The organism is Rhodococcus sp. LB1 (assembly GCF_001583455.1).
GTDB lineage: Bacteria > Actinomycetota > Actinomycetes > Mycobacteriales > Mycobacteriaceae > Rhodococcus_F > Rhodococcus_F opacus.
The window spans coordinates 1-44646 of the sequence record NZ_LTCZ01000140.1 but is presented as its reverse complement, the minus strand read 5'-3'; the positions used below and the strand labels follow the sequence as shown (position 1 = coordinate 44646).

The 44646-nt window shown below is 64.5% G+C and carries 33 protein-coding genes and 3 pseudogenes; 18 read left to right on the top strand and 18 right to left on the bottom strand.

The window, feature by feature from the left end; genetic code table 11:
* Window positions 1-81 precede the first annotated feature (81 nt).
* Window positions 82-1821: pseudogene (locus AZG88_RS20385) on the top strand (hydantoinase B/oxoprolinase family protein); the annotation flags it as partial.
* Window positions 1822-1946: 125 nt separating this feature from the next.
* Window positions 1947-3608, top strand: a complete 1662-nt coding sequence (locus tag AZG88_RS20380) for a purine-cytosine permease family protein (RefSeq protein WP_061698744.1) — start codon at window positions 1947-1949, stop codon at window positions 3606-3608.
* A 201-nt stretch (window positions 3609-3809) separates the two neighbouring features.
* On the opposite strand, the gene AZG88_RS20375 is transcribed toward AZG88_RS20380, so the two are convergent.
* The 4 genes from AZG88_RS20375 to AZG88_RS20360 all read right to left on the bottom strand — a co-directional run bounded on the left by AZG88_RS20375 (window position 3810) and on the right by AZG88_RS20360 (window position 6972).
* Window positions 3810-4097 carry a BMC domain-containing protein gene (locus tag AZG88_RS20375; RefSeq protein WP_061698743.1) on the bottom strand — a complete coding sequence of 96 codons (288 nt, stop codon included), beginning with the start codon at window positions 4095-4097 and terminating at the stop codon, window positions 3810-3812.
* Window positions 4098-4217: 120 nt separating this feature from the next.
* Complete coding sequence (gene surE, locus AZG88_RS20370; protein ID WP_061698742.1) at window positions 4218-5015, bottom strand: 5'/3'-nucleotidase SurE; 798 nt, start codon at window positions 5013-5015, stop codon at window positions 4218-4220.
* Window positions 5012-5947, bottom strand: coding sequence for an HAD family hydrolase (locus tag AZG88_RS20365; RefSeq protein ID WP_061698741.1), 936 nt, complete (start codon window positions 5945-5947; stop codon window positions 5012-5014). The genes surE and AZG88_RS20365 overlap by 4 nt, the downstream gene beginning before the upstream one ends.
* Window positions 5948-5976: 29 nt before the next feature.
* Entirely contained in the window at window positions 5977-6972 is a 996-nt protein-coding gene (locus tag AZG88_RS20360) for a DUF7064 domain-containing protein (protein WP_061698740.1), read from the bottom strand.
* A 259-nt stretch (window positions 6973-7231) separates the two neighbouring features.
* On the opposite strand from AZG88_RS20360, the gene AZG88_RS20355 reads away from it, so the two are divergent.
* The 8 genes from AZG88_RS20355 (at window position 7232) to AZG88_RS20320 (ending at window position 15396) form a co-directional block, all read left to right on the top strand.
* A complete protein-coding gene (locus AZG88_RS20355; RefSeq protein WP_061698750.1) occupies window positions 7232-7522 on the top strand; it encodes a EutN/CcmL family microcompartment protein in 291 nt (96 codons plus the stop codon).
* A gap of 71 nt (window positions 7523-7593) precedes the next feature.
* On the top strand, window positions 7594-7917 hold the full coding sequence (locus tag AZG88_RS20350) for a BMC domain-containing protein (protein ID WP_052032891.1): 324 nt from the start codon (window positions 7594-7596) through the stop codon (window positions 7915-7917).
* A 73-nt stretch (window positions 7918-7990) separates the two neighbouring features.
* Window positions 7991-9367 (top strand): aldehyde dehydrogenase family protein, encoded by a 1377-nt coding sequence (locus AZG88_RS20345; RefSeq protein ID WP_156517557.1) that lies wholly within the window; start codon window positions 7991-7993, stop codon window positions 9365-9367.
* Entirely contained in the window at window positions 9367-10176 is an 810-nt protein-coding gene (eutJ, locus tag AZG88_RS20340; protein ID WP_061698738.1) for an ethanolamine utilization protein EutJ, read from the top strand. Before AZG88_RS20345 ends, eutJ begins: the two co-directional genes overlap by 1 nt.
* The gene (locus AZG88_RS20335) at window positions 10173-10808 is read left to right on the top strand and encodes a hypothetical protein (protein WP_037227584.1); all 636 of its coding nucleotides are present in this window, start codon (window positions 10173-10175) and stop codon (window positions 10806-10808) included. The genes eutJ and AZG88_RS20335 overlap by 4 nt, the downstream gene beginning before the upstream one ends.
* Window positions 10805-12136 (top strand): malate dehydrogenase, encoded by a 1332-nt coding sequence (locus tag AZG88_RS20330; protein WP_061698737.1) that lies wholly within the window; start codon window positions 10805-10807, stop codon window positions 12134-12136. Before AZG88_RS20335 ends, AZG88_RS20330 begins: the two co-directional genes overlap by 4 nt.
* On the top strand, window positions 12133-13170 hold the full coding sequence (locus tag AZG88_RS20325; protein WP_061698736.1) for an alcohol dehydrogenase catalytic domain-containing protein: 1038 nt from the start codon (window positions 12133-12135) through the stop codon (window positions 13168-13170). Before AZG88_RS20330 ends, AZG88_RS20325 begins: the two co-directional genes overlap by 4 nt.
* Before the next feature lie 27 nt (window positions 13171-13197).
* Entirely contained in the window at window positions 13198-15396 is a 2199-nt protein-coding gene (locus AZG88_RS20320) for a helix-turn-helix domain-containing protein (protein ID WP_197487883.1), read from the top strand.
* Between the two features lie 121 nt (window positions 15397-15517).
* On the opposite strand, the gene AZG88_RS20315 is transcribed toward AZG88_RS20320, so the two are convergent.
* The 7 genes from AZG88_RS20315 to AZG88_RS20285 form a co-directional block, all read right to left on the bottom strand.
* Complete coding sequence (locus tag AZG88_RS20315; RefSeq protein ID WP_197487882.1) at window positions 15518-18019, bottom strand: pyruvate, phosphate dikinase; 2502 nt, start codon at window positions 18017-18019, stop codon at window positions 15518-15520.
* Window positions 18020-18032: 13 nt separating this feature from the next.
* The gene (locus tag AZG88_RS20310) at window positions 18033-18713 is read right to left on the bottom strand and encodes a hypothetical protein (RefSeq protein ID WP_197487881.1); all 681 of its coding nucleotides are present in this window, start codon (window positions 18711-18713) and stop codon (window positions 18033-18035) included.
* 36 nt (window positions 18714-18749) lie between these two features.
* Complete coding sequence (locus AZG88_RS20305) at window positions 18750-20186, bottom strand: hypothetical protein (protein WP_156517556.1); 1437 nt, start codon at window positions 20184-20186, stop codon at window positions 18750-18752.
* A 44-nt stretch (window positions 20187-20230) separates the two neighbouring features.
* A complete protein-coding gene (locus AZG88_RS20300) occupies window positions 20231-20647 on the bottom strand; it encodes a PEP-utilizing enzyme (protein ID WP_037227921.1) in 417 nt (138 codons plus the stop codon).
* A 128-nt stretch (window positions 20648-20775) separates the two neighbouring features.
* Complete coding sequence (locus AZG88_RS20295) at window positions 20776-22371, bottom strand: class I adenylate-forming enzyme family protein (protein WP_231914107.1); 1596 nt, start codon at window positions 22369-22371, stop codon at window positions 20776-20778.
* Entirely contained in the window at window positions 22364-23497 is a 1134-nt protein-coding gene (locus AZG88_RS20290; protein WP_061698748.1) for an NAD(P)-dependent alcohol dehydrogenase, read from the bottom strand. Before AZG88_RS20290 ends, AZG88_RS20295 begins: the two co-directional genes overlap by 8 nt.
* Window positions 23498-23539: 42 nt before the next feature.
* Entirely contained in the window at window positions 23540-25000 is a 1461-nt protein-coding gene (locus tag AZG88_RS20285) for an aldehyde dehydrogenase family protein (protein ID WP_061698731.1), read from the bottom strand.
* Window positions 25001-25295: 295 nt separating this feature from the next.
* Between AZG88_RS20285 and AZG88_RS20280 the strand changes: the two genes are divergently transcribed.
* The gene (locus AZG88_RS20280; RefSeq protein WP_082833408.1) at window positions 25296-28715 is read left to right on the top strand and encodes a protein kinase domain-containing protein; all 3420 of its coding nucleotides are present in this window, start codon (window positions 25296-25298) and stop codon (window positions 28713-28715) included.
* A gap of 735 nt (window positions 28716-29450) precedes the next feature.
* On the opposite strand, the gene AZG88_RS20275 is transcribed toward AZG88_RS20280, so the two are convergent.
* The 3 genes from AZG88_RS20275 to AZG88_RS20265 all read right to left on the bottom strand — a co-directional run bounded on the left by AZG88_RS20275 (window position 29451) and on the right by AZG88_RS20265 (window position 32953).
* Complete coding sequence (locus tag AZG88_RS20275) at window positions 29451-30077, bottom strand: GIY-YIG nuclease family protein (RefSeq protein ID WP_061698730.1); 627 nt, start codon at window positions 30075-30077, stop codon at window positions 29451-29453.
* Window positions 30078-30665: 588 nt separating this feature from the next.
* Complete coding sequence (locus tag AZG88_RS20270) at window positions 30666-32018, bottom strand: MFS transporter (protein ID WP_061698729.1); 1353 nt, start codon at window positions 32016-32018, stop codon at window positions 30666-30668.
* A gap of 143 nt (window positions 32019-32161) precedes the next feature.
* Entirely contained in the window at window positions 32162-32953 is a 792-nt protein-coding gene (locus AZG88_RS20265; protein ID WP_082833407.1) for a FadR/GntR family transcriptional regulator, read from the bottom strand.
* A 221-nt stretch (window positions 32954-33174) separates the two neighbouring features.
* Here AZG88_RS20265 and AZG88_RS20260 point away from each other — a divergent pair, with 221 nt between their 5' ends.
* The 6 genes and pseudogenes from AZG88_RS20260 to AZG88_RS20240 all read left to right on the top strand — a co-directional run bounded on the left by AZG88_RS20260 (window position 33175) and on the right by AZG88_RS20240 (window position 39065).
* On the top strand, window positions 33175-34773 hold the full coding sequence (locus AZG88_RS20260; RefSeq protein ID WP_082833406.1) for an AMP-binding protein: 1599 nt from the start codon (window positions 33175-33177) through the stop codon (window positions 34771-34773).
* Between the two features lie 7 nt (window positions 34774-34780).
* Window positions 34781-35545 carry an enoyl-CoA hydratase-related protein gene (locus AZG88_RS20255; RefSeq protein WP_061698727.1) on the top strand — a complete coding sequence of 255 codons (765 nt, stop codon included), beginning with the start codon at window positions 34781-34783 and terminating at the stop codon, window positions 35543-35545.
* Window positions 35542-36780, top strand: a complete 1239-nt coding sequence (locus tag AZG88_RS20250) for an acyl-CoA dehydrogenase family protein (protein WP_061698726.1) — start codon at window positions 35542-35544, stop codon at window positions 36778-36780. Before AZG88_RS20255 ends, AZG88_RS20250 begins: the two co-directional genes overlap by 4 nt.
* An 8-nt stretch (window positions 36781-36788) precedes the next feature.
* Window positions 36789-37844, top strand: a complete 1056-nt coding sequence (locus AZG88_RS20245; protein ID WP_061698725.1) for an acyl-CoA dehydrogenase family protein — start codon at window positions 36789-36791, stop codon at window positions 37842-37844.
* A gap of 186 nt (window positions 37845-38030) precedes the next feature.
* Window positions 38031-38129, top strand: a pseudogene (locus AZG88_RS51845) (transposase); the annotation flags it as partial.
* A gap of 642 nt (window positions 38130-38771) precedes the next feature.
* On the top strand, window positions 38772-39065 hold the full coding sequence (locus tag AZG88_RS20240; RefSeq protein ID WP_061043357.1) for a hypothetical protein: 294 nt from the start codon (window positions 38772-38774) through the stop codon (window positions 39063-39065).
* 223 nt (window positions 39066-39288) lie between these two features.
* On the opposite strand, the pseudogene AZG88_RS53860 reads toward AZG88_RS20240, so the two are convergent.
* From AZG88_RS53860 to AZG88_RS55060, 4 genes and pseudogenes are all read right to left on the bottom strand, one after another.
* Window positions 39289-39473: pseudogene (locus AZG88_RS53860) on the bottom strand (glutamate dehydrogenase); the annotation flags it as partial.
* 206 nt (window positions 39474-39679) lie between these two features.
* Window positions 39680-41077: an NAD-dependent malic enzyme gene (locus AZG88_RS20235; RefSeq protein ID WP_061698724.1), complete on the bottom strand. Its 1398-nt coding sequence runs from the start codon at window positions 41075-41077 to the stop codon at window positions 39680-39682.
* A gap of 192 nt (window positions 41078-41269) precedes the next feature.
* The gene (locus tag AZG88_RS20230) at window positions 41270-42823 is read right to left on the bottom strand and encodes an IS1634 family transposase (protein ID WP_061698723.1); all 1554 of its coding nucleotides are present in this window, start codon (window positions 42821-42823) and stop codon (window positions 41270-41272) included.
* Between the two features lie 106 nt (window positions 42824-42929).
* Window positions 42930-43052: a hypothetical protein gene (locus AZG88_RS55060; protein ID WP_269455052.1), complete on the bottom strand. Its 123-nt coding sequence runs from the start codon at window positions 43050-43052 to the stop codon at window positions 42930-42932.
* Window positions 43053-43299: 247 nt separating this feature from the next.
* Here AZG88_RS55060 and AZG88_RS20225 point away from each other — a divergent pair, with 247 nt between their 5' ends.
* On the top strand, window positions 43300-44493 hold the full coding sequence (locus AZG88_RS20225) for a hypothetical protein (protein WP_082833405.1): 1194 nt from the start codon (window positions 43300-43302) through the stop codon (window positions 44491-44493).
* The last annotated feature ends 153 nt before the right edge of the window (window positions 44494-44646 follow it).

The window sequence follows — 44646 nt, the reverse complement described above, 5'->3', positions numbered from 1 at the left end:
ACGACCCTCGTACACCACCCGCAAGGACTTGACCACGACGTGCATCACCTTCGCCGCGGGCTACGAGTCGACCAGCGTGCAAACTACGTGTACGAAGGAGGAAGCCACTTCAACGACACACGCATCATCCGGCCGATCTACTACGACGGCGAACTGCTCGGCTACGCGCAGGCCAACGGCCATTGGGCGGACGTCGGCGGCGCGACCCCGGGCTCGTTCAACGTCAAGGCACTCGACCACATGGGCGAGGGCCTGCGAATTCCGCCGACCCGGCTTTGGAGCAAAGATCAGTTCCTCGAGGACGTCGCATACCTCATAGCAAAGAATACCCGGAACCCTCGCGACATCATCGGCGACATGCAGGCGCAGGCCGAGGCCACTCGCGTCGCCGAACGCGAAATATAGCGTCTGTGCGACAAATACGGTGTCGACACGATCAAGACGGCCATGGCCGAGGTCCAGGATTACGTCGAAGATCTCACCCGCGCCAAGATCGCCGCCCTGCCCGACGGCGTGTGGTACACCGAGGACTACATCGACCAGGATCCGGCACTGGGCGAGGGCCTGATCCCGGTCACCATGAAGATGACCATCAAAGGCGACTCCGTCCACTACGACCTCAGCGAGTCACATGCGTCCATCTCCTCGATGCTCAACGCCGGGTTCGGTGGTTCGTTCGCCGGAATCGTCGCCGGCACCAAGATGCAGTTCCCGAACATCCCCCTCAATTCGGGCTTCTACCGTGTCGTAACAGCGGATCTCGGCCCGCTCGGTTCGGTGGTCAACGCGGACTGGCCATCGCCGTGTGCCGGATTCTGCTCCGGGCCGTTCGAGAAGATCATGAGCTCGGTGTTCGAGATCTGGTCCGATATCCAGCCCGAACGCGCCATGGCCTGCACCTTCAACCTCGAGTACCTACTGGTGGGTGGGCGCGACGGGCGCGAAAACGGCAACCCCAACTTCATGTGGTACGACTGGATGATGGGAGGCTGGGGCGCCCGAAACGGTGCCGACGGCTACAACGCATCGGCCGCCGTGTTCGGTGTCCAGTACGGCACCCAACCTTTCGAGGGCCAGGAGCGCCTGGCCCCGGTGCTCACCTCGTGCCATGATCTAGTGCCCGATTCCGGAGGCCCGGGAAAGTACCGCGGCGGACTCGGTGCCGAGAAGGGCGGCCGACTATGGGCCAGCAGCAACACCGTGATGTCCTATTGCTGTGACCGGGAGCGCTCGGTCACCTGGGGGCTATGGGGCGGATTGCCCTCGATTCCACACGGTGTCTGGCTCAACAAGGGAACCGACAACGAGCAGTACCTGGGCTCGATCTTCGCGGCAGTACCGATCAAGTCCGGAGACGAGTTCACCCGCCCCTCCGCCGGCGGCGGCGGCCTGGGCGATCCGCTGCAGCGTGCCGTCGACGCCGTGCTCGAAGACGTCATCGACGGCTACGTCACGATCGAACGCGCCGAAAAGGACTACGGAGTCGTCATCAAGGAGATCGACCCGGAGGTCTTCGACTACGAGGTGGACGCCGGCGCCACCGACAAGGCCCGCGAGTACATCCGGAACAACCGGCATGCCTGGATGGAGCGTGATCCACAGGCGGTATCGGCGGAGTACCGGTCCGGTCTGATCAACGAGATGGACTGCGTTCGCCAGTACGGAGTGATCCTGGACTGGGGCAGCGGCGAGGTGCTGCCCAACTCCACCGACCAGTTCCGCGCGATGCTGAAGCGACGCACGATCGTCCACTGGACCGATGATCCCGGCGTCGACTACATCAAGGGGACGCTCTCGATCTCCGAGACCGCGGCAGTCTGAGCCACGTCCGCTCCTACCTGCGCGGGTGCCTCATCGAGGTCGTGGGGCACCCGGGCAAGGCGCACCTTCAATTTTCAGGATCCAGATGGCAACGGCGCCAGAAACCGTCATCGAAAGGAAGAACCATGCCATTATCGCCGGAGTTGAGTGCGAACAAAGTCCCCGCACTCGTCGTGTCATCACATGACGATCCAAAGGTCCTCGAACACGCTGCTGCCGAGGACTATTCACTGCACATCGTTCCCTTGTCGTGGCGCAGCGGGCGCCTGTCGGTCTCGATGGCGTGGCTCGGACTTATGAGCGCGATGTTCTGGGTCGTGGTGGGAAGTACGGTCACGCTTGCCGTGGGTACGGTCGACACCCTGATCGGCATCGCACTGTCGGCCGTGAGCTATGGCGCGATCAACTCAGTGGCCGCCAGGTACGCCGCCAAAACGGGAACAAGCGTGTCCCTCTTCTCCCGCGCCCTGTTTGGACGAGCCGGCTCAGCATTCGCGGCCGCCCTCTTCGGAGTCACCATCACTTACTACGTCGTCGCAGAAGGCGCCATCGTCGCCAGCGCCCTGCACGCCTACATCCCCGCCCTCCCGATTGCACTGTGCTGTCTGATCGTCGTCGTGTACCAGGCACCCCTGGCGATGCGCGGCGTGACCACATGGCTGGACAAGATCAACGGGGTACTCCTTCCGCTCTACCTCGTCGGCCTCGTCGGCTCGGTCGTCTGGACCATCGTCCGCTACGGGTACAGCAACGACTGGCTCACCTACGAACCCGACGGCGTAGCCGATCTCGGTGTGCCGGGCTGGTGGTTCGCGTACACCGTGTACATGGGTGTTTGGGTCGTCACCATGATGGCGTGGGACTTCGCCCGGTTCGGTCGCCCCGAGGACGCGACGTTCAACGGGCGCGTAACCTTCGGAACGCCCTTTTACGTGATGACACTTCTCGTGAATGCGGTAGTGGGGATGATCCTGGCGCACACAATCGCCATCGAGGGAGCGCTGAGCGAGGAGTCGGCGATTCTCGGGATCGTCGCGATGATGGGGTTCTGGGGACTGTTGTGGGTCGTCGTCAGCCAGACGCGGGTCAACACGGGGAACTTCTACCTCGCCTCGACGAACCTGCAGAACTTCTTCGCGCGGGCCTTCAAACTCACCCTCCCTCGGGTGTTCTGGCTGGCGGTCGTTGCCGTGATCGTCTACGTGATGATGTTGACGAACGTCCTGACGTGGATCCTGCAGGCGCTGAGCTACCAGGGTGTGATCATCGTGAGCTGGGTGGCGATCGCCCTCACGCACATCCTTGTCTCGTCGCGAACTAAGGGACCGGACGCCGCGGCGGCGGAGTTCCGGCCGGGACGCGTCCCGTCGGTGAATCCCGCGGGGGTGTTCGCCTGGGGTGCTTCATCTCTGACGGGCATCGCCATGGTCGCATTCGGGGGAACCCCGGGCGCCGTCTGGGCACCGCCCGCGAGCTGTGTGCTCGCGGCGGCCCTGTACGGGATCGCCCTCCGATTCTCGAAGCCTTCCTGGTTCACGCTCGCCCGCCCGTTCGATCCGCGCGACGAGGTCGCCGACGCCTGGGAGGCGCGCGTTCAGTGTCATCGCTGCGGTGACTCGTACATCGCCTACGAGATGGATCGGGATCCGTCGGCAGACCACCAGGCGATCTGTCTCGCCTGTGCGTCGAACACGCCCAGCTTCCTGCGTGCGGCAGAAGCGGAGGCTGCTGCCTACCGGTCCGGCACCATCGACCCCGGGGTCCCGACAAGAGTGTCCCCGATCTGACCACCCCGGCAGTCCGAAGCGTTGGGCTGCACGCTCGACCACCGATCCGGTTCCGGCACGGTGGTCGAGCATCGCACGGATCGTCCTCCGCTCTGAGCGTGCAGCTGCCGCCAGGCCGCGACGTCGTGGCGTAACACGAAGACACACCTCCGGCCCGGATACCTTGACGTCGAATCGGTCCCGCTCACAAATGGGAATGGATCAGACCGCGGGTATCGCTGCGGCCAGTACGTCCTCGGTATCACCGTGCGGACGCGCGATAACATGCGATGTCGCCAACTCGCCCGTGCTCCGCGCTGCCGATACCCCTGCGTCGACCGCAGCCTGGACCGCTCCGACGTCGCCGCGGACCATCACCGTGACCTGCCCGTTGCGCAGTGTCCGGTATCCGACGAGGTCGACGTTGGCAGCCTTGACCATGGCGTCAGCGGCTTCGATGGCACCGACCAAGCCCACCGTTTCAATCAATCCAACAGCACCAGAACTCATTGTCCTGCCTCCTACTTCGTGAGTAGCGTTCTTACTCAAGACCTTGCCGATACCGGCACCAGACGATGCCGACACTGCAGCGACTGTCACTTTCTGGCTGCGCTCGGTCGCCTCGTGGACCTATTCGATCCAGTCGATCGCGGTGTCTCCGCGCCATTGGAGCAGTGACAGCGTGGGATGTCCGTTTCGCACTCCCGCAATGTCGGACCCGTCGATGATTCTGATGTCCGGTGCCGACAAATTCCCGACAGGAAGAGCAACGGCACGCCGGTCGAAGTCGGCGATGAAGGGAAGCAAGGTCGGCGCCGTGCCCGCCAGGGTCCACGCCGCTCCGACCAGGGGCCGTGTCTCCTCGGCGGGCAGGTTGGGCACGTTGAGGTTGAACACCGATCCCGCATCGGCGGACAAAATGTTCGGCAAGATCGCGCCGACAACATCCGCGGCTGTGCGCCAGTAACGCGCAGAGCCGTCAGCGCGGGGTTCCTCGAGTTCAAAATCGAGGTGCAGCGATGCCGCCAGCGCAGTCACACCGTGCGCCCCCGCCACCAGCGCCGCGCCGGCAGTACCGGAGTGCAACACCGCGGCACCGAGGTTGGAGCCCTCGTTGATGCCAGAGAGCACGAGGTCGGGCACTGGGCCGAAGCGGCCGAGCACCGCGGCCAGCGCGATCATGCCGGGATGCGCGGCGACCGAGTACGCCTCGACTCCTGGCAGGCCGGGAAGCCGACGATGGCTCACTTCGATGTGGTCGTCGACCGGGAACATAGTCAACCCGCCCGCGCTCCCACTCGCTTGCTGATGAGGAGCCGCGACCGTGACGTCGTAGCCCTGTTCACACGCCGTGTGCGCGAGGGCGAGCAGTCCCGGCGCGTCGATCCCGTCGTCATTGGTGACCAGCACGTGCGGCCGATGCGTCATGGCATAGCCAATCGGACGGCGAGCAGCAACTCGTTCTCTCCCCCAGGTTCGTGCGAGGCTGGCGCTGGCGCTGGACCCGGCATGGATTGCACTTGCTGATGTTCTTGCGGCAGGGCCCCGTCCGAGGTCATCCGTCTTTGCATTGCCTTCGCTCCGGCCGCTCTACGTTGCATCCGGGCCGCCGGAGCGGCCGTAACCGCTTCGGACGTCCGCAGCCCTATGGCGGGTTGGGTCGGGCACACACATGCCGGCGTCGCGGTTGAACTGCCGAACAGGTGCGCCAGGATCTCCTGGGGCCAGATGGCGACGAATTCCGCTCCTGCAGTGAGCAGTTGTTCCTCGGTGTGCATCCCCCAGGCGACGCCGATGGCGCGGATCCCCGACTTCACGGCCGCCTCGACGTCGCCGACCGTGTCGGTGATGATGGCCGTCGACTGGGCCGGCACGGGACTCCCGATCGCCGACTCATCGTAGAAAGCCTGGCACCGCCGCCCGGACCCTTGAGCTGCATCGTCGAGAAAACGCTGGATCCCTTTTGTCTTGTCCGGTTCCACGTCACCGCCAAAGACGTGCGAAAAGCAATATGCCAGTGAGTTTTTGCGTAGAATTCTGCGGATAACCTCGGTGGAGTTCGAGGACAGGACAGCCAGAGTCGCGTGCGGGACCAGCGCCTTCACGATGTCAACCATCCCCGGAATCATCAGGGGGGCGTAGTCGGCGCCGAGACTGCGCATGAAGTCCGCTTCGACGGCGTGCGCGTGCTCGGCGTCGCGGCAGAGGCTGCGCAGGGAGACGAAGAAGTTGTTCGCGAACATCTCGTAGAACTGCTCGGGGTCGACGATTCCGAGATGGTGCGCAGCGCTGATCTTCTCGAATACTCGCCAGGATGCTTCTCGTGTCTGCACCAGAGTGCCGTCGAGATCGAAGATCACCGCCTGAGGCGGTTCCGGTCGGCACATGGTCAGCGGCCGGCGAACGGTGTCGCGCTGTAAATCTTGCAGAGTTGCTGGGGGCCAATGAAGTCCTGGATCTCTCCCCAGCCGCGTTGCGAACCCGAACGCCATTCGGCGAGCACGTTGTACCCGACGGTTCCGGGGCCCGCCTGCCACGGGAAGCTGGTCCGTGCGACTCCCTGGAGTTCGTATTCGCGTCCTTCGCTGTCGGTGAGTTCGAGCTCGACCGACTTGGCGAAGAACCCTTCTCGGATCGTCCGTCCCCGACCGGCGGCCAGTCCGTAGAGTTCGCCCTTGTCGACGACATAGCCGTGCTGGAGCGACAGTTCAGTGGGGGCGTCCGGCCCTCCGTTGGGATCGAAGTCGAAGATGCCGTGCACGGCGAAGTCCTTGGAGAAGTGCGCGTGTAGCCAGCTCATCGTGTGGCCCTGGTGCTCGGACCGCAGTCCCCAACTATGGTCCATCGTCGAGACACAGTCGACGGCGTAGTTCTTGCCGCGCAGGTTCACTTCGCCTTCGAAGTGTCCGGTCTGATCGAAGTGGCCGGCGTACGCCTCGCCCCAGGCGAACACACCGTCTTCGGCCTGCTTGGCGACGATCGGATCCTGCTTCGGATCGTGAATATCGAACGCATCAGCCAGCGCGGTGTACCGGAAGGCAAGCGACACACCGTCACCGTTGTCGAACTCGACGTCCCACACCCGGTTCGGCTCCTTGCACACGACGTGCAGGCCGTTCGCGAGCCGGTAGTCGCGCAGGTTGCGCGGCTCCGGAATGGGAAGGTGATGCTGGGCATCCCAGTACTCAGCCTGCCATGGCGCCTGCACGAACTTCGAGTTCATGGCGATCGTAGAGATCGCGACGCCCACGTTCGGCCGGAACAGGGCGTAGACGCCGACGTTCAGCGCGGCTTCCGGGATGTAGAACCCGAAGAAATTTGTCTCGGTCCAGGTCGGATCGTCGCTGGTCGGAGTGTGGAAATCGGCGTCGATGTCTTCGATCATCTGGGTCTCCTTGGCTCTCGCTGTGGCCGCACGGTCACTACATCGAGCGGCCGTTCATCAATTGCACACCTTGCCGAACTCCAGATGCCCCCGCCACATACCTGCGGGACAACTACCCGGGCTGAGGCTATCCGTCAGAGATAACAGACTTGGGTGGGCATCGTCGTAGCGTCCTCTTCGATGCACTCCCGGGTCACTTGGGGTGAGCGGGAGTGCATCGATCCCGTTCATTCGACACCCGAAGAAGAGGCGGTCACCGGTGAGACTCGCACGTGTTGTCGGCCAGGTCGTGGCCACAGCCAAAGTCCCCGAACTCGGGGGAACAACGATTCTCGTGGTCGAGGATATCGATTCCGCACCGAGTGCTGTGCCACGCCAGTCGTACGCTGCCGTGGACCTCGTCGGCGCGGGACAGGAAGAAGTTGTCCTCGTCGTCTCAGGGAGCGCGGCCCGGGTCGACGCGGCCACCGCAGGTGTCCCGGTCGACCAAGCGATCGTCGCGATCGCCGACACGGTCATCACGCACGGCGAGGTGACGTATTCGAAATGACGACACAGACTCGCGCACCCCACAGAACACCCCTTGATCCACCCAGCCCCAACGTAAATGGAGGAAACACCATGGCTACCACCCAGAACACCCTTCCCGCACGAGGCGCCGGAGCGCTCGGCCTCATCGAGACCAAGGGACTCGTCGGTGCTATCGAGGCGGCCGACGCCATGGTCAAGGCCGCGAACGTGCAGCTTCTAGGACACCGCGAAATCGGCGGCGGCCTGGTCACCGTGATGGTGCGTGGCGACGTCGGTGCGGTCAAGGCTGCCACCGATGCCGGTGCGGTCGCCGCCGGTAAGGCCGGTGAGGTCGTCTCCGTGCACGTCATTCCCCGCCCCCACGACGAGACCGAAGGCGTGCTGTCGAACCTGGCTCGGCCCAAGGGCGCGTGAGACGCAATCCATCACAGCTCTGGGCGTAGCCGACGGCTACGTCCAGACACCAAGCCATGGAAGGTAAATGACCGTGACAGCAACGCTTGACGCGGACCTGGCGGCGCTGGCGGATGTTCGCGCGCAAGTCTCCGCAACGAAGAAGGCCTTCGACGCTATCGCAGGCGCCGACCAGCAGTGGCTCGACGAGATCGTGCGGGCAATGGCGAAGGCCGGCTACGCCGCCTCCGAAGAGCTCGCCCGGATGGCCGTCGACGAAACCGGCTACGGCGTGTACGAGAACAAGATCATCAAGAACCGTTTCAACACCGGATTCGTCGCGGACTGGATGCTCGAACGCCGGGCGGTCGGAGTGTTGTGGGCCGACGAGGAGAACAAGGTCACCGCGGTCGGATCACCGATGGGTGTGATTGCGGCGATCATCCCGGTTACCAATCCGACTGCAACCGTACTGTTCAAGAGCTTGGCCGCGGTCAAAGCCGGAAACGCAGTGGTCCACGCCCCTCATCCCCGTGCAGCACGCTGCTCGGCCCGAGCCGCGGAGATCATGGCGGAAGCCGCAGTACACGCCGGTGCCCCGGAGAATCTCGTCTCCTGCCTGCAACAGCCGACCCTCGATGCAACCCGGGAACTGATGAGGCACGGTGACATACGACTGGTCCTTGCGACCGGCGGGCCAGCAATGGTGGCCGCGGCATACTCGAGCGGCAAGCCCACCATCGCGGTCGGCGCCGGCAACGTGCCAGCCTATGTCGACTCGACGGTCAAGGATCTTGCCGAAACCGCGACAATGATCGTGACCTCGAAGGCGTTCGACAACGGAACAGCGTGTGTGGCAGAACAATCGGTGGTAATCGCGGCGCCCGTCGCCGACCAGCTGGTCCAGGAACTTGGGCGCGCCGGGGCAACCTGGATGACCAAGGATCAGCAGGCGGCCCTGACCAGGACGCTCTTCGACGAGCGCGGTGGGCTACGCGCGAACGCCGTGGGCCAATCCGCGATTCGGCTGGCCGAGATGTCGGGCTTCGCAGTCCCCGCGTCGACGAAGGTTCTCGCCGCGGAACTCGACGAGGTCGGCGATCACGTCCTGTTGTCACGGGAGATCCTCGGCCCGGTCCTGACGGTCTATCGGGAGCCGGACTACCAGGCTGGGTGGCGGCGCTGCCGGGAAATCCTGGCCCTGGGCGGCGAAGGCCATACCGTCGCTGTCCACACCTCCGACCCCGAGGTCGTGGCCAAGTTCGGTGAACTGCCCGCCGGCCGGATCGTGGTCAACACACCCGCCCTGTTCGGCGGAATGGGCTACTCGACGAACGTCGACCCGTCCTTCCAGATCGGTACCGGTACCTGGAGTGGCTCGATCTGCTCGGACAACGTCACACCGTTACACCTGGTGAACATCAAACGGATCGCCCACGAAGCCCGGCCCTGGCGTGGAGTGTTCGACTGATGTCTCCACAAGAGGTCGCGCGGACACTCGAGGAAGCACATCAGCGCATCCGTTCGGCCCGAACGGATTACGACGGTGACCTGCGCACCGGCATCGACCTCGGGACCGCGACCTGCGTCATCACCGTGGTCGATGCCGAAGGCATGCCGGTATGGATCGACTTCGACCGGACCGCGGCGGTCCGCGACGGGGTGGTTGTGGAATTCGCCGCCGCCGCGGCGGCCGTGCGGAAGTTGAAAGCAACCGCCGAAGCAGAACTGGGTGTCGAGCTACACAATGCCGCGACAGCCTTCCCCCCATGCATCGGCGAAGCTGACAGCCGCGCCTGCCGATTCGTGCTCGAAGGGGCCGGTTTCGACGAGGTCACTCTGATCGACGAGGTCAGCGCCGCGAACAAGACACTCGAGGTCACCGACGGCGTGGTCATCGATGTCGGTGGTGGCTCGACCGGGGTCGGAGTTTTCCAGTCCGGAGCGCTCACCGCACTCGATGACCGTCCCGGCGGCGGTCATCACCTGGACCTGATCCTGGCCGGCTCCCGAGGTCTGACGGTCGCGGAAGCAGAAGAACTCAAACGCACTGGCACCGACGACCACCTTGCCATCTTGCGACCGGGAATCGAACGGATCGGTTCGTCGATCCGGGATCTGACCCGAGGCGCCGAGCACCTCGAACTTCATCTCGCCGGCGGCGCTCTGATGCTTCCAGGCGCCGACACCACCATCAGCAAATATCTGGGTCGCAGCGTGCGGGCTTACCCGCACGCTCTGCTCATCACACCATTGGGAATCGCGAGGTACGCGTCATGACAGGCAAGGCAACCCTACGGACATACGCATTCATCGATCGGATGCAGCCGCAGTGCGCGGCCCACATCGCCGCGACCAGCCCCGGAGATCCGCCCCTGGCCGGTATGGCCGAACTGTTTGTCGAAATGGCCCCGGGCAACGAGGTGTTCCGAGCGGCCGACATCGCCCTGAAGTCCTCCGGTGTCCGGCCCGCCTTGCAGATCATCGAACGCGAATTCGGCCTACTGGAGATTCACTCCGAACACCAGGCCGAGGTCCTCGCCGCCGGCGAGGCCCTGCTCGACGCGCTGGGTATGAAGGAAACCGACCGCATCAAGCCGGTGGTGGCCTCGACGCAGTTCATCACCAACGTGCACGGCTACCAGGCGCAGCTGCTCAACAAGTGGCGTAAAGGCACCCTGCTGATGCCCGGTTCGAGCCTCTTCGTCATGGAAGTCGCGCCGGCAGCCTATGTGTCATTGGCCGCGAACGAAGCAGAAAAGGCGGCCGATATCGATGTGATCGAAATCCGCGCCGTTGGGCGGTTCGGACGACTGTTCCTGGCCGGCAGTGAAAGTGAAGTAGCCACGGCCCGCGACGCCGCGGTCGCCGCACTCGAATCCCTCGAAGGGACCGAGGAGACGCGGCGATGACTGTCTTCGGTGTCGATGCGGTCGAGGCGGCCGCCGAGTCGACAGTGGCGGAACTCCTTGTGGGCCCGAAGGACATCGTGACCCCGCTGGCGCGGGAGCGTGCCCGGGAACGAGGAATCACGATCATCGTCGGAAGCTCCCGTTCCGGCGGCGGAACCCCGTCACCTCCGACGGTCCGAAACGGATCGGCGCCAACACCGGTTTGCCCGGGGGCGCCGGCCTTCCGCCGGCCGCGGTCGAACGGTTTTCAGGCGCCGCTCCCGCCGCTACGGCCGCCCGCCCCCGCGCTGTATCGGCGAGGCGCACCGCTGGACCCAGCTGTCGCACCGGCGGTTCTGCACCGCCCCCGCTCCACCCCACCGTCACAGGTGGCGAGCAGCAAATCCGTTCACAGAGTCGTGGTTGTCGGCGCCGGACACGTCGGCATGATCACCGCCATGAAGCTCGCCGAGGCGAACATCATCGAGGAAGTCGTACTCGTCGATATCGCAGACGGTCTCGCCGCGGGCATCGCACTGGATCTGACACACTCGACGGCGTTGTTGGGGTTCGACACCAAGGTTCGCGGGGTCACGCGCCTGGCCGACGCCGGTGTCGCCGACTACGTCGTCATCACCGCAGGAAGGGCCCGCCAACCCGGAATGAGTCGCACCGACCTCGTGGAGGTGAACGCCGGGATCGTCGGCGGGCTCGCCCGCGACGCCGCCGCAGTCTCCCCCAACACCGTGTTGCTGATCGTGACGAATCCATTGGACGAGATGACGCACCACGCATGGCAGGCCTCCGGGCTCCCGGCCGAACGCGTGATTGGCATGGCTGGCGTACTCGACAGCTCCCGTTTCCAGGCCCTCACTGGCTTGGCCACCCACTCCGCACCCTCCGATGTCAGCGCGCTGGCGCTGGGTAGTCATGGGGACGAGATGGTCATCCCCCTGTCCCAAGCCCGAGTCGCCGGCACCTCGATCAGTCAGACTCTTGCGCAGGGCGCAGTCGCCGCACTCGTGGACCGCGCACGCAATTCCGGTGCCGAGGTCGTAGGTTTGCTCAAGTCCGGAAGCGCGTTCTTCGCCCCCGGCGCCTCGGCCGCCCGGATGGTCCTGGCCATGGCCACCGATTCCGACGAGGTCATCGCGGCGACGGTCCGCGCTCGCGGCCAGTACGGCATCAGCGACGGCTACGTCGGATTGCCTACCAAGTTGGGGCGCGGCGGACTAAAGGAGATCGTTGAGCTTCCGCTCGCTGAGGACGAGCTCGCCGAGGTACGGACCGCGGCCGCGCGGATATCCGAGCGAGTCTTGGGTCTCGAGAAAGCGACGGTCGCCTCATGAAGGCCGTGGTGTTCGCCGATACCGGGCGCGTCGAGGTCATCCGGGTGCCCGACCCTTCCCTCATCGATCCCACCGACGCGTTGGTCAGGGTGGACCGGGCCGCGATCTGCGGAACGGACCTGCACACCATCACCCACCCCAATGGGATGAGCCGCGGTGCGGTCCTTGGCCACGAGTTCGCCGGGACGATCCTCGAGGTCGGCACCGCCGTGCGCACCTTCAGCACCGGCGACCGGGTCAGCGGCGCCGACTTCACCGCCTGCGGGCATTGCTGGTGGTGCCGGAGTGGAAACCACTGGGAGTGCGGAGAGCGTCAGTTCTTCGGTACAGGCGCTGCCTTCGGTCCTGCTCTCGACGGCGCTCAAGCCGAGATCGTCCGCGTTCCCCACGCCGATGTCGTCCTACACTCGATCGCAGATGACATCCCCTACGAGAGCGCACTGTTCTTCGGGGACATCCTGGCGACCGGGTACGCGGCCGTGCAGCGCTGCGACGTTTCTCCGGGCGACACCGTCGCCGTCATCGGGGGTGGTCCGGTCGGCCAGATGGCCAGCCTCGCCGCGCAGGCGTGCTCGGCCGGCCCGGTGGTCCTCGTCGAGCCGGTCGAGGACCGCCGCGCCATCGCTCATGAACACGGCGCCCTCGTCGCCGCTCCGGACGACGCCCGGAGACTGATCGATGCGGTCACCGACGGCCGCGGCGCCGATGCCGTCATTGAGGCGGTCGGCGGCCCCCGCGGACTCGACACCGCCTTCGGGCTCGTCCGCCGCCGCGGCACCGTCGTCTCGGTCGGCGTCCACCAGCAGCCGACCTGGCCGCTGCCGGTAGCCAAGGCGTTCGCCGACGAGCTGACCCTACGATTTGCGATCGGCAACGCGATTCGCGACCGGGATCGACTGTCCGGATTGGTGGCCGCGGGGGCCATCGACCCGACGATCATCATCGACACACGGGTCAGCCTCGACGACGCGCCCGCAGCATACGAAGCGATGGCCCAGCGCCGTACGCTGAAGGCAGTCATCGAAGTGCCCTAGAGGCGGAGTGGCGAGGCGGGTATGGACGTGGCAGACACCACCGACGGCGGACCAACGGGGTCTGCCAACCGGCTGCGGTCGCTACTGGCCAGTCTTCTGCCGGAAAATCCGGTCGCCGCGGCCGAGGCAGTAGTTACGGCCTGCGGCGACACCCGAGCCAGCGTCCTGCAACGCCAGGATTTGGACTGGGTTGTCCTTGCCGGTGCCGAAGACTGCGCCGACCAGACCCAGCTAGCCGCTCTCGAGTGCGGAGCGGGTGTGCTGCGTGATCGCGCCGCCACCATCGGCACGTTCGCCGTCGTTCTGGCGGAGCCTTTCAACAAGCACACGGGGCCCGCACTCGATCAAAATCTTCTCCGACAGGTATGCGTCTGGATCGAATTGACCGCCCGGGCGACATCCTTGACGGACGAACTGGCCGCACTCGACGATGAAGCCGAGGTCATGCGCGGGGTCACACACCAGATCCTCAGCGCCCGCGATCTCGACCAGGTGTTGCTGTCGATCACGAACCACACCCTGCGCATGTCCGAATCGGACATCTGCGGGGTTTTCCTGCGAGAAGGCGACGAATTGCGGATGCGCAGCTGCGCCGGTCACCGCGTCGTCGACACCGCGCGGCTGGTGATGAAGCGCGGACAGGGCGTTGCGGGCCTGGTCTTCGAAACCGGGAAAGTAGCCAAAATCGATAGCTACTTGCACGATTCGACAATAAGCTCGGATTTCATGTCACTCGCCGAGCAGGAAGCCACCCGGTCGGCGCTGGCCGTTCCGCTCGTCGTGCACGGCGACCTGATCGGTGTCCTGGAGGTGTGGCGGCGGCGGTATTCCTCGTTCACCGACCGGGACGTCCGCCGCCTGGTGGCGTTGGCTGACCTGGCCACCATCGCGATCGAGAACGGCCGACTCTACGACGCGCAGCGAGCCACCGTCGACGAACTCGAATCCACCCGCATATCTCTCGAGAGGCAGCTGAGCCTGCTCAACCGCTCCTCCACCTTGCAGCACTCCTTGATCGAAATCGTGCTCGCGAACACCGCGGTCACCAGCTCGGTGGCCCGCACCGTCGGCACCGACCTCGGGTGTGGTGTCGCCATCTTGTCGGCCACCGGAGAAGTCGAGGCCACCTACCCGCGAACCCTCGACACCACGACCCTGCTTCGGGAAGTCTTGGGACGCAACGGTACTCTCCCACACCGGGCCACCCGGCTGACCGCCGCCGACGGCAAGACGATTTGGGCACACCCGGTCATCGCCGCCGAGAACCAGTACGGGGCCGTGTGCCTGGTGGGCGGAACCGAGGACGCCGACATCATGGAAGTGGCCTGTGGCCAAGCGGCGATGGTGTGTTCACTGGCCCAACTGCAGCAACGCGCCGCCAGCGCCGCCCGCGCCGAAGCTCTCGACCAGATCCTGTGGGATCTGATGGAAGGCACTGCGGAGCAGCGGTCGGCCGCCCGCAGCCGCACCCACCAGATGGGCATCCGGCTACGCGGCTACCACCGCATCTTCTACGGTGTCCTCGAGAATATGGATGCCCTCGCCGCCCAGGAGGGCTGGAACACTTCCTCCTCGGACGCGTTGCGCCGCACCATGCTCAACGGAATCCGCAGCTGCACCCAGCCGACACCGCTGACGTTGACCAGTGTGCGGGGCAACTGGATCGTGGCCCTGGCCCCGATCAAAGATCGCGAACGCTCCCGCGACCTGCTCGACGAGCTGCACAAAATCACCACACAGGCACACCCCGATCTGCGGATCTCCTGGGGGGTGAGCTCGGCGCGCAGTAATCCCGTGGACTATCCGCAAGCATTCGGCGAGGCGAAGACCGCGCACGCCGCCTCCCGCCGGCTGGGCACGGTGTCGTTGTACGACGAACTCGGCATCGTCCGCCTACTTCTCGGTAGCAGTGACAACCCCGACCTGCAGGGCTTCATCAAAGAAGTGACCGAACCCCTGCTCGACTACGACCAGCAATCCGATGGGTCGCTGCTGAAGACGTTGCGCACCTTCTTCGACGCCAACTGCTCCCAGAAGGACGCGGCGGAACGGTTGTTCGTGCACCCGAAGACGCTCGCGTATCGGCTCGAGCTGATCCGCAAGCTCACCAACCTGGACCTGTCCCGGCATGCCGACCGAATGCGTGCGGATTTGGCATTGCGGTTGCTGCAGGTCACTCAGGCGGTCAGCGACCTCGACGGCGAGTCCCCGCCTTCCCTCGGCTAGAAGCCCGGTGCACGCCCTCACCGTGAAACCGGCAGCAACGAAGTAGAAGTAAGGGTGGTGTGCGATGGTCCCCGACTGGGTTCCACCGCACACCACCCGTACGTGTGCGTGCGCGCTAGAGTTAACGCTCGCGCTGCCCCAGCGCCAAGATCGAAGGCCTCACTTCGTCGCCGTCGACGGCGAACCGGGCGAACCCTCGCTGCTGCAGTGAGCTGAGCAGTTCCCCTGAAACCGGGCCCGTGAGCCGGATCCCGATCCTCCGGCCGGGTTCCCGGGCGACGACGTCGGCGACGGTGTCGACCAGGCCACCGACCTGATCGTCGATCTCCACGCGCGGGTCGACGGTAATAAGCCCCCGACGCAGATACGAATCGAGTGGTTCGCTTGTCAGCAGGTGCCGCGCCGAAATACCGGCGACCGCGGCCTGCAGAACCCGCAGTTCAATCCACACGACGTCGCTGTGAGTGGTGATGCCGTCGATGGAGGCGATGCCCCGAGGACTGGTCAAGTAAGCCCCGATCTCGACCCGTGCGGCACCAGGGAGGGTGTCGCGCAGCTTGACCAACGCGGCGATCTCCCTGCTGTCGGCGATCTTGCGGACCGTGAAGTGCACCGTCAGGTCGGTCGTCACCTCCTGCAGGGCCGCGGCGATTCCGCGCAGCTGGGCGGCGAGGATCTCCTCCGAGCCCAGCGGCAATGCCAGTTCCGGATGTGCGATGAACAGCTCGGCGGTACGGAGCAGTTCACTTGATTCGTCGGCGTGGAAGTCGATCGCTCGGACACCGAACTCGGTGACGGTCGCCTCGGCGAACAGCTTCCCGAACTCGGTTGCGACCGCACGTTCGAGGGCGGCGCTGGCGTCGCTGATCTCCCCCTCACGCAGAGTCGTGATGATACCGTCCAGGTGGCCGGTGGTAGCGAGAACGTCGTCGATGCCGGCAACCAGCCCGGTGGCCCCGCGGCCGTGTGCCTGACGCGCCTGATCAGGGGTCGTCGATCGGGCGAAGATCTGCGCACCGGATCGCTCGCGAGCCAGTTCAAGCAGGGCGGTCAACCGATCGTCCTCGGCGGCGGGTTCGCTCAGTTCGATCTCACCGAGAATCACCTCGCCAGTGGTTCCGTCGAGGGAGACGACGTCACCGGTGACCAGTGTCTGTCCGCCCACTTGCATCGTCCCGGCCACCGGGTCGATGTCCAAGGCACCGCAGCCGACCACGCAGGTCGTCCCAAGCGCACGAGCGACCACCGCGGCGTGACTGGTCGAGCCACCGGTGGCGGTAAGGATGCCCTCCGCCGCGATCATCCCGTGCAGATCCGTCGGGCTGGTGACCGGCCGAGCAAGGATGACCGTCACGCCCTCCTTCACCGCCTGCTGCGCAGCATCGGAGTCGAAGTACAACGCACCGACCACATGCCCCGGCGCGGCGCCCACACCGGTGGCCAGCACTCGCCCGTCGTCGCGGGCCCGTGCATAAGCGTCCGGGTCGAATCCGGGACGCTGCACCTGCCGGATCTGTTCCAGCGATACCGTCGACAGTGCTCCCGCGGTGGTGACGACCTGCTCGGCGAGCAGATCCGCCGCGATGCGGATCGCGGCCTGCGCGGTGCGCTTGGCGCTACGGACCTGCAGCATGTACAAGATGCCGCGTTCGACGGTGAACTCTATGTCGAGGACGTCACCGCGACGGCGTTCGAGTTCGGCGCACGTGTTCTCGAGCTCGGTGTAGACATGCGGCAGCCGATCGCGGAGTGCGGTGACGGGGTCCGGGGTACGAATGCCGGCAACGACGTCCTCGCCCTGGCTGGCGGCGAGGAACTCGCCGAACAGTCCGGGTTCGCCGGTGACCGGGTTGCGGGTGAAGACCACGCCCGATCCCGAGTCTTGATCGAGGTTGCCGAACACCATCGACTGCACGACCACTGCGGTCCCGAGATCGTTCGGGATCTTGTGAACTTCGCGGTATTTCACTGCGCGCCGGGTGTTCCAGGATCGGAAGACCGCCTCGACCGCACCGATGAGTTGAGCGCGCGGATCGTCGGGGACTTCTTCGTCGAGCTCGTCGCGCAGCAGTGCCTGGCAGTGCTGCCACACTGTGTCGTACACCGGTCCCGGCTGCGAGGTGGCGGTGACACCGTCGATCAGGGAGTTGAGGTCCTCACGGTCCGGTGTTTCGAGCGCACCGAGCACGGTTTCGGCGTACATGCCATGGAAGCGAAACAGCACGTCGGCCATGAAGCGGGTATCGCCGGTGACGTCGGCCAGCGCGATCGCTGCGTCGCGGCCGAGGCCGAGGTTGAGGACGGTATCCATCATCCCTGGCATGGATACCGGCGCGCCCGAGCGAACCGACAGCAGCAACGGGAAGGGTCCACCGCCGAAGGTCTTGCCCGTCTTGCCTTCGAGTTCGCTCAAACGGGCGTGGATTTCGTCGACCAGTTCCCCCGTCATCGAGCCGTGTTCGAGATACTCGTGACAGGCCGACGTGGAGATGACGTACCCACCCGGCACGTTCAGGCCTTCCTGGGTCATTTCGACGAGGCCGTAACCCTTGCCACCCAGGACATTCCGGTCGATTGCGCCCGGTTCACTGAACGCGCGTGTCATTTCGGTCGTAACAGTCACAGAGCTCACCTTGTCACTCCTTACGTGCGCGACCGAGCGTGCGCAGCAAGTCTTCGTGGAATTCGAACCAGACGTTGTGCACCGAGTCCCTGGTCGGATCGGAGACGAAAGCGATATCGCCCGCATCGACCTTTTCCAAGGATCGTTCGAATCGGCCGATGTAGGTGCGGAACCGTGCGTCCTTCTCGCTGAGTGCTTCGAGCAGTCCCTCCAGTCGGGACACCAGACGCTCGATGGTGGAGATCACTTTCGCGTCGTATACAGAGTCGCTGTGGTCGTTTGCAAGCTTGCGGCCCGCGACCTCGATCTGCTGCCACGAGGACATGGTGCGCAGAAAGCGGGAGTTGACGTCCTCGAATTTGTCGGCGACCTGCAGCACGGACGGATCGGTGCGGATCTGGCCGTAGATCACAGCGGCGGAATCGACCAACACAGGTCCCGAGGCGTCGGTGGGTAGTGCGGTCTCGCCCATCAGTGCGAGGTAATCACTGTCGGCGAGTTCGGCAAAGATGTCGCGCACCTGATCGGTGTCCAAGTTGACGATCTCGGAAACGGCTGCCGCGGTCGCCATTTTCTTGAGCGCCACAGCATTGAGGACGTCGTAAAGACGTTTGTCGAGCAGTGTTTGTGTCATGTGGTCATTCCCAACGATCGAACGGGGGCGACGGTGCGCAGATGCCCACGCGACGGCCATATCACTCCATCGCCCCCGAATCTGTGAACGGGTGTCTTACAGCCAGCGGTACTTCGACCGACGCAGATCCGCACCCACGCCGAACGGCAGATAACCCTGGCCGGAGAAGATCTTCTGCGGAACGACTTCCTGCGCGAATCCACGCTTGCCGATGTCGTAGTAGTAGTTCGAGACGCGCTGATCAATTTCCCAGAGCTGATATTCGTCGCATGCCTTCTCGTACGTTCCGGCCTTCCGCAGGTACGGCAGGATCATGTCTACGTAGTAGACGTATTGGCCGGCCCAGATCAGGTCCCGGCGGCACATCCGAGAGATCTTTCCGTACATCTTGAGCGTGGCGTCCTGGATCTTGGGCAGCTCGCCGCCCAGGTCGGCGATTGCGATGGTGCGCACATCCGACATCGGGGTGTCCCACTGCTCGCGGGCGAAGACTGCGCCGCCGACGATGGCGGGGATGTAGTTCTTCGGCCGGGTGAAGGTGGTGGAAATGTCGTTGACGCGAATCTCCTGCAGGCCCAGTATCTCCGGGTCGATTTCGAGCGCGACAGTGTAGGCGTGTGGGAGCTGCGCGTCGTCGCACACATCACTCCAGTGGAAGATCGGCTCGTTGACGAACAGGTCCCGGAGAATGAGGATGTTGCCGTTGGGCAACTCGTACGGTCCGGTGTCGCCGAGACCGAGCCGGCAGTCCATGTGGTCGAGGAACGACAGCAGTTCGGCGGCCGCGTTGAAGCGGGTGAAGGATTCGTGCTTCGGGCTTCCCGGCTCAAGCGTTTCGAGCTGGTTGATAATGCCTTCGAGGAAGTCCGGCTCGTGGATCTGGCAGCGGTAGCGGTCCTGCGAGTTGAGGATGTACCCGTCCTGGCGCTTGCCGAACTCGATCCGCTGCATGAACTTGAGGAGTTCGTTGCTCTCCTCGATGTAGTCGTCGGGCCCGATCGCTTCGAGTGCAAGCAGACCGCAGCGGCCCATACCGAAGCCGACAGCCCCGATCGACCAGTCGTGCACCGCGTTGACCTTGGTGCCGATTTCCCGCCGCGCCGAGGCACCGATGTCCAAGATGCCCTGGGCCCCGACCTCGTCGGTGGTCATGCGCAGGATCTCCGGCCACCGGTAGAACTGGTGCATGAACGCGAGGATCTCGTATTCCTGGCGGGGGATCATGCCTGAGACACCTTCGGTGGCACGCATGACCAGCACGTCCCAGATGTTCCAGGCCAGGTAGTTGTTGAGGTCGTTGAGCTCGTCCAGGGTGAACTGGTCGACCAGGACGTCCTCTTTACTGACCTTCTCGAGGACCTTGCTCTTGGCGCGCTGCTTCTGCACCTTGTCGCCGAGGATGCCGTCGCGCAGTGGCTCCTGGCCGACGAAGTTGCCCTCGAAGACCAGATCCTGGAACCGCAGACCGTCATCATTCGGTTCATAGCGCTGCTTGTACGTGGAGCGGAGACCGGGTGTCATTTCGATGCTCATTGGGGGTTGTTCCTCTCTGCCCATGGTGTGTGGTCGGAAGGCGGTCAGCTGACGATGCTGATGCGCCCGACCTCCGCGTCGTCGCAGTGCAACTGGACGGTCTTCCCGATCAGGCTTTCGGCGATCTCCTCGAAGTGCGCATCGTCGGTGTTGCCGACGACGTAGCGCGAATCGCTGGAGGTCAGGTACGCGGTCATCACACAGGGAATCTGGAACTCACGAGAGAGGATGCCGAGGTGCGACTCGGGAGCGCCCGACATCGTGATGACGCCGAGAGCACCCATGCTCAATGCCGGGGTGAGGAAGGTCGTGGTGCCGCCGCGAACGAGCAGGATGTAGTCCTGCAACTTCCCGGACCGCACGACCTCGATCACGTCCTTGGGCGAGCCCAGGAACTTGACCTCACCCTTCGGGCTCTTCTGCGTCTCGAAGGCGTTGAACCCTTCGGCTACAACCTGCATTGGTACTCCTTTGATCGAATCGAGGAAGGTGGCCTCGACCACATCCGTCTTGCTCTGTTGCGCTTGTCACAATGCCCTTTGATATGCGACCGCCGCATGGGCTCTGCGGATAGCGTTCCGTGTGACCATTATCTCGCGTGGACAACGCCTTGATCACTGTCGGTGACGTCAAGATCTGCCAATTTGCGGCGCATGAGTTTGCCCGACGAGGTGGTCGGTAGAGCGTCGACAAACACCACCTCACGCGGCCGTTTGTAGGCGGCCAGATGCGCGCGGCAGTGCTCGATGATGTCCTGTGGGAGGAGCTGCGCGGCCGGGGCCGGAACCACGTATGCGACGGCGATCTCCCCTTTGACCGGATCCGGTCGGCCTCCGACGGCGACCAGCGCGACGTCGGGATGCGCGCCGATGACGCGTTCGATTTCGGCGGGGTACACGTTGTATCCGGCGGTGACGATCATGTCCTTGAGCCGGTCCACAATGAAAAAGTGACCGGTCTCGTCGACGTACGCGACATCTCCGGTACGCAGCCACCCGTCGGCGGTGAGCGCCTCTGCGGTGGCGTCAGGGCGGCCGTAGTAGCCGAGCATCACCAGCGGGCCACGAACGAGCAGCTCACCATGCTCACCCGTCGGGACGCCCCCGTTCGTGCCGTCGATCGCACCGATCTTGACTTCGAGGCCGGGTAGGGCCACTCCGATCGAACCGGCTACCGGTGGGGCGTGGACTGCATGGGTTGTTCCCAGCCCGGACAGCTCGGTCATCCCCCACAGCTCCAGCACCGGCCCCGGTGCCCTGGTCTGCCAGCGATCGAGCAGTTCTGGGGAGAACGTCTGACCACCGATGGTGCTTGCGCGCAGGCTGGACAGGTCCGTCGTCTCGAACGTCGGGTGTGCCAGCATCATCGAATACATCGCCGGCACGCCCTCGAACAGGGTGGCGCGGTCTCCTTCGAGCAACGCCAGGGCTTCCCCGGCGTCGAACCGCTCCATCAGCACAACCGTGCCGCCTGCCAGGAAGGTGCTGTTGATAGCGACATTGCCGTACACGTGCGCCGAGGGCAACGCGGTGACGACGACGTCGTCGGAGTTGCGACCGTGCATCGTGGCCGTCAGAGCACAATTGAGCAGCACCGATCGCTGCGACTGCATCGCGCCCTTCGGGTGGCCGGTCGTCCCGGAGGTGTAACCGATGCTGCACAGGTCGGCGGGCCCGGGCGCCGGGTTCCCGGCCGGAGCAGCGTCGACCGGCGCGGTGAGCAGCTCGCTGAAGGTCACCGCACCGATTCCGTCGCCGATATCGCCGGCGAGCTGGCACACGAGCTCGAGCGTGGGCATCTCCCCGAGCACGTTCGCGACGGTAGCGGCTTGGGAGGCCCCGAAGAAGAGAGCTTCGGCCTCGCAGTCGGAGAGGACGAACGCCAGCTCCGGGCCAGTGAGCATGACATTGACAGGATTGACAATCGCACCCGCTTTGAGGATGCCGTGATACGCGACGATCCATTCCCAGCAGTTCTGCGCGTAGAGCGAGCACACATCTCTGGCGCCGATCCCGCGCGAGCGAAGTGAGGCCGCGACCGCGTCCGACATGCGGTCGAGTTCCTGGTACGTCAAGCACGTATCGCCGACGACGAGGGCGATCTTGTCCGGGTGGCGGGCCGCGGAGACGGGGAGAATCTCTCCCGGCCCCACCGATGGCAGGACGCCACCGGCACGGCTATTCACCCGTCGCCCCATTCGCAGGGGTGGGCTCGTCGAATGTCAGAACCGCCTTGGTGACCTTCCCCTGGTGAACAGCCTCGATCGCTTCGTTGATTTCGCCGAACTCGAAGGTGTCGATCAGCTCGGTGAAGGGGAATTTGCCGGCCTGATAGAGGTCGATCATGCGGGTGACGAATTCCTGCGGGATGGCATCGCCCTCGATGACGCCGATCAGACTGCGGCCGAATAACAGGTGACCCTGGTCGAAGGAGATCTCGTTCGGGATGCCCTGGAATCCGACGGTGGCGCACACCCCCGGTGACTGCAGACATTCGAGCGCGCTGCGGATGACGCCCGCCAGCCCGATGCAGTCGACCGAATACTGCGCTCCCACTCCGCCGGTGATCTCGCGGATCCTCTCGACCACGTTCTCCTCGGCGGAGTTGATGGTGTGGGTGGCGCCGAGGTCGGCGGCCTTGGCCAGGCGCGCGGGCTGGATGTCGACGGCGATGATGGTGCCGCAGCCGGCGACCACCGCACCCAACAGCGCGGCGAGCCCGACCGAGCCGGTCCCGAAGATCGCGATCGACGATCCCGCCTCCGGGTTGAGGGTGTTCAGCACCGCCCCGGCACCGGTTTGGATGCCGCAACCGAGGGGGGCGAGCAGCTCGAGTGGCAGATTGCGGGCGACACGGACACAGTTCTGCTCGTTCGCCACCGCGTAAGTCGCCCATGAGGATTGCCCGAAGAAGTGCCCGCGTACCTGTTCGCCCCCGGAACGAAGGACGCTCGAGCCGTCCAGGCGTCCACCGACCAAATTGAGCGGGACGAAGTCCCGGCAGTGCATCGAAAGTGAGCGTGCACAGTTGTCGCACTCCGCGCAGAAGTTGTACGAGAGCACCACATGATCGCCAGGCTCGATGCTGTCGACATCGTGTCCGACCGCGGTGACAATTCCAGATCCCTCGTGACCGAGCACGATCGGGGCCGCGTCGGTCTCAGCGGTCGCGATCACCCCGAGGTCGGTGTGGCAGATACCGGAACCGACGATGCGCACCAAGACCTCACGGGGGCGTAACTCGTCGATGTCGAGTTCCTCGAGCGACAACGGCTCCTGCGCCGAGCGCAGGACGGCTGCTGTGGTCTTCATAATTGCACTTCCTGTGTGAAAGTTGTTTGAGCTCGGGTGGTCTCACGAGACCGTGTCGGGGACCTTGTTCAGCGTGACGGTCTGGTGGTTGGTGTATTCGGCGAGCCCGTGCAAGGAGTTCTCGGCACCGATGCCGGACTGCTTGTGTCCGCCGAAGACCTGATGCGGGGAGTACTGGTGGACTTCGTTGAGCCATACCGTTCCGGCTTCGAGCTGACGGCCGATCCGCTCGATCGCCTCGAGGTCCTCACCCCAGACGGTGGCGCCCAGGCCCCAGACGGTGTTGTTGGCCCGGGCGATGACATCGCTCTCTTCCGTCCAGCGCAGCAGCGGAAGGATGGGGCCGAACGGTTCCTCGGCGACTAGGCGTGAGTTCTCCGGCGGATTGTCGACGAGGGTGACCGGGACGAACCAGCCTCCGGCGTTCGGGTCGATCCGTCCACCGAGGGCGAAGGTGTAACCGTTGGCCGTGCAGTCGTCGAAGTACTCCTGCACCTTCTGCAGCTGGGGCAGGTTCTGAATCGGGCCCAACTGGGTGTCGGCGGCGGCGCCGTCGCCGACCACCACGGTCCGTGCGTACGCGACCAGTTCGTCCCGCACGGCGTCGTAGACGTCGTCGTGGATGTAGATGCGCTTGGCGGCGTTGCAGAACTGGGCGTTGTTCTGGAACGCCGCCCAGAAGATCTGCGGGGCGACCTTCGCCGGATCGACGTCCGGCAGGACGATCGCCGGATCGTTTCCGCCGAGTTCGAGAGTGACCCGCTTGAGGGTGCCGGCCGCGGACCGCATCACATGCTTGCCCGTTTCGGTGCTGCCGGTGAACGCGATCTTCGCGATGCCCGGGTGCGCCGTCATCCACTTGCCGAGTTCGTCGTCACCGCTGACCGCGCTCAATACACCTGCGGGAAGGAGGTCCTGCACCAGCTCGATGAGCTTGAGGTCGCACAGCGGAGTGAAAGGGGACGGCTTGACGATGATGGTGTTGCCAGCCACCAGCGCGGGTGCGATCTTCCAGACCGCCAGCAGGATCGGGAAGTTCCACGGCACGATGGCGCCGACGACCCCGAGCGGCGTGTGCCGGCTGATCACCCTGCGCTCGGCAGTGTCCTCGAGAACCTCTTCGGGCAGGGACTGCTTGGCGATCTCCCGGAACCACGCGACCGACCCGTAGACCTCCCATTCAGCCATCGCACGCGGCTTGCCCTGCTCGGCGGTCAACAATGCCAGGAACTCTTCGGCGTGGGCTTCGAGCCGATCGCCGATCGCCGCGACGATGGCCTGGCGTTCGGCGAGCGGTGTCGCCGACCAGCCGGTAAACGCGGTCTGAGCGGCCGCGACGGCCTCGTCTAGTTGATCAGAGGTCGCAACAGGAACTTCGGCGATCGTCTCGGTGGTCGCCGGGTTGTACACCGGCGCCGTGGCCTGTGCGGTCACAGTCCGCCCACCGATCGTCATCGGGAACTCTGCAGGGAGGACAAGGGAAGGTGCTTCGGTAGACAACATTCATCTCCTTCAGGTGCGCAGCTCCACCGGTGGTGAGACTGCATCGACGAGGTGCCGCCCGAGCGGGCACATACGTCCCGTCCTGGCCTCGAGCGAGACGAGGGTTTGCATCTTCAACAGCGAGGTGGGGTGGCGACTACAAGTTCTACTGTCCGAGCGTGATGGGGGCGTCATCCTCGAGGGAGCAAACCGGGGCAGCCTTCTATCCCTCAGGGAATAGCCGCTCGCCGGGAACCGGAGCATTGTCACTGGTAAATCGCTCGATTCTTCGACGATCCAGAAGCTGGTCAAGCGCATGAAAACCTGCATTCGAGTCACACCGGATGAGCTGTCCACTGACACCCATCCTCACCGCACGAACGACCACCGCCCGCGAGCAACACCGAGGCACTCGACCGCGGCGACCGCAGCATGGCAAATCGCACCACTATCCCTTCCCGACGAACTGGCGATGGCCGGGTTCGACGACGCCGAAGAGATCGGACGAGGTGGCTTCGGAGCCGTTTACCGCTGCGCCCAAGCAGCCCTGGAGCGGACCGTCGCCGTCAAAGTCATGACCTCAGATCTCGAGCCGTCGAATCTCGGACGATTCCTTCGCGAACAGCGCGCGATGGGCCGACTATCAGGCCACCCGAACATTGTCAGCGTCTTCCAATGCGGGAGCACGGCATCCGACTTGCCATACATAGCAATGCAATTCCATCGCCGCGGGTCTCTCGAGAATCGGATTCATCAACAGGGCCCGCTTACCTGGAACGACGCGCTACGCCTCGGGGTGCGCATCTCCGGCGCCCTGTCCGCCGCCCACAGCGCCGGCATCCTTCATCGCGACGTCAAGCCCGCGAACATACTGCTCACCGACTACGGCGAACCGCAGCTCGCGGACTTCGGTATCGCCCACATCGCTGGTGGTTTCGAGACCGCCCAACACGCCGTCACCGGCACGCTCGCCTACACCGCCCCGGAGATACTGCAAGGTGCTTGCCCAACTGCTGCCGCGGACGTCTATGCGCTCGCATCGACAATGTTCTACGCCATGACCGGCCACGCCGCATACGAGCGAGAAGCCAACGAACCGATTGTCGCCCACTACCTCCGAGTGACGACCCAACCGATTCCCGACCTCCGACACCTCGGAGTTCCCGACAATGTCTGCGCCGAGATTGAACGAGCCATGTCAACAAAACCCGAGGACCGTCCCTCCACAGCCGCAGAGTTCGGAAACCGTCTTCGGCGAATGCAACGCCTTAACGGTTGCCCGGTGGACGACATGGCCCTGATCACTCATCGCGAACCTCACCCGACCACTGAGTCAGCACGCCCACCCCTGCCGGACACCGCGGGCGAAGCCATCCACTCCCAACCGGAACCGGCTCTCACCGTCGTGCCCACTGCTACGGGCCAAGACCTGAGCACCTCCCCCAAGGTCCGAGGCAATCTGCCCGCAGACCTGACCACCTTCGTCGGACGCCGCCACGAAATAGCAACCACCAAAAGCCTACTGGCCGAGTCGCGCCTCGTGACACTGATCGGGACCGGAGGAGTCGGAAAGACCCGGCTCGCGACAAAGGTGGCCGCCGAATCACATCGCGCATTCGGAGACGGTGTGTGGCTGATCGAACTCAGCGAGCTGACCGACAGCGACTTCCTCGTCGACACTGTTGCCTACACGCTCGGGATCCAAGAACAACCCGACAAACACCGCCTTCACGGGCTCATCGAGTACCTCCGGTCACGCCAATGCATGCTTGTCCTCGACAACTGTGAGCACCTCATCGAAGCCACCGCCGCCTTCACTGAGACACTCCTCAAGTCCTGCCCCGAGCTACGAATCCTTGCTACCAGCCGCGAACCACTGGGCCTCGGCGGTGAAACACTCCATCGGGTACAACCCTTGGCCACCCCAGACTCGCGAAGAACACGATCGATGCAGGCGATGAGCCAATACGACGCCGTGACATTGTTCCTCGCCCGCGCCACCGCCGCACTCCCCGAATTTGAACTCACAGAGGATAACTGGAGTCAGGTCGCTCGCATCTGCAAACAGCTCGACGGACTACCACTCGCGATCGAGCTGGCCGCGGTCCGCCTACGCGCGATCTCGATCGACCAGATCTATGACAAACTCACCGACCGCTACAAACTGCTCTCACGAGGTCGGCGGGGCGCACCGACCCGCCAGCAATCCCTGCGGCTGTGCATCGACTGGAGTCACGACCTCTGCACACCCCAGGAGCGCACGCTCTGGTCACGACTATCGGTTTTTGCCGGCAGTTTTGAATTGGATGCAGCCGAAGCTATTTACGCCGATGGTCTGGCCACCCACTACGTCCTGGATATCATCGCGTCGTTGGTCGACAAGTCGATTCTGCTTCGAGAGGAGGAGGGACTCACGGTCCGCTACCGCATGCTCGAAACTTTGCGCGAGTACGGCCGCGAGAAACTGCACGGCGCTGAAGACATCATGACGCAGAGGCGCCGCCACAGCGATTGGTACCGGCAGATGGCCCGTGAGGCAGAAGCCGAGTGGGTGAGTGCACACCAGCTGACGTGGATCCTTCGATTGGATCGCGAGCAACCGAATCTTCGGGACGCACTACAGTTCCGCATCGCACAGCGGGAACCGGATTCGATTGACTTCGCCGCCGCCCTGTATCCCTTTTGGTTTTCTCGCGGTCTTCTCAGCGAAGGGCGACGATGGCTCGACAGCGCATTGCCTACAGATGACGGTACACATCCGGTGGACACTGTGAGGGCACTGTGCGCTCAGAGCGTGCTCGCCGGTCGCCAAGGCGACCTCTCCGCTGGAGAGCAACTACTTACCGTAGCCGGCACTGCGACCACCCAAGTCGACGATGTAGTGGCACAGGCGCATCTGCACCACGCCGAAGGCATGCACTCGCTGTACTCCGGCAGCCTACAGATAGCTGCAACGTCTTTTACCGCGGCTCTCGAGGTCCTCGATACCCACCCCATGCCCTTCCTGCGGATCTCCACACTCCAAGGACTCGGACTCGCCAGCGGACTCCTCGGCGACACCGAACAAGCGATCGCCCGCAACGAGGAAGCCCTCACCCTCAGCGCCGACCTGGGAGAATCGGTCTACCGCGCCCGATCCTTCTGGGTTCTGGGTCTGCAGGTCTGGCAACTCGGCAACCGTGACCGAGCGACGGGGCTCCTCGGTCAGGGACTCCGGATGGCGCGGACCGTCGACGATCCGCTCAGTACAGCCTGGTGTCTGGAGGCACTGGCATGGATCGCTGCCAAGAACGATCAAGCGGAGCACGCCGCGCAGTTGATGGGCGCCGCCGAAGGACTCTGGGAGAGCGTCGGCAGCGCACCAGTTCACATACCGGGCTTACATGTGTATCACGAAGAATGCGCCAACCAGGCGCGTAACACTCTGAGCAGCAGGTGCTTCAACGACACCTATCAGGCCGGACAGAAGATGACGCTCGAGGAGGCGGTGGCCTTCGCCCTTGACGAGGACGCGCCGCTTCCTCCGGCGCACGCCGATTCGGACAACTGCCACCTGACCAAACGCGAACACCAAGTCTCAGAGCTCGTAGCAGAAGGCCTGACCAACAGAGCAATCGCGGCCAGGCTGGTCATCGCCAACCGAACAGCCCAGGGGCACGTCGAACACATCCTCACGAAACTGGGCTTCACCTCACGCGCCCAGATCGCAGCGTGGGTGGTCGCACACAAACAGTGATCCCACATGTGGCGCAGTCCTCATCCTCAGCAGAGGAAAAGACGGTTTCAGGCTATCTCCCAACGTAATGCGGTCAGACAGTCCGCGGTCCTATCGTCTGTCCCAGCGGGTACGCCGGTGGAGACCTAGGCACGCACACAGCTCAGGACATTGACGCTGGCGGCGGGGTAAGAGGAGTGGAAATGACGAACAGGCCAGAGGAGCATCAAGCGAGCACTCGTGAAGATGACTTCATGGTGCAATTCTTCCGACGTTGGTCCGCGTTCGGCGGAGGACCCGCGGAAGACATCATGGTCAACTTCGGAATCTCCAAACACGAGTACGAAGATCGCCTCTACGACCTCGCCTGCAGCAATCGAATTCGCAGGTATCCCCCTGAAGTGAAAGACCTTATCCTCACATTCTGTTCGTCGCGCCGGTTCCGACGACATCGAGGCGCCCACCAAAGACTGCTGCTCGTTTCCGCCTCATCCGACACATCTAACGAAACGTCCGCGCCACTACCCACCCCGTAGGAATCTCAACCTGCCAACCCTATTCCTCTATGCCTTCATTGCGACGCTCAGTCTCATTCGCCCCGCCGCTTGGCACGCATCCCAGAAGACGTCGTCCGCGACCGTGCAACCGCTCACGCGCCACGAACCGCCGCCACTGTCCATATCTATGGTCTGCCAGAACCTTTGACGAGAACCTTGGGTCGCAAAACTTTTGGATGAAACGCGATCGAACCTCGATCTACCGCCCGCCCACGCCGGGGTTCGGAAGGACTGGCAGATCATCAGCCCGGCGCTTCGCAGCGGCACGCGCAGCCTTCAACTGGAGATAGAAGGAGTTACGCGAGTTGCCGTCCAGGTTGAGCGGAACGTCCAAGCCTGCAATCAACCGATCCTCAAGTTCCCACGGCTCCTCATGCGCGATCCACGAGATGAGGGCGTTCTCGGCCATCCACTTCGACAGCAGCGTCTCCCCGGTGTGGAAGGTATACCGCTTACCCGATCCGACACGGCGCAACTCGATCCCGACCTCATCCGCGACCAGGCAACCGAGCGTGAGGCGGAGTGTCGACCCGGCAGCGTTACCGGTGTAGTGGGTCTTGATTCGCTTCCGGATGTTCTGCGTACTGGGAGCCTTGCCGTTGGTCGGCGGCTTGCTCGGACTGATGCCGGTGTAGAGCAGCGTGAGCCCGTCCCGCTTCGCGCACCCCGAGGTGTCGATCTCGGCCGGCAATTTCCGGAACCACCAGCCGTAGACACCAGCAGTCGCTGGAACGGGGCACGGCCTGGCGAGTACCTGCTCACGGGTGTGCGCTGAGGCAGCGAGGTAGAGCGCAGATTCATCCTGCGGGTCAACGATCGGACTCATGCGGAGGATGTTGTCATAGGGCGGCGGCAGCGATCTACGGAACCGTCCACACCCCGGCGCCCGGCAGCAACGTGAAGCTCGGAGTCCCGGGAATCCCGACTGAGGCGACGAGCACTCCCGGACCTGTCCGTACATACCCCCGATTCAGCATGCTTCTCGGTACCACCTGGGTTATTCCGGCAGCTCCTGTCGATAGATTTCGCCACTCGATACTACAGAAGCAATAGTTGGCGTCATCGCTTACAAATCGCGTCATCCCCGGTTTTTCAAAGTCGGTCTGCGCGATGACCCATCCACCGACGGCCGACGACAACATGTAGGGCGGAGCAGCCGTAACACCATATGTCGGAAGAAAGAACTGCACGTCGGTTGGTGCAGCGTGAGCAGTTGACGTCACGGACAACGCGATACCGAAGGACGCGAGGACTGCGCTGGAAGCGGCGGCGATGCCGTGCACGACACGCGACGTACGCACTGCCAGCGCCATGTTGCCCCCTTCACGTCACCCCGCCACGGTAGAGACGGACGATCCCTGTAGTAAGTGTCGCAAAGACGCCGCGATCGGAAATGTCATTCGGGTGGACGACATCAGCGACGTGCGACGGACGCAGCGGTATCCGGATGGGAGGCGGACTCGCGGCGGACGCCGCCGTAGGTTGCAGTTCGGATGCTGAACAGGGTCAGCAACCCGATGAGGCACGATCCTGCGAGAAAGTATGCCGGCGACAAGGCGCTGCCGGTCCGGTCGATCAGCCAGGTGGCGATGTACGCGGCCGTTCCGCCGGTCGCGATCGTCGCCAGGTTGAAGCCCAGAGCGACGCCGGTGAGCCTGACGCGAGAGTTGAACAGCGACGGGAACAGTGGTGCCGTGGCGACCTGTATGAGCGGGGTGCCGAGCGCGAAGACGAAGAAAGCCACGCCCGCGACGACCAGCCCGTGACCGCCCATCAGGGACATGGCCGGGTAAGCAAGGATGCCGGATCCGATCAGTCCGGCTGCCGCGACCGGGACGCTGCCGAATCTGTCGACGAGTAGACCGGCGACCGGCATCAACAGCGCGATCAGCACGATGATGAGCGCGGTCGTCCAGGTGACCGCGGTCCGATCGAATCCGCCTTGGCGGACCAGGTGGATGCCGATGTAGGTGAGCACCATGTAGCCGGTGGCGTTCTGTGCCACGCCGAGCCCGAACACCTGCAGAACCTGCTTGGGGTGTGTGCGGATGAGTTCGGCGAACGGTGACTTCGCCAGGTCGTCCCTGGCCGCGGCATTCTCGAACTGTGCGGTGTCGTCGATGCGGGTCCGGGTCCACAGGCAGAAGAGCAGGAGCGGGACGCCCAGCAGGAACGGGATCCGCCAGCCCCAGCTCGTCATCTGCGGTTCGGTGGTGAGCGCTGACACGGTCCCGACCGCAATCGCGGCGAGCGCGAAACCACCGTTGCTGCCGAGTGCGACGAACGAGGCGCCCAGGCCCTTACGTTTTTCCCCGACGGTCTCATAGACGTAGGTCAATGCTCCGCCGAGTTCACCGCCTGCGGAGAAGCCCTGCACCAGACGCGCGAGGACCAGCAGGATCGGCGCGGCGATGCCCGCGGACGCGTACGTCGGCAGGCATGCCATGAGGAGGCTGCCGACCCCCATCAGCAGTACGGACACCAGCAGGGCGCGCTTGCGTCCGTGCCGGTCGCCGAGGCGGCCGAAGAAAATGCCGCCGATGGGGCGCATGAGGTAGGCCGACGCGAATACGGCGAGGCTGGCGAGCAATGCGGCGGTGGGATCGTTGCCGGGGAAGAACAGTGGACTGACGACCACGGCCAGGTAGGCGTAGACGGTGAGGTCGTAGTACTCAACGATGGTGCCGACAGCTGCGGCGAGAACGCCGCGGCGCCTGGTTTGCTCGACGGTCGGGGTGCGCGAGGTGGAATTCGTGTGGGTCGCCACGAACGTCTCATTTCTGTGCGGAGAGTGAACCGAAGGTGCGCTCACCACAGGTGGGGTGAGTCAGATCCTGCGAGCGCCTCCACACCATAACCGCGCATCCGCTAACTCTGTACATGTTTACGAAAATTGACGGAAGCAGTCCGCTAGAGCTGCCAGCGCACGGGTTCGGAGATGATGTGCGCAAGGCGCTTACGGTAGTACTTCGCGGTGTCATGGACGAAGGCCTCCATTGCCTCTCCCGCGGCGGACGCATTTCGCGCGCGCATGGCATTGAGGACGAGTTGCTGCGCTTCGACGGCGGCGGTGCGGGTGATCTCGGGATGCCGCGAGGGTTCCGCGTCGCGCACCAAGAGCAGCAGTGTTTCCATGAGGATGCGCAGCACCGGGTTTCCGGACGCGGTGTAGATGGTGGTGTGGAACAGTGCATTCTTCTCGATGAAGTTGTCGTAGTCGTCGGGCTGTGTCCGCATACTGTCGAGCGCTGCCTGCAATTCGTCCAGCTGGCCGTTCGTGATTCGAGGAGTTGCCTGTTGCGCGACGACCGGTTCCAGGGTCAGTCGGGTGTCGATGACGTCGCTGAGATTTGCACCCTCGAGCTGCAGGAACAGTTTCATGGTGTTGCCCAGTGATTCGAACTGCGGCCGGCACGCGACCGGGCCGCCGCCGACACCGGCCCGAATGGTGACCAGACCCCGGCTCTCGAGCAGGCGGAGGGCTTCGCGCACGGTCGTGCGCGCCACGCCGTACTCGGCGACCATTTCCTTCTCGGTCTGCAGCCGGTCACCGGCCTCGATGCCGCCCCCGAGGATCTCGTCCGCTATCCGGTTCGCGATGCGCTCGGACATTTTCGGGGCCCTGCCCGGTGCGCGATGGGCATCGTCCTTCGTCATTGCGTCCCCGGTGTACTCGTCGACAGTTCGGTGCATAGCCGCCATGCGTACAAACCCTACCCAGGCCGGAGCGCGAATCGACAAACTCTGTACATATTTAGGGAAAGTGGCTAGCGTGACACCAGTCAACCCGTGGCACCCACTCAACATCCGAACGCAATAATCTCCCGGAGGTAAAGATGTGGCCGACGCGCCCACCGACGCCCGACCTTGTCCGTTCCTACCGAGAGTCAGGGCACTGGCGTGATCAGCCGATCGGGCACTACTTGACACGCGCTGCGTCGCTGTTCCCCGATGCCGTGGCCGTGATCGACGGCGACACACGCCTGACCTTCGCCGACGTCGACCGCGACGCGACCACGCTCGCTGCGGCGCTGCATTCGGTCGGGATCGGTTCCGACGACGTGGTTTCGTTCCAGCTCCCCAATCGGGCCGAAGCGGTCATCATCTACCAGGCGATCATGAAGCTCGGCGCCGTCGCCAACCCCATAGTCCCGATCTACCGAGGGCGCGAGCTGCGGTTCATCCTCGGGCAGGCGCAGGCGTCGGCCGTCTTCATTCCCGCGACCTACCGAGGATTCGACTACGCCGCCATGTATGACCAGCTACTCGACGACTTGCCGCACGTGAAGAAGGTCGTCGTCCTCGGCGACCGTGACGAGCGCAGCACCGACGAGCGGATGACCACATGGAAGGAGCTGCTCGGCAGTGCCCCGGCTGAAGCCGCGAAGGTGGTTGCCGCACTGCAAGAGCCGGATCCAGATCAGGTCTGCCTGCTGCTGTACACCTCTGGGACGACCGCGGATCCGAAGGGCGCGCTGCACAGCCACAACACGCTCGTGTTCGAGAACCTCTCGATGATCGAGTTGTTCGGCCTCAACGAGAACGACGTCATCTTCAACCCCTCACCGGTCACGCACGTGACCGGGGTGAACTGCGCCTTGACACTGCCGTTCCTAGTCGGGGCGCCGGTCGTGCTGCACGATCAGTGGGATCCAGTCGCCGCACTCGACAAGATTGCCCGCGAAGACGCCAGCTTCATGATCTTCTCCACACCGTTCCTGCAAGGGCTACTCGACGCCGCGGTCTCGGCGGGTCGCCCCACTCCGTCGATCAGGTACATCGTGTGCGGCGGCGCTGACATGCCGGACGAACTGACCCGCCGGGCCACCGATCGGCTCGGCACCGTCGTCCGAATGTACGGCGCCACCGAAGGGCCGTCCGTCACAGCAGGCAATCGCTGGGACACAACGCAATTACGCACCCGAACCGACGGGCGAGTCCTCGCGCCCACCGAGGTGATCATCGTCGACCCCGCCGAGCGCCCCGTCGCGCCCGGCTCCGTCGGCGAAGTCCTGTGGCGCGGCCCCGACACCTTCCTCGGGTACCTCGACTCCTCACTCAACGCCGCGGCGTTCACCGAGGACGGCTTCTTCCGGTCCGGTGACCTCGCACGGTTCGACGAAACCGGCGCTATACACATCGAGGGCCGAATCAAGGACATCATCAACCGCTCCGGCGAGAAGATCAGCACTCACGAGGTGGAAAACCTGCTCAGTGAGCACCCCGCCGTCAGCGAGGTCGCCGTCGTCGCCGGGCCGGACGCGACGACCGGTGAGCGGGGCTGCGCCTTCGTCGTCACACACCACGCACAGGACCTCACTCTCGAAGACGTCCACGAGTTCCTGACCGGACGCGAGGTCGCCAAGCAAAAAATCCCCGAGAGCGTCTTCGTGGTGGACGTACTACCCAAGACCGCGAGCGGCAAGATCCAGAAGTTCGCGCTCCGCGACTGGACCCGTAACCGCACCAACCTCCCGCCGCAGATGGTCGGCGTCAGCCTTCATGCGACGCATGAGAAGTGAGAACCACATGACCGAGCACATTCTCATCTCCCAACCCGAACGAGGGATCGCCCTGGTCGAACTCGCCCGCGGCAAGGTCAATGCACTCGACCACCGAATGTACGGCGAACTCGCCGAGACCTTCGACCGGCTATCGGACGATCCCACAGTCAACGTCGCCGTGCTCACAGGACGCGGTCCCGTGTTCTGCGCGGGCAACGACCTCAACGACTTCCGCACCATGGACACGACGAGCGGTGAACTGCAGATGCGCAACGTCCGCCGCGCGATGTTCAACCTCATCGACTGCTCGATCCCCGTCATTGCCGCCGTCAACGGGCCGGCACTAGGCAGCGGACTTGGCCTGACCGCATCGTGCGACCTCGTGGTGGCGTCGGAAAAGGCGACGTTCGGGCTGCCGGAAATGAACGTCGGGGTACTGGGCGGCGGCCGCTTCACCGCCCGCATGCTGCCGCAGCAAGCAATGCGCCGGCTGTTCTTCACCGCAGAAGCCGTCGACGCACACACCCTCGAGCGGTGGGGCGCGCCGATCGAGGTAGTCCCCCACGACACGCTCATGAACACCGCACTCACCCGCGCACGGTCCATCGCCTCGAAGAGCCGTTACGCACTGACCCTGGCGAAGCAATCGTTGAACGGCTGCGAGGGTATGGACCTCAAGCGCGGCTACGAACTCGAACAGACCTTCACCGTCCGGCTGTCCGAGCATCCGGACTCCAAGACTGCGGTCGAGGCACGAATGGCCGCATTGACGAACGGCAAGAACCCATGAGTACCGCAACGCGCGAATTGGCAACACCGGAAGACCTGGACGCGTTCGGCGAGCGCGCCACCGCGTGGCTGTCCCAGCGGCTGGACCGGCATCTGCCGGCCACCGACACCGACCTGCCAGGAAACGACGCGGAGCAGTCCTACGCCATCTTCCACAACCGCACAGAGGCCGAAGAGCGCGAACTACTCGTCCGCGGCAAGGCCTGGCAATCCGCACGCGTCGATGCCGGATTCGGCGCGATCACCTGGTGCCCCGAATGGGGCGGACCGGGCCTGACCGCCTCCCACGAACGGATCTACGTCGAGCTCGAACGTCAGTTCCGCGCCCCGGAGCGGCACGAAACCATCCTCGTGACTGTGGAGCTGATCGCACCGACCATCCATCTGCTCGGCACCGAGGAACAAAAACAACGATTCGTGCAACCGTTCCTGCGTGCCGACGAACTGTGCTGCCAACTATTCTCCGAACCCGGCGCCGGCTCCGACCTGGCCGCGCTCACGACCCGCTCAGTTCGCACCGACACCGGCTGGAAGATCACCGGTCAGAAGGTGTGGAGTTCGGGCGCACAATTCGCCGAATGGGGACTACTCATCGCACGGAGCGACCCCGCCGCACCCAAGCACCGCGGAATGACGGCGTTCCTGGTGCCGATGGACGCCCCAGGAGTCGAAACCCGCCCCATCCGCCAGATGTCCGGCGGTTCCACCTTCAACGAGGTATTCCTCACCGACGTCGAACTGCCTGACTCGCTGCGTCTCGGCGAGGTCGGCGACGGTTGGAACGTCGCATTGACCACCCTCGGATTCGAACGCAGCTCCAGCGGCGGAATCGTCTCCGCCGGCGGCAGCGCAGCCGACCTGATCAGGCTCGCCAGGCAACTTGGCATCACCGACGACCCCCACGTGCGTCAGACACTCGCCCAAGTCGTCGTCTACGAACGCGCCACCGCAATGTTCAACGCCCGGCAGGCCGAGCGCGAACTCGCCGGCCATGTCCCCGGAGTCGAAGGCTCGATCGCCAAGCTCGTGTGGACGCAAAATCTAAAACGCATCGGTGACGCCGCAGCCCGATTCCTCGGACCCCGCATCCTCGCCGACACGGGCACCCAGAACACCTATGCCTGGACCGAGCATCTCCTAGGCGCCCCGGGCTACCGCATCGCCGGCGGGTCCGACGAGATCCAGCGAAACATTATCGGCGAACGCGGCCTCGGGCTGCCCAAAGAACCGCGCTAGGAGCAAACATGGCCCTCGAATTGACCCATGAACAAGAACAACTTCGCGACAGCGTCCGCGCTTACCTCACGAAGAACGCTGATACGAAACACGTACCGTGGGAAGGGCTCATCGGCCTGGGCTTGACCGAGATCCCCTTCCCCGAGCGCTTCAGTGGAGCCGGTTGCACCCTCAAAGACACCTCGGTCGTGATGCACGAACTCGGCCGCACCATCTCCGACGCCCCCTACTTCTCGTCCGTGTGCCTTGCCGGCCTCACCCTCTCGGAATGCGCCTCGGACGTGGGCCGCGCCGCACATCTGCCCGCCATCGCAACAGGCAAACGCACCGCCACGCTGGTCGCCGGGTACCCCTACTTCGACACCCCGATTACCGCCACTGCAACCGGTGACAGCGGGATGATTCTCCGGGGCACGGAAGATTTCGTGGTAAACGGCGACAGCGCAGATCTTCTCGTCGTTGTCGCACGCGGAGAGAAAGGCCTCGAGCTGGCCGTCATCGACGGCGACGCTCCCGGCGTCGTGCGTACCCCACTAGAGTCCCTGGACACCACCCGCCCACTGACCCGGATCGAGTTCTTCGACGCCCACGCACAGACGGTCGGCGACGCGAACCTAGATGCGACGCTGCCACGCGCCCAGGCGTCAGCCCTCGTAGCACTGGCGTCCGAACAGGTCGGCGCCGCCGAGGCGTGCCTGGAAATGTCGGTCGAGTACGCCAAGACCCGGGAGCAGTTCGGCCGACCGATAGGCTCGTTCCAATCGATCAAGCACCGCCTCACCGACATGCTGGTGGCACTCGAATTGGCGCACGCGGCAGTGCTGGACGCTGCGAACTCCGACGAAAAGCCAACAAACGAACTAGCCACTGCAGCGAGCATCGCGCATGTGCTGGCGTCCGAGGCCTTCACCTACGCCACCGAAGAATCCATCCAAATCCACGGCGGTATCGGATTCACCTGGGAACACCCCCTACACAGGTACTTTCGGCGAGCTAAGAGCGACACACTGCTATTCGGCAGCACCGAGACGCACCACGAGGTCATTGCCGCTTCGGTGATATAGGTGTTGTTCGGGGAGTCGGTTCCTTCCAACCGGATTAGCCTGCCGGAATGATTGCAGCCGATCATCACCAATGTCGGTAACGGACGCGCCCGCACACGCGAGATCGGATGGAGCGGCCCACTGTCCACCCTCAGGCTGGCAATCCGGCAGGAACGTCCTCCGCACCCATGCGTGGAGTTGGGATTGATCTGGCGGCAGAGCTGGTCCAAAATCCCCAGGAAACTCAACAAGGAGATCCGGCGGCGGACCGATGTCGTCGGGATTCTCCCCGACCGCTCGTCGGTCCACGACACGGAAAGTCGCCTTTCTCACGTGTCTGCCCGAGCGTTTCGCAACCGGTCCACGTCGGGTGCCCAGCTGCCGTGCGGTCGGCGGACCAGGGTTGGGCTTGGAGATCGGGAAGCAGACCGCGGGCACCCGCACCGACAGATGGCTTGAGCTACGTCCACTCGACAGTCCCGCGGAGCGATCACTTGGCCGCCGTCCGTTCTGCATCTGCCGACGACGACCGGCTCCTCGCTCACGCGTCACGGTCGCTGGCACGGTAGAGCCGCCAGAACCAGATCGCGCCGCCCACCAGGCCGATCAAACCCCGAACCGAACGACCCCACCGCCAGTAGTTCCGGAGGACCCTCGACTGCACCGCAAGCGGGCTGACCGACCAGGCGTTCGACGGCAACCATGAGCGTCCACCACGGCATGCCCCCCGGCCGGAAACGCCCGACACCAGCTCCGTGAAGGCAGCCCTGGTGCGCAGGTCACGCCTTGATTGAATACGGCCGCAGTGGGTATGCAGGCACTGCCCCCGCTCCAGGTCCCACACCTGGGCCGCCTCGCACCCGGTGTCGATCGCCCCGACGATCACCTCACCCGCCCCGGCGACCGAGCCACGACGACACCACGCCGCGACACAGCAGGATCGATCTCATGACCACACACACGCATCTCACCACCGACCACGAGGAAATCCGTCAATGGACCCAAGCCCATCACGGCATCCCCGCCCGGGTCCCCCACACCACGGCCAACGACGTGCTCCGAATCGACCTGCACGGAGTCGACTCCGGACTCGAACACATCTCCTGGACGGAATGGTTCGCCGCCTTCGACCAGCAGGGCCTGGCCCTCAGCTATCCGGATCCGCACCTACAGGGCGGGATCAGCGCCTGGTTCGAACTCGTACCCCGAACCCGACCCCGCACCGCGGACGGCCCCCAGTGATCGCGCGCGCCACACCCCCGCCCTTTCCAGACAAACGACAGGAGTGATGAGTACCCGTCGCAGGGAGGCAGTCGTGAATGCGCCTGCCGGGTCGGTGGGGCCGTTGGCCGAACGGATCTCGGGATGCCGCCGACGAGATCTTCCGGGCCGCGTTCGCCGCCACAATCAAACTCCCGGCTCGCCGGGACGAACGTCGTCGCCACTGAGGCAGGGTCAGGTACTCGCGCATACCGGCCTCGTACAGATGCCAGGCCGCGCCGCCCCCGTGGTGCCGATGCCCTGGATTGCCACCGTCGTGTCGGCCGGAGTCCAGCCACATGCTTTCACCGCACCGATGCAGGCCTGGGCGACTCCGTAACCGCCGATCACATCGCCCAGCAGAAAACCGCTGGGCACCGGGGCGTTCAGATACGACTCCCTCCCCCGATCCCTTCCCGTCCTCCAATCTTCGCGACCCGAGGCGGAGTACCCATGACCTCACATAGAGCACCGCCCCGGCGCGACGCGCTGCAGGGACGGGTGGGCGCGATGCACCATGGGCGCCGGCTCGGGCCTCGGGACGTCTCGCCCGCAGCTGTGATCGCCTGGGACACGGAAACCAATGAGCGAACGGCTCACTTCTCGGACCGTGGCCCCCGCTCGGCCACCTCGCGCACCGCCGCCGCGACCGCCGGCGCGACGGTGGCATCGAACACGCTCGGCACGATGTACGTGGCATTGAGCTCGGACGGCGACACCCTGTCGGCGATCGCGCCAGCCGCGGCGATCAACATCTCGTCGGTGATGTCGACCGCGTGCGCGTCGAGCAGACCACGAAACACCCCCGGGAAGGCGAGGACGTTGTTGATCTGGTTGGGGAAATCCGACCGACCGGTGGCCACCACGGTGGCATGCTCACCGGCGGCGACCGGATCGACCTCCGGGACCGGATTGGCCAGCGCGAACACGATCGACTCGTCGGCCATCGCCGCGATGTCATCGCCCGTGACAATGTTCGGCGCCGAGACCCCGATGAACACGTCCGCCCCGACCAACGCGTCCCGCAGTGATCCCGTCCGAGCCTCGGGATTGGTGTGCTCGGCGATCCAGGTACGAAACTCGTCGGCGGTGTCGTCCGGGGACACGATCCCCCGACGCCCGCAGCCGATGACGTTCGTCGCACCTTGGGCGACGAGCAACCGGATGACAGCGTGCCCGGCGGCGCCGACGCCGGACACCACGATCCGAGCCCGGCCGAGCGACTTGCCGACCACCCGCAGCGCGTTGGTCAGGGCGGCCAGGACCACTATCGCGGTCCCGTGCTGGTCGTCGTGGAACACCGGAATGTCGAGGATACCGCGGAGCCGAGCCTCGATCTCGAAACGCCTTGGGGCGGAGATATCTTCAAGGTTGATCCCGCCGTACACCGGCGCGAGGGCCCGGACGATCTCGACGATGGCATCCGGGTCCTGGGTGTCCAGGCAGACCGGCCAGGCGTCGACACCGCCGAACCGTTTGAACAGTGCCGCCTTGCCCTCCATCACCGGGATCGACGCCGCGGCACCGATGTTGCCCAGACCCAGGACCGCGGAGCCGTCGGTGACCACGGCGACGGTATTGCGTTTGATCGTCAGGCGGCGCACATCCTCGGGGTGTTCAGCGATGGCGGTACACACCCGGGCGACGCCGGGGGTGTAGGCGCGGGAGAGGTCGTCGCGGTGTGTGAGCGGAACCGTGGGGACCACCTCGAGCTTGCCGCCCAAATGCAGAAGGAAGGTGCGGTCGCTGACCTTGCCGACGATCACCCCCGGAACCTCGGCGATCGCGGTAGAGATCTGGTCGGCGTGCGCGACGTCCGAGGCATCGCAGGTGAGGTCGATGACCATGTGGTCGGGATGGCTCTCGACGACATCGAGCGCCGTCATGGCACCTTTCACCGATGCGATCGCGGCCGCCAACGTCGACGTGGTGCCAGCGCCGACCGGTGCATGGACGCGGACGGTGATCGAATAACCGGGGCTGGGACTGGGCATGTAAAGCTCCTGGATACTGAATGATGACCGGCAGGGTTCCGGCCGGATCATCGGGTGCCCGATCGGCACGCACGCACCAGGTGCTTCCGCCCGCAACACCCTTAGTCTGCTCGGCCATCGCCGATCCGGACAAGAGGACAACCATCCGGCTCCGCTCGCCTGACTTGCACAGATTTAGTGTGCCAACGCTGACTACGAGTGCGGGATGTCCAGTGCGGTGAGGATGCGGGCTGCGTCGGCGGTGAGTGGGTCGGCGGCGGTGTGGGGTTGGCCGGCGATGGTCAGGCGGATTTCTTGCAGGGGCCGGAGGGTTTTTACGATGCGTCCGATCGAGATCCCGGTCTCGGCTTGCAGGTAGCGGGCTACGGCGAGGGCGGTGAACACGACGGTGAGGTGGGCTTCGATCGCGTCTCGGGTGTGGTGGAACATCGGCCGCGCCCGTAGATCAGTTTTCGACATGCGGAACGACTGCTCGACGTGCCAGAGGTCGTGATATTTTCCGATGACCTCGCCCGGTGTCATCAGGGTGGCGGAGAGGTTGGTGACGTAGCCCTTCAACCCGACCAGCGACCGGGCCCGGTCGAGAGATGCGCTGTCGAGGGTGCGGCCGCCCGCGGTGGTCTTGACGAACCTCGTCGATTTCGGTGCCTTCGCCCCGTCGACGACCTCGCGGGCCCGGGCTTCTTGGGCGTTCAGGGTTTGGTTGTCGCGGACGGCGCGGCGCTTCGAGTACTGCCACACCGCCCGCCACGACTTCGGATGTCCGGCTGCGTCCCAGACGGGTTCGGTGCGGTGACGGACATTGTTGACGGTGCTCTTCGCATGCCTCGGGGTGACGGTGTCGATGATCTGACCGTCGGTGAAAACGTCACCGTTCCAATGGAAATGGTTCGCCAGATCAGCGGGCGCCTTGGTGACGCGGGAGCCGACGATGAACTTCAGGCCGGCGTCGTCGAGGTCCTTGAGGTTGCCGGCCGACAGCATGCCGGCGTCCGCGGCGACGACCATCTCGACACCGGCGATGTCGTGCCGGGTCTGGAACTGCCGGATCATGGGCACGATCGTGTGGGTTTCGGCCTTGCTGCCCTCGAAGCAGCCGATCTCGAGGGGGAATCCGGTCCGGTCGACGAGCAGTCCGACCACGATCTGTGGATCGACGCGACGTTCCTTCGAGTAGCCGACCTTGCGGAGGTCGTCTTCCTTCTCCGCCTCGAAATACAGGGTCGTCACGTCGTAGAGAATCAGGGACAGGCCTCCGGTCGTCGCGGCATGCTCGAAGCATTTCGTGGCGACACGATCCTGGTAATCGCTTGTAGCGCAACGCTTGAGTGCGTTGGCGTAGGTGTTGCGGTGGGCTGGGGTCAGGCCGATCTCGCCGACGACTCGGGCGGTGTCGCTCATCGAGGTCGGCTCCACGAGTCGACCGAGGACCAACTGGAAGAACGCGTCGTCGTCAATCGCATCGAACCCCAACTTGCGCCATCCGGTCTCGATCACCTCGATCAGCCAGCGGGATCGTTTCGCCGCGATCACCGACCCGCGCTCACCACCACCGAGGCCGAGGTCGAGTTCCTGCTGGCCGGCCTGCAACCTCTCCCGAGCCGTCTGCAGCAGGGCCGTCAACTCGCCGTCCGTGTGTGCGGAGCCGAGGTGCTCGACGACTTTGTCGCGGCGGCCCTGCTTGACCGCGATCTGCACCGCCGTCGCCCCAGATGCAGTCCGAACTTTGCGAATGTACGCCGCCACCTGCCAGATCCTACCGACCCGTTAGTGTGCCAAATCCCGAACCAACAAGCTCTCTACCAGCGCAGACGCCACGTCGACCCTGGCAATCCCCTCCGACCTGTGCAAGTCAGGTCCGGCTCCGCTCGGCGGCGATCGTTCCTCGGAGCGCCCGCACCGGCAGGGCTACGGTGTCGTAGCCGAACTCTGTGCCCTTGGGCTTGCAGTCGCCTACCGGCGCGATGGTGCTCACTGAAAGACGGACACACCCGGGCGCCCGCTAGCGGATCGGCGTGCGGGACGACCCGGACTACCCGAACCATCGGGCACTTCACCATTCCGGTCGAGTCCATGGCCAGGGGTCAAATGCGCATTTGTCTACGACATTGTTCGTTGGGGAGGGGGCAACACGCCCACTCCCTCGACGTCCAAAAGAAGCCAACCATCTTGGTCCTCCCATGCTCAGCACTCATACCCTGACCAGGTCTAACGTCGTGAACATGTCCACAGTGATCACCGCCCCCCTCGAAGCGCTCAAACGCATGATCCCCACCGCAGAGCCACGACACATGGCGGCGACCAGCGGCGCCCCGCTGACGATTCCGGTACCCGCCCCTGTGGATCTCGGCGCACCAATCCCCACCCTCGAGCGCATCCACACCACCCCGGGCGGACCGGGTGCGGCATTGCGCATCGCGCGGCAAGCCGCCGCCGACTTCAAACGTGAGTTCGCCGCGACCGGTACGCCCTCGCGCGTCTCCACACACGACCTGATTACGTTGCCCTATCCGACGAAATTCGGGTTGTGGCGCGCCCCGTCTTCACCGGCACCATTCCTGTTCATCACCAACCGGATGATGATCGTGCGCTGGAACGACAGCGACGGGACACAGAAGACACTCGTTTGGGAGCCCAGCGATTTCGAGCTCGACGCCAACACCCCGTATTTTGCCGCACTCCGCGATCAAACACCGGCGCCGGTGCTCGCCAGAATGCTGACCGAGCACGGCACCGTTCCCGCGAACCTCGCCAGGCTAGGCATCGATCCGGTCGAGGTGGACTACCTGGCCTTCGACCACCTGCACACCCAAGACGTGCGCAGATTACTCGGCACCACCAAGCCCCAGACCGACATTTCCCCCGACACCCCGGTACAGGGTTGGTTCCCCAACGCCAAGCTGGTGGTCCAGCGCCACGAGCTGGAAGCGATGAAGGACCTGCACCCGTTGCAGCGGCCTTGGTACCAGCCCGAGACCTTCATCGATCTCGACCCCGACCGCATCTTGCCCATCGATGGTGACCGACTGCTCGGCCCCGGCGTCGCCCTCATCCGCACTCCCGGCCACGCCACTGGCAACCAAACCTTGTTACTCAACACCGACACCGGCGTGTGGGGGATGTCGGAAAACGTGCTCGCCGCCGAGCTGCTGACCCCCGAACACAGCAAGTTGCCAGGCATTTCCGGGTGGGCTTCGCGGTGGGGCCAAGAACTCATCATCAACGCCAACACCATCGAGTCCACCGCAGAGCAATACACCTTCTGCGTCGTCGAAAAGACCCTCGTCGACCGATCACAGCACGACAGCCGCTTCGTGCAGTTCTTCCCCACCAGCGAACTGACCGCCAGCCCCTTCGCACCGGGCACCCACCCGACTTTCGTCCACGGAAGCCTGGAGCACGGGACGGCGGCGTGACGCCGGTCTTCATCATCGGAGCTACGGGTCCATCAGCCACCGAACTGCCCACAGGCCCAGCGGGAGCTACCGCGACACGTCGGCCCTTCGAGGCGACAAGCTTTGCAGAAGCCGGTTCCGCAACCGGATCGGTCTAGGGCATGTCTCCCAATA

What these genes read in the sequence shown, in the direction of transcription:
- AZG88_RS20235 (WP_061698724.1), bottom strand. Translation starts at nt 41,077, where the DNA reads ATGCCCAGTCCCAGCCCCGGTTATTCGATCACCGTCCGCGTCCATGCA.
- AZG88_RS20335 (WP_037227584.1), top strand. Translation starts at nt 10,173, where the DNA reads ATGACAGGCAAGGCAACCCTACGGACATACGCATTCATCGATCGGATG.
- AZG88_RS20360 (WP_061698740.1), bottom strand. Translation starts at nt 6,972, where the DNA reads ATGATCGAAGACATCGACGCCGATTTCCACACTCCGACCAGCGACGAT.
- AZG88_RS20310 (WP_197487881.1), bottom strand. Translation starts at nt 18,713, where the DNA reads ATGGCCGTCGCGTGGGCATCTGCGCACCGTCGCCCCCGTTCGATCGTT.
- AZG88_RS20290 (WP_061698748.1), bottom strand. Translation starts at nt 23,497, where the DNA reads ATGAAGACCACAGCAGCCGTCCTGCGCTCGGCGCAGGAGCCGTTGTCG.
- AZG88_RS20330 (WP_061698737.1), top strand. Translation starts at nt 10,805, where the DNA reads ATGACTGTCTTCGGTGTCGATGCGGTCGAGGCGGCCGCCGAGTCGACA.
- AZG88_RS20280 (WP_082833408.1), top strand. Translation starts at nt 25,296, where the DNA reads ATGAAAACCTGCATTCGAGTCACACCGGATGAGCTGTCCACTGACACC.
- AZG88_RS20300 (WP_037227921.1), bottom strand. Translation starts at nt 20,647, where the DNA reads ATGCAGGTTGTAGCCGAAGGGTTCAACGCCTTCGAGACGCAGAAGAGC.
- AZG88_RS20380 (WP_061698744.1), top strand. Translation starts at nt 1,947, where the DNA reads ATGCCATTATCGCCGGAGTTGAGTGCGAACAAAGTCCCCGCACTCGTC.
- AZG88_RS20225 (WP_082833405.1), top strand. Translation starts at nt 43,300, where the DNA reads ATGTCCACAGTGATCACCGCCCCCCTCGAAGCGCTCAAACGCATGATC.
- AZG88_RS20250 (WP_061698726.1), top strand. Translation starts at nt 35,542, where the DNA reads ATGAGTACCGCAACGCGCGAATTGGCAACACCGGAAGACCTGGACGCG.
- AZG88_RS20255 (WP_061698727.1), top strand. Translation starts at nt 34,781, where the DNA reads ATGACCGAGCACATTCTCATCTCCCAACCCGAACGAGGGATCGCCCTG.
- AZG88_RS20240 (WP_061043357.1), top strand. Translation starts at nt 38,772, where the DNA reads ATGACCACACACACGCATCTCACCACCGACCACGAGGAAATCCGTCAA.
- AZG88_RS20285 (WP_061698731.1), bottom strand. Translation starts at nt 25,000, where the DNA reads ATGTTGTCTACCGAAGCACCTTCCCTTGTCCTCCCTGCAGAGTTCCCG.
- surE (WP_061698742.1), bottom strand. Translation starts at nt 5,015, where the DNA reads ATGACGCATCGGCCGCACGTGCTGGTCACCAATGACGACGGGATCGAC.
- AZG88_RS20265 (WP_082833407.1), bottom strand. Translation starts at nt 32,953, where the DNA reads ATGGCGGCTATGCACCGAACTGTCGACGAGTACACCGGGGACGCAATG.
- AZG88_RS20305 (WP_156517556.1), bottom strand. Translation starts at nt 20,186, where the DNA reads ATGAGCATCGAAATGACACCCGGTCTCCGCTCCACGTACAAGCAGCGC.
- AZG88_RS20350 (WP_052032891.1), top strand. Translation starts at nt 7,594, where the DNA reads ATGGCTACCACCCAGAACACCCTTCCCGCACGAGGCGCCGGAGCGCTC.
- AZG88_RS20245 (WP_061698725.1), top strand. Translation starts at nt 36,789, where the DNA reads ATGGCCCTCGAATTGACCCATGAACAAGAACAACTTCGCGACAGCGTC.
- eutJ (WP_061698738.1), top strand. Translation starts at nt 9,367, where the DNA reads ATGTCTCCACAAGAGGTCGCGCGGACACTCGAGGAAGCACATCAGCGC.
- AZG88_RS20375 (WP_061698743.1), bottom strand. Translation starts at nt 4,097, where the DNA reads ATGAGTTCTGGTGCTGTTGGATTGATTGAAACGGTGGGCTTGGTCGGT.
- AZG88_RS20325 (WP_061698736.1), top strand. Translation starts at nt 12,133, where the DNA reads ATGAAGGCCGTGGTGTTCGCCGATACCGGGCGCGTCGAGGTCATCCGG.
- AZG88_RS20275 (WP_061698730.1), bottom strand. Translation starts at nt 30,077, where the DNA reads ATGAGTCCGATCGTTGACCCGCAGGATGAATCTGCGCTCTACCTCGCT.